This is a genomic window from Cupriavidus pauculus (genome assembly GCF_022179805.1).
GTDB classification, from domain to species: domain Bacteria; phylum Pseudomonadota; class Gammaproteobacteria; order Burkholderiales; family Burkholderiaceae; genus Cupriavidus; species Cupriavidus pauculus_E.
In genome coordinates, this window is the sequence record NZ_BPUO01000019.1 from 57,672 (window position 1) to 115,342 (window position 57,671).

Sequence of the window (57,671 nt, forward strand, 5' to 3'; positions counted from 1 at the left end):
GCCTGCGGCTCGGATAGAACGCGTGATAGCCTGGGAACGTCGGACACCAGTCTTCCATCACTTTGACCAGTTTGCCTTTCTCCGCATAGGGCTGGACGATCGGCATGGGCAGGAACACCAGGCCGAAGCCATCGAGCGCGGCATTTAGCATCTGGTTGACACTATTGCAAACGACCTGACCTTCCACGCGCGCCTGCAACTTCTTTGAACCCTTGGCCAGTTCCCAAGCATAGAGCCCGCCGCTCGTGGACAGCCGCAAATTGATGCATCGGTGCGAGAGCAGGTCACGCGGCATTGTCGGTTTGTCGCGGCCCTTGAAATACGCGGGAGACCCTGCGATGGCCATCTTCACATCGGGACTGATGCGCACGGCAATCATGTCCTTCTCGATCTGGTCGCCAAAACGCACCCCGATGTCATAGCGGTCGCCAACGATATTGGTGAGTCCATAGTCGACCGTCAACTCAACGTTCAGGTCGGGGTACTGTGACAACACCTTGGCTAGGCGAGGCCAGATGATGGCATCGATGGGATAGTCGACAGACGTAATGCGAATGGTGCCAGCCGGACGCTCGCCAAGCTCGGCCACTGCGGACAGATCGGCTTCGATTTCCTCGAACTTCGGCGCGATCGACCGGACCAGCCGTTCGCCGGCATCGGTCGTGGACACGCTGCGCGTGGTGCGTGTCAGCAGACGTACGCCCAGTCTTGCCTCGAGATTGCGAATGGTGTGGCTCAACGCGGATTGCGTGACGTCGAGGCGAGCTGCCGCGCGCGTAAAGCTTCGTTCCCGGGCGACAGTGACCAATGCAAGCAGATCGTTAAGGTTGTGGCGGGGCATGACATTCTCAGGCAAAAGAATGCGATCAGGCGTCTCGCGTCGCGAATAGCGCTATGAACGCATTTCATCAATGTTCCCGCTATTGTTCAGCCTAGCGCGCACTGCGCGCAAGTGGTTTGCCGAGAGTTCCCGCATGCAGCATTCACATAGTTCAATTCCCCCGCTTCGCATCCTGCCCAGAGAGCAAGTCATCGCCACAGTCCCGGAGGCGCGTCCAGCATGATCACGATCACCCAGTGCGGCTCCCAGCCGTCTATGGACGGCGCAGCCGTCAGCTTCACGGGCAGCGTCCGCATTGACGCGCATTTCCAGGCCGGCCCGCCTGCGCGTGTAGGAGGCGCGACAGTCACGTTCGCGCCGGGTGCGCGAACCGTGTGGCACAGTCATCCGCTCGGGCAGACGCTTCTTGTGGTCGCGGGGATCGGCTTCGTACAGCAGTGGGGCGAGCCCGTCCGAACAATGGGGCCAGGGGATCTGGTCTGGATCCCACCCAATACCAAACACTGGCATGGCGCTACAGCAGCTTCCACCATGGCGCACATTGCCATCACAGAGGCGCTGGAGGGTATAGCGGTGGACTGGATGGAGCCTGTGGACACCGATCAGTACGCTAAAGCATCGATGCGGTAGGCGGTGGATGAATGGAGCGAGACAATCTTATTCAAGTTCAAGCCGGCTTCCCATAATGAGGCTTTTGATATGCGGCAATGGGAAGTCCGCGATTCCGATTGATTGGACTGCGCGAAACACAGCGTAGAGACTGAATACACCCTCAGTTACGGCATCCGCTTCGCCGTGCCATAGAGATAGCCAGGCAGCGTTAGTCAGATCCATGAGACAGCGTCCCCTCGCTTTCGGGAGGATCTGGCGCAAGCCATCGAGAACAACACTGCGCAGGAGGCTGCGGCCAGTGTGCGTATCGGTACAAATACAGTTCTGTCCGGAAGCCCCCCGATAGGTTCCATTCGGTATCGTTGACCGTCTCGCACAATCTGCAGGCCATTGCCACGTAATCCAGTAGACACACACTTCGCGAGCATGCTTAACAAGAAAAATAAGATGTCGTAGTGAAATTCTTAGTGGCGTCCGTGACAGGCTTGCAAGTCACTGCTGCTGGCGATACGTTGATGCCACCTCTGAAACTCGCGGACGGAGCTTCCATGTACGAGACGGTGATCATCGTAGACAACGACGAAAGTGTAAGTAGAGCTCTTACAGGGATTTTTGGCGTCAAAGGGTATCAAACCGTCGCGTACTCATCGGCAGAAGCATGCCTTCGGGCCGTGGACCAACATTTCGGCCCCGCGTGCGTCATTGCGGATCTGCGGTTGCCTGGCATGGGCGGAATCGAACTTCAAAAGAATATGCCCGCGCGCTTTCCGGTCATCATTCTGACCGGTCATGCGGACGTCTCGGGAGCCGTGACGGCAATCAGAGCAGGCGCCGTAGAGTTTATTGAAAAGCCGGCAGGGACGAACACGCTCTTGACTGCAGTCGAAAAGGCCATGACGCTCGCGCGTGCAAGACACGCCGACGCCATCTGCGTGAAAGCGCTGGTATCTAAAATGAGTCTGTTGACCCCGCGCGAACGGGAAGTCATGGCGCTCGTCGTCACCGGCCTCCGAAATAAGGATGTGGCACGGGCTCTTGGGACGGTCGAGAAAACGATCAAGGTCCATAGGGCTCATATCATGCAAAAGCTCGAGCTGAAATCGCTCGCCGAGATGGTCCGGTGCGCGGACAAACTTGCCCAGATTGTTGAACTCTAAGCCCCTAGCTGGAACAATGCTTCGAAGCTAGTTGTTCTCCAATAGGCTAGTACTTGATGTCGCGTGCTGTCTGGCGCCCGCCCTGCTTGGCTTGGCGTTTGTCCTGTCGGCAATGCGAATTGCTCTGCTGATTGGCCGCACGGCAGTCCTGTTTCGTCTCCCGCGAGTTCTGACGCGTGTCCTGCCGTACATCCCTGCCTTGACGGCGCTGCTGCGCCTGTTCCGTGGCCTGCCCCACCACCGGGATGATTCCAAAAAACACTATCGCCACCGTAACGGCAATTTGTCCGGCTGTACGCTTATTCATCTCGCGTCTCCATGTGTACCTCAAATCAAGCAGCCCAAGAGCCTCGGCGCTGACCTTCAGTTTTGTACCATGCGCGCAGGCTTACCATTGGACTTTCGACTCAAGTGCCGCGCCGGCCGCCACCAATCCGAAAGGGCCGCATTCCTTCCATCGAACGCAGTTAGCAGTCTCGATGAATCGTTGAGCCGCCTTCCGCCTCAGGAGCACGGAGGCTGCCTTAGCCGACACTGACAACAAACTGCCGAATCGCTAGGCAAATTCGGCCCACCAGCGACCGCCCATCGCCATTTCCAAACTCTGGATTGGACGTCAGCGAAAGGCTTCGCTCGCTGAGGGCTGGATGGCTGCGTTGGCAATGCGTAGCGATTTGAAGCGAGGGGACAGGCTCTAGATCGTGGTCAACGTCGTCGAGCATGTAATGGGCAAATGGTGCTGGTTACACCATCGACGAGCGAACGTCGTGCAGCGCTCACGGCCCGCTCCAGATCAGCAAGCGGCTGGCGGCGGAGGTCGCAAAAAAAATGCGAGCGCTCGGGTAGACACATTTGCTGAAAACAGGCGGTCCGACGCAGTGTAGCGCGTCTCTTAGGCACATTGCCGTCACAACAATGCTGTTTCCTGGCGGGCACCACAGATGTTCATTCCCAACCCTACCGAGTGATTCCGAAGCTGCGTAAGCTACCTTTCCGAAGGTTCTGAAAGGCCCGGCAAATACAACTAGTAAGCGCATCTCGCCCGCCGGCAATCAACGTTGCAGCAATAGGAGTTCAACATGTGTTTATGCCACGGACCACTTTACCCTGAACACGATTTGGTCCCTTCGCGCTACGCGACGCGCGTTGGAGATATCGAGGTAATCGTCATTAGCGATGGTGCGATACCAGTACCCGCCGCCGTACTTGGTACGAACGTCGATTCGGCGGTGAGAGACGCCGCACTACGCGGCCGATTTCTCCCGGATGTGATCGATTGGGGCCTAAATGTCGCCGTTGTCCGCAGCGGCGGCCGGACGATCCTCATCGACGCCGGGATGGGATCGGAGATGCCGGAATCGACAAGAACTGGACGGCTGGCCCTCCGACTGAAGTGCGCCGGCATCGATCCGCGAACCGTGACCGATTTCATCGCAACGCACATTCACATGGACCACATTGGCGGACTCCTCGACGCGCGGCTGAGAAGTCTGATGCGTCCAGATCTTCGGGTCCATGTGTCGCACACCGATGTCGAGTTCTTTCAGGCACCCGACTTTTCCCACAACACGTTTAACGGTATCCAAGACATCATCCGGACAAGTGCACGCAATTTCCTGGACGCCTACAAGACGGAGTTGCGGCCATTCGACAAGGAGTATCAGGTGGCCCCAGGCGTAGTGGTGACTCTCACCGGCGGGCATACCCCGGGACACAGTATCGTCCGCGTGGCGTCCGCCGGTGAAAGGTTGACGTTTGCCGGTGACGCGCTAGTCCCGGTCGGGATCGAATGCCCCGAATGGGAAAACGCCTTTGACCACGAACCGGAGGAAGCGACTCGTGTCCGCGTCCGCCTCTTGCGAGAAGCTGCGGAAACTGGTGAGCTGTTCCTGGCTAGCCACCTTTCATTCCCCGCACTCGGACGCGTTGCGCCCGATGGCAAGTCCTTCAAGTATGTACCGGCCAACTGGGCGTACTAACAAGCGACTCACGCCTATGCGATGGATCCACATCGCAATAGCCTGCGCATAGCGACATAGTCATCTCGCTACGATGCTGACGCGCGGCGATTGGGGAAGGTGGGGGCCGGAGGCGCTGGAACTCCCTTTAGCGTCGTTGTAGACCAATAGAAGACTGCCCCCTCTGGGCAGTCTTCTTTGCTTCGCTCGCAACGCTCCATTCGCTTCAAAGGCCTGCGGAGAGATTGCGGACGGCTTTGGCGAAAACCCCGATACGGCGGTCGTTAGGATGAAGTGCAACACCCTGATGTTAGGGTGTTGGGATGGGACAAAGCTACAGTCAACTGAATCGAAGACCGTAACAGTATTCATCGCCTGCTAAACGAGGGGTACAGCCTGCGTCAGATCGCGAGAGTGGCGGGGCGAAGTCCGTCGACTATTTCACGCGAGGTTGCCCGGGCCGGAGCACATCGGTCATACGATGCTGCGAACGCGCAGGGCGTAGCGCTGAGAAGACGTCGACGGGGGCCGCGCAAGCTGGCAGCCGGCACCGCGCTACTGAAGCTGTTGAGAGCATGGCTGCGCTTGGGCTATTCACCGCAACAGATTGCAGGCAGACTCCGGCGCATGTATGCCCACCAGCCGGAGTTCCATGTGTCCCACGAGACGATCTACTGCGCAATCTACGCCACGCCAAGCGGTGAGCTGCGCCGCGAGCCAATCGGCAATCTGCGTAAGGCCCACAAGGAGCGACGGCCAAGAGGCGCGGGGACGATCGCCAAGGCAAGCTGCACGATATGCGCTCGATCCACGAGCGGCCAGAGGAGGTGTTCGATCGGCTGGTGCCCGGACATTGGGAAGGCGACCTGATCAAGGGCGCTGGAAATCGCAGCGCAGTGGCGACGCTGGTGGAACGCAAGACGCGCTTCATGGTGCTGGCGAAGATGGACGGTTGCGGGAGGAGGCAGCGCTCGAAGCTTCGACCAAGAAGTTTCGTCGTGTGCCGCTGGCGCTTCGCAAGAGCCTGACCTACGACCAGGGCAAAGAGATGGCGCATCACGCAGAGCTGACCAGGCGAGTCAGCATCGAAGTGTTCTTTGCCGACCCGCACAGTCCGTGGCAGAGGCCAAGCAAGGACTGGTTCGGGAGTATCTACCGAAAGGCGACGATCTATCGGTCTTCTCGCAGGGGTACTTGAACAGAGTCGCGAAGGCGCTGAACTATCGGTCTCGGGCGGTTCTCGACTTCGCGACTCCCGCCGAAGCCATTGCCGAAGAGATCAACAAATTACGAACTGGTGTTGCATCTCAGACTTGAATCCGCCCTGATATGAGCGGCCAGATTGCGGCGGCCGCGGGCACTTTGTCGGACCGCCGAAGTGATCGGGCGCTTTACGGCCAGAAGCGGCCATTTTTATCCACCGGCACGAATGGCCGAACATCGACTATTTTCGGCCTTGCCTGGAAGTGAATCCCAAAAGCCGAGAGGGTAAGTCTATGCCTACCTGCCCTCTCGGGGGTACTGCGCTTCCGCCTACCGGCAGTGGAAATAAAACGCTGAGATACTTACGCGGAAGCAACTGCCCAGTAAGTGCGAGCGTTCGTGAATTCACGGATGCCCGCCGCGGCCAGTTCTCGGCCATAACCCGACTTCTTGGTGCCGCCAAACGGGATCCGCGCGTCCGATGCCGTGATGGCATTGATGAACGCTGCACCGCTGATGATTTGCCTGGCAACGGCCAAAGCCCGCTTGTTCGAGCCCGCCCAGACGCTTACGGACAACCCAAACGGCGTCGCGTTTGCGAGTCGAACGGCGTCGGCATCGTCCTTTGCAATAGCGATGGCGGCCAAGGGGCCAAAGGTCTCTTCATCGAATGCCGCCATACCCGGTTGCAGGTTGCCCAGTACCGTGGCTTCGTAAAAGTTGCCCGGGCCTTCCATCGCCTTGCCGCCCGCCAGCAGAACCGCACCTGCTTCCAGAGACCGCTGGACTTGTCGATCCAGCGCGTCACGCAAATCCGGGCGTGCGAGCGGTCCCATCTGGGTCGCCGAATCAGTTGGATCGCCAACAACCAGGTTCCTAGTGGCTTCCACGAAGCGCTGGGCAAACTCCTTCGCAATGCCTTCCGAGACAATGAATCGCTTGGCGCATACACAACTTTGGCCGGCATTGTGGAAACGCGCCTTGACGGCTGCGGCCACGGCTGTCGACAAATCGGCGTCGTCCAGAACGATGAAGGCATCCGAGCCACCCAGTTCCAGGACAGACTTCTTGGACGCGCGGCCAGCGGCAGCGCCCACGGCCGCACCAGCGCGATTCGATCCTGTTAACGTCACGGCGGCAATGCGATCGTCCTGGATCAGTCCGTCGATGACCTGCGGCACCTGCGGTTCGGCCACGACCAACGTTGTCACCACGTTCTTCGGCACGCCGGCATCGAGGAACAACTCTTCGAGAGCCAGTGCGCAGCCCGTGACGTTCGGCGAGTGCTTCAGGAAGACACCGTTACCTGCGGTGATCGCCGGAATGGCGAATCGCATCACCTGCCACACCGGGAAATTCCAGGGCATGACCGCCAATACGAGGCCGATGGGTTCATAGCTGACCCAAGCGTCGACGCCCTCGATGTTGACCTTCTCATCGACCAGGATGCGCTCTGCATTGTCGGCGTAGTAGAGGGCCGTGACGGCAGACTTCTCCAGCTCGCCGGCGGCCTCTGCTCCGACCTTGCCCATCTCGGCCGTAATCAGTTCGGCGAACTGCTTGCTTTGCCGGCGCAGCTCTTCTGCAAGCCGTCGAACGGCGGCTACCCTCACTTCAAGCGGCTGCTTGCCCCACGCTGCAGCGGCTGCATGGCCGGCTTCAAGAGCTTGCTCGATCTGCTCGGCGCCCCACCCGTCGTACGTTTGAAGGGCTGCTCCGGTGCTCGGGTTATAGGTTGTAATGGTGTTGGTCATGGCTGTCCTGTTTTCAGGCGTGATGGAAGAGCTGGGTGCAGATCGTGTTGACCTGGCTACCCTTCACCACACAGCGATCCGCTGCCTTGCGCCACTCTGCAAAATGCGGCGCGGCGCGATGGGCGTCGATGGCGACCTCGTCGTCATACAGTTCGTAGAACATGAAGTGATGCGGATTCTTAGTGTCCTGCGTGACGTCGAAGTACTTGCAGCCGACTTCATCGTTGAACGTACGCGCGGCGTTCTCCTTGATGGCAGCAAGGAACTCTTCCAGGCGTTCCGGATAGACGTCGAGGGAAACAATCAGGGCGATCATCACAATGTCCTTTTAGGTATTGGCGGCCGGAAATGCCGTGCCGGTTTCGGTAGCAAGCTTGACCATGCTTTGCCAGGTGGTATCGGCAAGAGAGATGCCTGCCTCTTTCAGATGGGCCGTGTTGCGGTCCTCAAGCTCACCCGGGAAGAAGATTTCTTCAATGCCGTGGGCCTTCGGCACTGCCTTTACTTCGCTGATCAACGTTTCCATACGCTGCTCGAACTCCGCGAGCGGCATCGTCGACTTGATATCGATCGTGATCAGGAGGTGACCGCAGCCGCTGGGGCGGCTCGCTTCGTAAGGGCCGGCGACGTTGGAGCCGAAGTGGCTGCCGGTCAGCACGCCAGCAAGGACGTCCATCATGAACGAGATGACGTAGCCCTTGTGGCCTGCCATCGGCAGAATCAGGCCGTGAATGGCTTCCTTTGCATCGGTCGTCGGTACGCCGTTTTCATCGGCCGCCCAGGTATTCGGAATCTCGACACCACGCTCCGCTGCGAGGTAGATCTTGCCGCGAGCCACGGCGGTGTTCGCAATGTCCATGACGGCAACGCCGCGGCTGCCGGCCGGCGCTGCGATAGACCAGGGATTCGTACCGATACTCTTCGCTTTGCCACCCCACGGCGCCATGGCAGGACTGGCGTTTGTGGCAAGGATCGCCACACAACCCTCCTTGGCCGCCATTCGGGTGAAGTACGCAGCGGTGCCAAAGTGGTTCGAGTTGCGGACGCCGACCGCACTGATGCCGTGCTGGCGAGCCCGAGCAATGCCGAGTTCGACAGCGTTTGCCGACAGTACCTGGCCAATGCCGTGATGACCGTCCATGACAGTCACCGCGCCGCCGTCCATCACGATCTCAGGCGTGGTGACAGCCGTCATGACGCCGCTGCGCAGGCGCTCGACATACCAGGGAAGCCGGAGCATGCCGTGCGAGGAGTGGCCCCATAGCTCCGCAACAACCAGGCTATCCGCCAGCAGGTGCGCGTCTTCGGTAGGGACACCGAGGGATTCGAGAACCGCTGTCCCGAACCGGGTCAATGCTTCGGCGTGAACGGTGGTTGGCATGTCAATCTCCAGATAGTGCGATGTTCGTTTGTTGCGTTACGGCCGAGTCGGTTAGATGGGATAGGCGCCGGTCAATCCGCCCACAATCAGCATGACCAGCCCGACCGCAACGGCGCGCCAGATGGTCTTCCTGGCGTGCTCACCAAGCTCCACCTTTGCGAGTCCTGCAAGCAGAAGAAAGGAAGGCACAAGCGGACTGGATTGGTGCAGCGGTTGCCCAACGATTGCAGCGCGCGCCATCTCTACGGCCGAAATGCCGTAGTGCGAGGCAGTCTCCGCCAGGATCGGCAGCACGCCAAAGTAGAACGCGTCGTTGCTGGTAAAGAAGGTCATCGGAATGCTGATGACTCCGGTCACGATGGCCAGATGCGGCCCCCAGGACACCGGGATAATTGCTACGAGCCACTTGGCCATGGCTTCAACCATCCCGCTTCCGCTCAGAACACCCGTGAGCACCGTCGCCGCAAACACCATGCCGACCACGCCGACGATGCTTGATGCGTGAGACTTGATCTGCTCGGACTGATCCGCCACGCGAGGGAAGTTGATGACGAGGGCAACGGCCACACCGAGAAGGAAGACCACCGGCGAAGGGATTACCTCGATCACGAGCAGCGTCATCACGGCCAGCGTCAACAGCGCATTGATCCAGACGAGACGCGGACGTGCGTGGGGACGCTTGATGATGTGGCCGTCATTCGAGAAGGGTGCGGAAGATTCATCTTCGTCATTGCGCGACGACGTTACGGATGCGTCCACGCGCATGGAGGCCATGGCACCAGGATGTGGCAGGGTCATAGCACCGGCCTGCGCGCTGCCGAAGCTCGACGACCCCGTTGCCGCCGACTGTCGCGCACCCGAACCCAGTAGGCCTGAGTCAGGCTGGATGGCGAGAATTCCGAGACGCGTACGCTCCGCCCGTCCCAGCGCATACGCAAGACACAGCAAGGCGCACACGGCAGCGAAGATCGCAGGTGCCATCGGCACAAAGATATCCACCGGATTCAGTTTGAGCGCTGCCGCTGCGCGTGCCGTGGAACCGCCCCAAGGCACCGTATTGAAGATGCCATTGGCTGTCGCGGCGATACACGTCAACACCCACGGGTTCATGCCCAGTCGGAGGTAGATCGGCAGGAAGGCCGAAGTCACGATGATGAACGTCGTCGAGCCATCACCGTCGAGCGACACAATGGCGGTGAGGAGCGCCGTGCCAATCGCTAGACGCACCGGATCATTGTGGACAAATCGCAGAATCAGCTTGATGAGCGGGTCGAACATGCCGACGTCGATCATCATGCCGAAGTAAATGATGGCGAAGAAGAGCAGGCATGCCGTCGGTGCGACGGTCTTGATGGATTTGATGATCGAGTGCCCAAGGTCGAGCCCCCCGCCTGCGATCAGCCCAAAGACGATGGGCACCAGGATCAGCGCTGCCACCGGCGTGAGCCGCTTGGCCATGATCAGGGTCATGAATGCGGCAATCATGCCGAAACCGAGAAGTACCAACATCGTTGTCTCGCGTCATTGTCTGGACCGGCAGGCGGGTATGACTTGCTAACTAGCCTGTGGGGACTGACGAGACATAGGCTCGGCGGCCGGTCACATTTTTTAGGAGCGCACGAGCCCTTCGCCCCGGCTTGATCCGGGTCGGTTCCTCGCGCTGCATGGTCCGCAGCGATTTGCCGCAGACCTGGGATGGAGCTATTGGCGTTAGCGCTCAGCGCTTGCCGTGTTCTGCCGAGACCGGGTTCGTGACGCCCGTTTCGACCAGGGTGCGCGTCGCATCGACCGTCGCGTAGATCCACATGATCTTCATCGGTTCGGTCTTCGACACGTTGCGGAAACGATGGTTGACGTTCGGCGGAATGAACGTAACGTCGTGCGCCTTGAGACGGTACTCGAGGCCATCGATATCCAGGATCGCCTCACCTTCCATCAGAACCACGCTCTCCTGGCAGTTATGGCTGTGGAAGGGAATCTCCACACCACCATCGAACGACGTGTAGCCGGTGATGAAGCTGGTCGTACCCAACTCACGCGACACCAGCGGCGTAGTACGTGCGCCACCGCCACGCTCATGCGTAGGCAGCGTTTCTGGCTTCAGGAGGACGGCGCCGGAAGGGGTCTTGCTGGTCATGTTTTGTCTCCGATCTGGATTCGCGGTCGGCTGCAAATGAGCTGGCTGCGCGGGGAAGTATCGCGACGCAAAGCGATAACGCCTTGCATGCCTTGCCGCGTGCAAATCCCGATTGCGACGCTGCCTGGTTGATCGAAGTATAGCTTTTTGTAATCACAGAATGCAAAGACGAAAACTTAGGCGTTTACCCTGCATCACCAGTGAATGATGCTTTCAAAGGGACTTCGGCAGCCGATGGCGCTGCCGACAAATGCACTTTGTGGGAAAAAATGGAGATGACAGCAAAAACTACGGGTGAGCCCTTGCAGCCCGGGAACGGCGGAAATTGCACTCTGAGGGAAGAAACGGCAATAGGCGCCCGAACGCGCCCTGCGAATCAGGCTGCGCTTTTGAAGACGGACTTGCTGCGAACCTTGCGCTGACGTGCCCCTTCAAGATGCTCCCGCATCAATCCCGCCGCCTTCAGCAAATCCTGTGCGGCAATGGCGTCAAGGATGGCCAGGTGTTCGATCGCCTGCTCTTGTCGCGGCTTGCGGTCTTTGGCTTGCCCGTACTCGATAAGGCGTCGTAGCGAGTCCATACGCTTGATGGATTGCACCAAGAAGCGATTGCCAGACCATTTGGCAATCGTTTCATGAAAGCGGCTGTTGGACTCGAACAGCTCGATCGGTGTCATCGTCTTGTACCCGCCGTCCACGATTGCCCGCTGTTGGCGGCGCAGGGAGGCAAGCTCGACAGAATCGGCGCGAAACCACGGGCTCAAAAGACCCGTGGGCTCCAGGGCGGTACGATAGAGGTAGCTTTCCTCGTAGGCCTGCGCCGAGTCGATCATTGGCAGGAATGTCCAGCCATGCCCGATGGAGCGTTCGACCCACCCCTCCTCCTGGATTTTGGACAGCGCCTTGCGCAATGCACTGCGTGCGACGCTGTATTGCCGCATCATGTCGGCTTCGGTCACAAAGTCCGGCAGTGCGCCGCTTAACCGGTCTTCTGCGATCTTCAGATGCAGCGGGTCGTCTGGCTCCTGCGATAGCTCCTGAGCGATCGCGGACAGATCGGTGGCGTCCTTGTTCAGGAAGAAGCCGCGATTGTGGTCATGGACGACTGCGCCAACCTCGACGAGATACCGCAGCGCAACATTGACCGGTGACCGCGACACCCCGATCCGGTCGGCCAGAAGACTCTCCGCAAGGTGATCGCCGGCGCGAAGCGCGTCCAGCCGCGCCAAGGCAACGATTTCCCGCGCCACGCGCGTTTGCAGTTGAGAGAGATTCATGGTTCGACCGGCGGTAAGAGGTAGGGCCACCGAGTCATTCGGGGCACTCGGCGTCATGGTTTCAAATCGCATTTTGCCATGACAACCGCCAATCGCCCACGCCCCTGCCAGGTCAGTCAATACGCATTCCCAACTGCTGGATGAGCTTCGACCACTTGTCGTTTTCCTTGCGGATCAGGGCGGCGAATTCAGTTCCGCCGGCTGCCGTCGGCTCGTAGAGCTGGCTCCGCAGCCTGTTGGCGTTCTCGGGATCCTTCAGCCCTGCCAGAAGCGCTTGGCTCAACCTCTGGCTCACCGCTGCGGGCGTACCCTTCGGCACAACCGCCCCCGCCCAGGAGGTCGCCTCGTATCCCGGGACGGCCTCGGCCATGGCCGGTACGTCGGGCAAAGCGCTGGCCCGCTTTGCCGAAGTGACAGCCAGGGCCCGCAACTTGCCGGACTTGATATGTGGCAGCGCGGCCAGGGGATCGGCAATGCACGCATCGACTTCGCCCCCGAGAACCGCAACGACCGCCGGCGCACCTCCCTTGTAAGGCACATGGACAAGGTCGATTTTTGCCAGCGACTTGAGCATCTCCCCGCCGAGGTGGTTACCGCTGCCGTTGCCGGCGGAGCTGTACGCGAGCTTACCGGGCTTCGACTTTGCCAGCGCGATGAACTCCTGCAGGTTCTTTGCTGCCACATTCGGATTAACCACCAGGATGTTGGCGACGGATGCCATCCAGACCAGGGGATCGAAATCGCTCACCGCGTATCCCGGCCGCGAATACAGATGCGGGTTCAGAGCCATCGTGGACAGGTTGACGAAGGTCATCGTGTAACCGTCGGGCGCAGCACGGGCGCCGAGGACCGTTCCGATGTTCCCTGCGGCTCCAGGTCGGTTGTCGATCACGATCGGCTGGCCCAGCAACCCCTGGGCTTTGCCTTGGACCGTCCGGCACAGCAGATCCGCGCCACCGCCAGCGGCCTGCGGCACGATGAACGTAATGGGTTTCGAGGGAAAGGCGCTCTCTGCCATCGCGAGACGCGGCGATATCGATGCAATGCCAGCCAGCGGCGCTGTCAGGATGCCTTGCATGAGAGCGCGACGTCGTTGATTGGGTACGGAAGTCATGTGTTGTCTCCTAATTGACCTTGTTTGCATATCGCTTTTTATGATCATAGAATGCATAAAACAGAGCAACAACTCATTCATGACTGCTTGATGCGACTTGCGTGACCCTTGCGCCACGAAATCTGGAAAATCTAGGGTTTACATATGTGAAATCCACTCGATCCGCCTCCCAAGGCGTGGACGGCTGGTAGATCGCCTGGAGTTTCGGCCTCAGTGGAAGACCCTTACATTGCCTTTCAGGCTTTATAAATGCATTTATGCGCATCGTTGACGCGAGCGCGGACAGGACGAGACATGCCAACGATTGCTTATACGGGTTGCCGGACGACGGCGAAACGCAACGCGCGAGGTCAGGGGATCGAAGTGTTCCGCCTCGACGGCGAAGGTAGGTGGACCCACCATCAAAGCGTTGCTGGTCTCGTCAATCCATCGTATTTGTTGGTCGATCAGGAGCGGCTTCGTCTTTTCTGCGTGCATGGCGACGAAAGTGAGGTCAGCGCGTTTCGCATTGACGAGGGCAACGGTTCCCTGACCCAGCTAAATACCCAATCTACCCAGGGCTCCAACCCCGTCCACCTTTGCCTGGCCCAGTCGGGCACCAACCTTGTGATCGCGAACTATGCGACCGGGACGGCGGTCGCGCTTCCAGTCATGGACGACGGCCATCTGGAACCCGTGGCGAGCACCCTCCAATTCACGGGCCAGCCTGGCCCCAACGCTGCTGAGCAGCGATGTCCGCACCCACACCAGGTTTTGCGCTTGCACGGCACCAACCGTTTTGTCTTCCCTGACAAGGGGACCGATGCGATCTGGTTCGCCGAGTTCGACGACATCCGCAGGACTTGGCGGCACAATTCCGTTCAGCGCGTTGCTGCTCGCCCGGGTGCGGGCCCCCGCCACGGGGTCTTTCACCCTTCTCGCCCATTGCTCTACATCGTCAACGAGCTGGACTCGACGCTTGCTACCTATCTGCTCGACGACTCGGAATGCGAGCTCATTGGCATGTCGGACTTGCTGCCAAGTGGCTTCAAGGGACACAACCAGTCCGCAGGTATTGCTTTGGACCGGGCCGGCGAGCGCCTGTTTGTGAGCAACCGTGGGCACGAAACGCTTTCGACGTTAGCCATTGACCCAGCGACCGGAATACCGCAATTGACGGGATGGGTACCCTGCGACGGGAAGGTTCCAAGATTTATCACTCTCGGTCCGGCGCAAACAGGTCTGGTTGTTGCACATGAGGGGTCGGACACCATCCGCGTCTTTCCATTCCATGACGCGTCATTAAGGAGCCCCTTGGGAGCCTCCCAGCAAGTAGCCAGTACGGGCAGCCCAACGTGTGTGGCTTTTGTAACCCTTTGACGCACGATGTCAATGCGCCGAGGCGATTTGGCTATGTATGACCGCTTGCCCAACAACTACGGCCATTTGCCTGGGATGCGCCAGATGGCCGAGAAGGGTCGACAGTTGCCCCTGGGCTCCGCAAGGGCTGGTCGGGTGGGCCGAGGGGCGGAGACCGGCCAATATGGGGCACTAGGCTGATCGAGATCGATGACCGTCCCCTAGCCGAGATCCGCCGTCCGCTCCCTTGCCAATTTGCGTAATGTCCCAGTTGGGCTGAGTCACCGACGACCGGTCCCCATGATTGGGAAGGCCGATCCGTTCAGGAAATCGCCGTTTGCGTCCCTGCGCGTCGTGGGATATTTCGATCCGCCCCCCCCGAGTGTGCACGACCAGGGCTGGCACCGACGGGAAGGCGATCTGGAGGAAGGCGCCCCGCTGATCGACATCGAGATAGCTGTCCTGGAACCATTCGGACGTGGCGCCAGCCCATCTGCCTGTACTTGTAGTAAAGATTGCGGCCATCCGTCCGTCCTAGCTGCCGCGTCGCAGTCTCGGCCGCCAACTTCAACAGCTACTGGGACCTACGCTCAATGCCATCCGTAGTTTTCGGCTCGTCACTTGATAAAAGCCCATTGGTTCTTTAATATAAGGCCAATGGTCCGTTATCTGCGTCTGGTTTCATGGAGTTAGATGCTGGGCATGCGGTAGCGGTTGTCGACGTCGGGTTGCGCAGGTGCCGGCAGGCTGGCGTTGGGAAATGTCAACGATGGGGAAATATCAGATGACGCAACACAAAACCTGGCTGATCACTGGAAGCTCACGCGGCCTCGGTCGCAAGATTGCGGAGGCCGCTCTGCAGGCGGGAAAGAATCTGGTTGCAACGGCGCGAAACGTCCGTCAACTGGACGATCTAGTTTCAGTGTACGGCTCGAAAATCAAAGTCCTCGCGCTCGATGTCACCGACCCGAGCGCCGCGCATCGGGCGGTCGCCGAAGCGGTCGAAACCTTCGGTCGCCTCGATGTGCTTGTCAACAACGCCGGATATGCCGACGTGGCTGCCATCGAAGACATGCCTGATGCGGTATTTCGAGCGCAGATCGACGCAAACTTCTATGGCGTCGTGAATCTCACGCGTGCGGCCCTGCCGGTCATGCGCGCCCAGCGGGCAGGCCACATCATCCAGATATCTTCTGTCGGCGGACGCGTCGGCGGCGCAGGCCTTGGGGCGTATCAGGCTGCGAAGTGGGCCGTCGGCGGCTTCTCTGAAGTTCTAGCTAAAGAGGTGTCATCCTTCGGCATCAAGATTACGGTCGCCGAACCAGGAGGAATGCGAACGGACTGGGCAGGTTCTTCCATGGCAGTACCCGAGATCAGCGACGCCTACCGATCCGTCATCGAACCGGTCGTCGAACGCTTGCGATTGGCAGATGGCCGTCAGCCTGGAGATCCCGCGAGAATTGCGCAGACCCTGCTCGATATCTCCGCAATGGATGAACCGCCATTGCGTCTGCTCCTGGGCAGCGATGCCGTCGCTGTTGCCAGGATGATGTCCGAGAGACTTGCGGCTTCCGATGAGAAATGGCGGGCCGTCAGCGAGTCAATCGCCTTCCCGGTATAGTTCTGGACCGATAGACGGGAAGCTGCTTTCAGGCGTCGCCACCCGATGTTGCGACGGCTGAAAGCAATAAGAATTCGATGACGAACAAGACTGATCCAGGATTCCAGCGAGCACGTACTGACCAGCAAAAGGAAGTACGAAAAACAATCATTCTCGATGCCGCCCGGGAACTTCTCGAAGCACTGTCGGTTCGCGAGATCAGTCTTCGAGAGCTAAGCCGCAAGGTAGATCTATCCAAAGCCAATGTGGTGCGCTATTTTGAGACGCGCGAGGCGGTGTTTTTCACCCTGCTTAACCAGGCGCTTGAGGATTGGCTCATTGATCTGCCGGCGGAGCTAAGCGCCGAACTTCCTGGCGATGGCGTGGATACGGCATCGTTTGCGAAGGCGCTAGCGAGATCGATTGCGCGCAGGCCACTCATCTGCAAACTCTGGAGCGCGCTGGGTGGCGAACTTGAAAGTAATCTTTCGCCCGAAGCAGTTCGCGCTTTCAAGCTTGAACACTCTGAACATCAATCTCAACTGGCACGAATCTTCCGCGACTTCATGCCGCAAGTCAGCAGCGAGAACGCCCGAGATTTCGCCTCCATCTTCGTCGTCATGGTCGCAGGACTCTGGCCCTTTGCAAATCCTTCGGCCTCAGTCCAGCAAGCACTACTAGATCCAGCACTCGCTGCTGCGCGGGTGGACTTCGTGGCGCGGCTTTCCCACTTCCTCACGATCTCAGTGACAGGCATTGTTGCATCAGACGCTCGGCCAGACGCCAGCTAACAGCGGGTGCCTTCTGTTCCATGCAATCGCAGCGAGCATTCGCTGCGGCCACTCCGGCCACGTCAATTTGAGCCTGTCACTAGCCGTTTTTGACCAATGTTTCGAGCGTCCCCGTTTGCCGCACAAACGAGGAAGTTGACCAGAGCGCCCGGACGGGCGATGAAATGCTTGTCCGGGACACCATCCGATGTCGGTGACCTCTTTCGGGCAAGTCGATGGGAGCCACCTTTAGTCGGCTACAAGAATCCGGCTTCGCATCAAAGCCTGTTGCCAGGCAGACTTCTGGGTTCGGCCAGAAGCGGTCATCCGCCTACCTCCCTCCGTTCGTGATGAGGCGGCCGCTCAGACGCTGGGAGTTTTCCCAACTACTCACAGAAACTACTCATGCACGCGGTGCGAGCGATGGGGTCAAATCGTCCATAAGCTGCCGTCCGGTACCATTGCACTCATTCCAAAGTTGCACCCTCACGCCCAGGATAAATAGTAGATGAGCTACGACTTGTTCTTCACGTTCCCACAGCATCTTTGCAGCGGTAGGCGACATGGTGAATCTTCTCGATGTTGAGCATCGTTTCATGCCTCTCTTTTCAAATATGGTTGCCGCAGGCGCTTTGAAGCGTCGAACGAGTTGCATTCGCCACGATCTCCTCTTGATGTACTGTGCAGCCTCGCTCGCGGAGACGAGTAGGTTGGGATGGAGGATCGCAATCCCACCACGGCGGCGAGTTGCCAACTGCACAAGCCAGTGCGTCGGCAATCCTGAACGCGTCCACGTCCCGCCATCTGGCACAGATATAGGTGTCAGGACGAATCAGATAACATGTGCCGGCCCTTGCGTCATAGCGACCTGCCGCGTCGCTCTTCGAATCGCGGAGTACCTGGACGGCTAGCCACCTGGACGCCGACGCAGTGATAGCGGCATGAGTCAGAAATACGATCCGAAAAGGAATATCGCCTTGTTGTAGCCGGCGCAATTGGCGGGTGGTGACTGGGTCAAGTCCAGCCGGTGCGCCAAAGATTATTGCCACGAACTCGCCACCCAGATGCGAGCGCAACCATGTCTGTCCCGACACTCCGTCGACTGCCGCATCGGGACACAACATGCCAGGCGCGAGTTGTCCGGAGAAGCTGTCGGCGTCCCTCGTCGTCAACGTTGAGTCTGGCGCAACTGCCGGCCCAACCCCCTGCCCTTCGCAAAACAGCGACCGAGCAAATTCATGATGACTCGCCAGCGTCAGCATTGCATTGCGGAAGACGTGGCTCTGTGAGGTGCGCGGACTGAGAATTTCTGTATTGCGGGAAGTACTGCGTGTTGATCGGCAGAGCGCAGCGTGTTGTACTTCGCCGAAAGTTTCGAGCAGGACCGAAGGTGCCGCACCTTGCATCACGTATGCAAGCTTCCAAGCGAGACTTCTAGCGTCCTCGAAACCCATGGCAGAAGCGCACTGGCGAATCGGAAACCCCACATCATGAGGGGGCCGGGTGAAAAACACGCGCCCCTGTCGGATCGGCTCGAGTCTTCTCCCGGGATAAGAGCGAACCTCGACCGATTCCATCCACATTCCTCCCGACGAGTCCAGTGCAGTTTGCGCGATTCGCATGGCTTCCGCCGCAGCAGCTTCTCTCGTCGCGATCCTCTCCCCTCCGAGATGGGCATAGAGCCTCCAGCCGTTTTTGGGCAATCGCTGCAAGGCTAGCCATGGCCCCCCATGAAAAGGGGCGTCGAACCATAACCTGTCTTGTGTCCGAGAGGATCCACTCATCCTGAAGTCTGCTATCAGAAGTGCGTCGTGGCGAGCATGGTCCACGTCGACATTAAGCAGTCTGCGCATCCGTGATTCCGATCCGCCGGTATCCACGACATATTGCGCAAACAGTCTTTCCGATGCAAAGGGCGTTTTTAGAGCAAGCTCGACACCGTTCGCACCTTGTTTGACGGCCGTGACCTGGCAAAGCTGCCGTATGCTGATGAGGGGAAGCGAATCAATTCGACGGCGGAGGCATTTGGCCAACGCACTGGGGTGCAAGCGGATATGCGCGGGAAGTCTCGCCCCCGACTCCGAACTCGCCTCAATCGTACACACTGTCGCCTCGCCAAGACTGACCACCACTCGCTCGGGCACAGAGCATTTTGCTAGCACATCTGTGGCGCAGCCCACCCTATCAAGGGCGTCAAGTACTCGCGAATCATACGTAGCGTCCATCAACCCGCAATCTGGAGGTGTGAGGCCATCGTCGATAAGCAGCACCGGAATATTCTGAAGCGCGAGTTCGGCCGCCAGGACAAGGCCAATCGGCCCAGTCCCGATCACAACGATTGTCTGAGAGTGTCCACGACTGCCTGCCTTTGTCTTCATAGCAATAGCGTCCTCGCTCCAGAAGGTGCACGTAGCTTTCTATGCCGAACGGCCCATAGCACCCCACGCAAAGCTGGCTGCTCCGCCGACTGGATGGCGGACGTGCATGCCTCCAGCACCGGAGTCGGTGGAAACATCGACATTTCCGCGGCACACCCCAGCACAACAGCGATCTCGACAGGCGAACCCAAGGCCATCGCAAATCTGAGTTGTTCTGCAAGGAACCGGGCCACCGCTTCGCGCGAGTCGTCTACGGTATCCATTCCCCGATGAATTTCGCGGCGTTTTGCTCGAATGCAATGCAGCAAGTCAGTCGGTGAGATCCTGCTTAAACGGCCGCCCATGCTAACGCCCGAACCTTGCTACAGAATGCGACCAGGATTGAGGATGCCATTCGGATCTAGCAGCCGCTTGAGATCGGCCATCATCTCCAATTCCTCAGGCGAACGGCTATAGTCAAGAAAGTCCTTCTTGATAATGCCGATGCCATGTTCCGCGGAGATTGCGCCGCTCGCGTGCCGAACGGCGGAATAGACCAGTTCCTCGACACGATGGAGATCGTCACCGGTGTGCGGGCCAGACAGCACGTGAAGATTGCCGTCACCGATGTGGCCAAAGAAAAGGTGGCGCTGACCGGGAAACGCTTCGTCAAGCATCTGACGAGCGGACTTGACGAAGCGGTCCATGGAAGCCATTGGCACGCTGACATCGAACGCCGCATGGGGCTTCATTTCTGCCAGCAGCTCTCCCACGGACTCGCGATATGCCCAGAGCCCTTCTGCGTCATCGAGCGATTGTGCGACGATGGCGTCTTCCACCTCGCCGGCCTCCAGCACTCGCTCGAGAAACTGTTCCAGCGCCTGTCGCTCGATCGATTCGTCGTCACCAAGGCACTCGATCAGTACATACAGAGGAAATTCCTGGCCAAACAGCGGCCTCAGGTCGGAAACCATCTCGGCAGCAGCCATGAAATCGCTCCACATCACCTCGAAAGCGGAAAGCGTCGGCAATGCCGCTCGGCTCAGACGTATCAGCTTGGCTGCTGCGTCGAACGAAGATAGCGCGCAGAGCGCCGTACACGAGCCCCGAGGCTTGGGAAAGAGCTTGACCACCAGTCTAGTAATCACCCCGAGCGTCCCCTCACTTCCGATGAAAAGATGCTTGAGATCGATACCTGTGGTGTTCTTGGTCATACCATTGAGCATCGTCATCAAGCGACCGTCAGGCAGTGCCACTTCAATACCAAGCACCAAGTCCCGCATCGTTCCATAGCGGATCACCCGGTTCCCGCCTGCATTGACGGCCGCGTTGCCCCCTACCTGGCAAGAGCCTCGAGCGCCGAGATCCAGCGGGAAGTACCAGCCCTGCTCTTCCACCTGTTGCTGTAGTTCTTCCAGAACCACCCCAGCCTGTACGGTAGCGGTGCCGCCAACTGCATCGATCAGATCGATGCGGTTGAGTTTCGCTAGCGACAAAGCGAACTCGTGATCTTGAGGGGTCGCGCCACCTGCGAGCCCCGTCAATCCGCCCTGCACGACGACCTTCTGTCCCGCCTCATTACAGAGCTTCAATACCGTGGCGACTTGCTCCGGCGTCCTTGGAAACAGAACAACAGGAGGCGCATGTTTCCGCGCTTCGCTCCAATCGCCGGCATGCGCGGTAGTGATGGATGGATCGCGCACGACGACTTCGGCGCCTAACGCTGAAGTCATCGCTGCGAGGAGATCTTCGAATGGTTGATTCATGTTTGCTACGTTATCTACGGCCATCGATCAGGAGTTCTTGGCGCCGTTGTCGCTCCTGACCCAGAAGACGATGAAGCTCGACAGAACCAGGAACACTGCAATGACGTACAGCGCAATATTGGTGTTCCCGGTGCGGTCGGCGATCCAGCCGACCATGTACGGACTGACAAAACCAGCAAGATTGCCGATGGAATTGATCAGGGCCACACCCGCAGCGGCGGCGATGCCACCAAGGATGGCCGTGGGGACACGCCAGAACACAGGCGCCAGGCATTGCAACCCCATGCAGGCAATCGTTAGCGCAGCAAGTGAAACAACGCGGTTGTGACTGAACAGCGCGCTAGCCACCAAGCCCAATGCCGCGACGGCACACGGGACGAGATAGTGCCAGCGATGTTCGCCATGACGGTCGGCGCTGCGGCCAACGACAAGCATTGCCGCGATACCGAAAGCGTAGGGAATTGCTGACAGCATTCCGATATCCAGCGGGGAGGCCACACCCATGCGCTTGATGATCGACGGCAGCCAGAAGCTGAATCCGTATTGACCCATTGCCGCGCCAAAGTACGCAAGCGCAAGCCACCAGACCACGGAACGCCTGAAGGCATCCCCAAGTGATACCGATGTCTTCTGCTTGCGATCCGCATCGATATTGGCCTTCAGCAGACCGCGCTCTGCCGCGCTGAGCCACTTCGCGCTATCGATGCTGTCATCGAGATAGAAGAGAACCGCTATGCCGACGACCAGCGAGGGCACACATTCAATGAGGAAGAGCCATTGCCATCCCGCGAGTCCCGCACGTCCATTGAAGGACGAGAGAATCCAGCCGGAGAGCAGACCGCCGAAGACCCCAGCGATCGGAATAGCAGTCATGAAGCGTGCGATGACGCGGCTCCTGCGATTTGCGGGATACCAGTACGTCAGGTACAGAATGATGCCCGGGAAGAAGCCGGCTTCTGCAGCGCCGATCAGAAACCTCACCACATAGAACGCGGTGGTGGACTGTACGAAAGCCATCACACCAGTGAGGACTGCCCAGGAAATCATGATTCGAGCAATCCACCGCCGGGCGCCCACGCGGTGCATTGCGAGGTTGCTTGGCACTTCGAAGATGAAGTAAGCCAGGAAGAAGATGCCGGCGCCGAGACCGTAGATCTGCTCGCTCCAGCCAAGGTCCGACGACATCTGAAGCTTCGCAAACGCGATGTTGACGCGATCCAGGAAAGCGATAACGAAACACAGACAGAGAAACGGAATCAGGCGCCACGTTACCTTCGTGTAGGCCTGATCTTCGACAGCGGCCTCGGTTTCGAGGGGCGCAAGGAAAGGGAGTGCCACGGGGATTGTCTCCAGGTTCGAATAGTTTTGACAGCGACCCGAGTCTGCACCGTGCAATCCGACAAGACAATCGATTAATCCTGATCTATTATTAAGCCATACTGTTCAATAGATGATGCCGTGCCCACTCCGCGTTTCACTCCCCGGCAACTCACGGCGTTCCTTGCAGTAGCGGATGTCCGCAACTTTGGCAAGGCAGGTGAACGCTTGAGTCTCACGCCTTCCGCAGTCAGTCAGCTAATCGCAGAGTTGGAGTCGGCCGTGGGCTTTCGGTTGTTCGATCGGACTACGCGCAGCGTCACGCTATCCCCCGCAGGTCGCGAGTTCATTCCGTCAGCGCGTAGTGTTCTCAAGCATTTCGAGCTCGCGCAATCGGCGGCAGACGACATCCGAAACCGGGCCGCCGGTGTCGTCCGCATCGCGGCTCCGATGGTGATTGCAGGCACGATCCTGCCCGACGCAATACGGGCATATGCCGAGCAATACCCTAAAGTTGTCATACGCATCCGCGATGCGGCAGTAGATAACCTCATCGACATGGTGGCAAACGCCGACGTTGATATTGCCGTCGGTCCCGACCAATATGGCGATGACAGCGTTACTCGAATCAGTCTTTTCAAGAGCTCGTGGGTATTGTGGTGCGCACCGGACCATCCCCTAGCGAAGCGAAAGACAGTCGTGTGGGCCCAACTTCGCCAGCACGCCGTGGTCGCTGCGGGTCACGACTACGAGCGAAACGTCTCGCTGATGCATGCTGGCGCCGCCGAAGGCGAACGCATTGCCCCCATTGACGTCGTAGATAACGTCAGCACGGCCCTCGGAATGGCCGCGGCGGGTATCGCGCTGACGTTGGCGCCGGCCTATGTCGGTCTACTTGCGAACAAGCTTGGGCTGGTAATGAGGCGCATTGTTGATCCGGAAGTCGTGCGCCACGTGTGTCTTTACTATTCGTCCACCCGTGCGGCGTCCCCGGCTGCCCAGGGCTTCCTTGAACACCTCGTGACATGGCTTGAAGGCAAGGACACCCTGGGAATACCAAAAAGGGCGACAAAGGACGCTCCTTCAGGTAGCTAACTCTCCAATCGAGCGGCGGTAATGAGCTTCCTATCGGCCTTTCGTCACTAGGTATGGCATTGGCAGAGAAGGGTCGGTCAGCGACCGCCTGAACAAAGCGTCAAGGCACGCGTGGCGCATCCGACTAACCGTCATGAGCGAAGATCTGCAGGGCGAGCAAACTGGTCCTCCCTTGGTTCGAAAGGAGCTGATCATGGAGACGATTCACCCGCCACCCCGCGTGCGCCGTGGAATAAGGGTAAGCTCACTGGACAAAAGCCGCCGCTCAAGCTCTGCGAGATCTGGGCGATTCGCACAAGGCTGAAAATGTCGTCGAACCATCGTGAGCTCGCACTGTTCAATCTCGCGATCGACAGCAAGCTTCGGGCATGTGATCTCACTAGGCTGTGCGTACGAGACGTTTGTCAGGGCAGCCGCGTCGGTGCTCGAGCGACGGTGATCCAGCAGAAGACGCACAGGCCGGTCCAGTTCGAGATTACGGAGCAGACCCGATCAAGTCTTGAAGCATGGATCGCCGACCGCGGATTGCGTTCATCCGATCCATTGTTTCCAAGTCGGATCCACGCCTCGGCCCACCTGTCGACCCGTCGGTACGCCAGGATTGTGCATCGCTGGATTGCGTCCGTCGGCTTAGACGACACCGCGTACGGCACCCACACTATGCGGCGAACCAAAGCATCGCTCATCTACCGCGCACCAAAAACCTTCGAGCTGTCCAATTACTGCTTGGCCACACGAAGCTGGAGAGCACGGTTCGTTACCTCGGCATCGAGGTTGACGACGCCATCGAGATGGCTGAGCAGACTGAAGTGTGACAAACCGCTGGCCGGCGAGCTGGCGCTTGTCGGCCAACAAAGGACGTTGGCACTAGACCGCGGTCGGTCCGCTTACCACACTATAGCGGTCGCTTGAGGCGGACGGCGTGCATCATAGCGACTACGCCCATAACACTTTCCCGCACTTGACGCCGCCGAGACAGGAAGTCCAGGGCTTGTCTTCATCAAGCGGGGTATCGAGGGGGCACCGTGCGTGAGAATCCCTACCAGTTCTCTGCCCTGCTCGAACAGCATCTTCCGCACGCTGTTGGGCGAATAGCGATTATCGCCGAGCCGTCAATCGAGTCCTCGGCACTCGTACTCCGGGAACAGTGGGGAGGCTCCCGGCTTCCCAGCCTCGATCCACGCGAGTTTTCCTTGCAGGAACGCCAGCGCACTATCCAGATGAGCACGCCTGTCTTCCAGCTTGGCGATCTGTGTGCGCAACACCTCCACCGTTCGTGTTGCCGATCTCGCTCCGGACCGGTATTCATTGTTCAGCGCCGCGATCTCATCGAGCGAATATCCCAATGACTTCTGCAGAAGGATCATTCGAGCGGCTGTAACGTCATCCGTCGAGAAGATCTGGTACGGATTCCGGCCGCCGGCTGTGCCCCGCCTAGGCTTCAGCAGGCCCTTGGTCACATAGAAACGAACCGTCTCCGCTGAAAGCCCAGTTTCCCTCGAAAACTCGGATATCCGCATTCTCAACTCCTTGACTCTGTAGCTAACTACACGCTTATAACAACGGACTCTACCTTCAATCGGAGCCTGATGGATGCAAATCCCTACCCCTTCTTTACCCAAGGTTCGCCTCGGCACGGCCGGGCTGCTTGTCGGCATGCAAGGCCTGGGCTGCATGGGCATGAGCGAGTTTTACGGTGACACCGATACCTCGCAGGCGCGTGCCACGCTCGATCGTGCACTGGCACTGGGCGTAACGCTATTCGATACCGCCGACATGTATGGCTTGGGAGCCAACGAATCCTTTCTTGGCGATTTTTTTCGCGCGCATCGAGAGGACGTCGTCGTCGCGACCAAGTTCGGCTACACGCGAACAGCAACTTGTCCCGACGACTGGAGCATCAGCAATCGCCCGGACTACATCCGCGAGGCCGTGGATCGCTCTCTCAAGCGCATGGGTGTCGACACCATCGACCTGTACTACATGCATCGCCGCACCCTGGACGTTCCGCTTGATGAGTCGATCGGGGCGATGGCCGAACTGGTGAAGGTCGGAAAAGTGCGGGCGATCGGTCTTTGCGAGGTGACGGCGGAGGAATTGCGACTTGCACACGCGATCCACCCGATTGCCGCGTTGCAGTCCGAGTGGTCAGTCTTCAGCCGGCAGATTGAACGAGAGGTCGCCCCCGTCGCTGCCTTGCTGGGCATCTCTGTGGTTCCGTATGCGCCGCTGGGTCGGGGACTACTGACAGGCCGATCGTTTTCCGGACAACTCACACCGGCCGACGCCCGCAACCAGTTCCCGCGCTTTCATCCCAAAAACCAGGAAGCAAACAGCCGCCTTGTGTCGACGCTGGAGGGCTTGAGTCGTGCTCGCGGCGTCACCACTGCCCAATTGGCTCTCGCCTGGTTGTATGCGCGGGCACGGCAACTGGGGGTGTCTATGGTACCGATCCCGGGCACGCGCCGGCCTGATCGACTGGAAGCGAACGTGGCTGCGACAAGCATTCAACTCAACGATCAAGAGATGGATGCCGTCGAGCCGCTGGCCAGTGCTGTGCAGGGCGCCGCCATTTGATGGCGTGCGCCGACGCCGGTCAGTCGATGTGGAGATCTTGCAATTCAGCCAGCCCCTGTTCACGGGTGACCGCTGGGTTGTAAGCCAGCTCGCGGCAAGCCTTGGAGATATCAACGGTCACGGTGACGGCCGAAGGGGCTAGCGCTTGCAGCGTGACAGGCGGACACCAACGCCCCCCTGTCACGCCCGCGATACGTTCGCCGATGGCGGCAATCGCGTAGACCAGCCATCGCGGGACCTTCTTGTCCGGCACCCGTCTGCCCTGGCTCTCGAGCATTGCGCTGACGAAGGTCCGGAACTCGATGGAATCGGCATCCGCGATGAAGTAGATCTCTCCGGGCGTACCTGCAATCAGTGCGCGTTCGATGCCGTGTACCAAGTTAGCGACATGCGTCGAGGATGTCATGTAGTGACCGCCGTCGATCCAGGCGAACTTCCCAGCAAGATGGTCGAATCGCTGACCCGGCATACCATCGGAACGGAGGAGTGTCCGATCGAGGGCATTCCAAACGAGCATACTCCGTAACGCCAGCCAGCGACTTGCTCGCCAGCACGGAAACAGACCCTTACAGGTAATCGTATCAGGGCTGGCGGCAACCGGAGATTAGGTGGTGCGAAAGATCAGACGTGGAAGCCGGGCGACATCGAGAAGGCCAAATGATGACTCCATGACCGTCGGAAAGGCACTCGACAACAGTCAGTCAAGTTATCCCTTTCATCTGACCGAGAACGGGCCGGTCAGCGACCGTCGGCGGCACAGGTTTCGGAGCAAACTGATCTTTCCTTCGTTGGAAAGGAGATGATCATGGAGATGTCCAATTCACCCGCCGCCCCGCGGGCACTGTGGAATAAGGGTAAGCTCACCGGACAAAAGCCGCCGCTCAAGCTCTGCGAGATCTGGGCGATTCGCACAAGGCTGAAAATGTCGTCGAACCATCGTGAGCTCGCACTGTTCAATCTCGCGATCGACAGCAAGCTTCGGGCATGTGATCTCACTAGGCTGTGCGTACGAGACGTTTGTCAGGGCAGCCGCGTCGGTGCTCGAGCGACGGTGATCCAGCAGAAGACGCACAGGCCGGTCCAGTTCGAGATTACGGAGCAGACCCGATCAAGTCTTGAAGCATGGATCGCCGACCGCGGATTGCGTTCATCCGATCCATTGTTTCCAAGTCGGATCCACGCCTCGGCCCACCTGTCGACCCGTCGGTACGCCAGGATTGTGCATCGCTGGATTGCGTCCATCGGCTTAGACGACACCGCGTACGGCACCCACACTATGCGGCGAACCAAAGCATCGCTCATCTACCGCGCACCAAAAACCTTCGAGCTGTCCAATTACTGCTTGGCCACACGAAGCTGGAGAGCACGGTTCGTTACCTCGGCATCGAGGTTGACGACGCCATCGAGATGGCTGAGCAGACTGAAGTGTGACAAACCGCTGGCCGGCGAGCGGGCGCTTGTCGGCCATTTGCAGCCATTTATACCTTCGCCTCGAAAAGGCTGAAGATCATCTCAAAGCGGCCACTGCGACAGGTAGCAACCTAGTGGGCGTGTCGGTGGTGCACGTCTGGGTAGTGCGGATGCTTGTGCATGAGGACGTCGTGATGGTGCCAGTGTCTATGTGGTTCACGGCCATCCCACGGAAAATCGTGAGCATGCTGATGGTGCTCATCATGCCGGTGCGTATGGCTATGATCCAGCGGCTCGTGCGTGTGCGCATGTTCGTGGCGCTCTCGCAAATGCAGCCAGACGCCGAATGCCATCAGTGCCGCGGCTAACCAGAACGCCACGCCAGGCTTCTCCGGCCAGATCGCAAACGAAATCAGTACGCCAAATAACGGGGCCACCGAGAAATACGCGCCGGTGCGCGCAGTCCCTAGCGTACGCAGCGCCGTGACAAACAGCGCCAGGCTGACGCCGTAACCCGCGAAGCCAACCAACATCGCTCCGCCAACGACAGGCAGCGATGGCATGGCGATCCCCTGCCCCAATGCCAGCGTCGTATTGCAGACGCCCGCGACAACGCCTTTGATGCAGGCCACAAGTAGCGCATCGTTACTCGAGACCTTGCGCGTGAGGTTGTTGTCGATCGCCCAGCAGAGGCAAGCTCCGACGATCAGCATTCCTCCAGCGGACATCTGCAAACTACCGGGCTGCCACGCCAGCACCAAGCCTCCGGCCACGATTGCAACCATGCCGAGCACGATCTGACGGTCCGCATTCTCCTTGAACACGACCCATGCAATCAGTGCCGTGAACACGGCTTCCACATTCAGAAGCAACGACGCCGAGGCCGCGTTCGCCGTGACCAGACCAGTCATCAGCAATGCGGGACCAGCCACGCCGCCGGCAAGGATTGCCCCCAGCAACCAAAACCACTCGGACCTCGGTATGCCGGCTGCGTCGTGGGACCTCGACACGGTCCGCGCAAATCTGCGTAATGCAAGCACCAGCGCGAGTCCCAGTCCGCTGCCGAGGTACAGGAGGCCGGCGAGAAGCAGCGGCGAAACGGCGCCCGTCAAGTTTTTCGCCAGCGGCGTGCTGGCGCCAAACAAGATGGCCGCGAGCAAGGCGGGAGATGCGGTGCGAAGCGACATAGCGAGATAGGGCAGAACACTGGTACCGCTTATTGTCCACCGCGATGCGCCCAAATTGGCACTTTACCTCGCCCAGAATTCACTAATGTAGAGATCGCTACAGTATTGAAGCGAAACCTACGACGCACTAAGCTGGGGGCATGACTTCTCTTCCATATGCCTCCGCCTGGGTACTGCTTGTGGTCAGCTTGCCGACTTCGGCCGCCACAGCCCGTATGCGCTTCTGGCGCGGCATCAAGGCGCTCGGTGCGGCTGCATTGCGCGATGGCGTCTATTTGCTACCCGATCTGGCCACGTTACGTGAGCCATTGCAGGCGCTCGCGGCAGACGCGATCAGTGAGGATGGCAAGGTCTGGATACTGTCAGTCCAGGCTACGGATGCGCGGCAGGATGGCGAGTATCGCGCGTTGTTTGATCGGACCGCGGAATACGCAGACTGGGTGGCAGACGTCACCAGCGCCCGTACAACGCTGGCCGATACAGACGAAGCAGACCTGCTGCGCATGGCTCGCCGCTACGGTCGCTGCTACGACACGCTCCGCAAGATTGACTTCTTCCCCAATGAGGCATCTTCCCGCGCCGAAGCACAGTGGCGCGATTTCAATGCGGCGATCGACATCATGCTCTCTCCTGGCGAACCGCAACGCGCGGCGGGAAACATTCCTCGACGAGACCCGGCCCAGTACCAAGGGCGACGCTGGGCAACACGGCGCCACGTTTGGGTGGACCGCGTCGCCTGTGCCTGGTTGATCCGGCGCTTCATCGATCCCCATGCCACCTTCCTCTGGCTGGATGACATACGGCAGTGCCCGGACGATGCGCTGAGTTTCGACTTCGACAGCGCGACATTCACGCATATCGGTGACCGGGTGTCTTTCGAGGTGTTGCTCGCAAGCTTTGGACTCGATGAGAACAAGGGACTGACTCGCCTGGGCCAGATGGTTCACGTACTGGATATCGGCGGATCGCCCGTGGCCGAGGCCAGTGGATTCGAAGCGGTACTGGCGGGCACGCGCGAACTTCTACCCGATGACGATTCAGTGCTGGAGGAGATCGGGCATGTCCTCGACTCGCTCTACACCCACTTCTCCAGCACGCCCAAACCTTCACTGACGACCAGATGAACGCGTCCCAGCCTCCCGCTCCCGTCGCCCCGGCCCACGATCTCCCCGGCTACACACTGCGGCAATTGGTGCTGTACTTCCTGCGACTTGGAACCTTGGGTTTTGGCGGACCCGTGGCGCTTGCCGGCTATATGCACCGGGATCTGGTCGACGCGCGGCAGTGGATTACCGATGCTGACTACAAGGAAGGTCTTGCACTCGCGCAACTTGCGCCGGGTCCACTCGCCGCCCAACTCGCCATCTACCTCGGATACGTGCACTACCGCATCCTAGGCGCCACACTCGTCGGTGTGGCTTTCGTGCTGCCGTCGTTCCTGATAGTGCTGGCGCTCGGCTGGGCCTATGTGCGCTTTGGCGGTTTGACCTGGATGCAGTCGGTGTTCTACGGCGTGGGCGCGGCGGTGATCGGGATCATCGCGATCACCGCCTACAAGCTGACCAGGAAGAGTGTCGGCAAGGACAAGCTGCTGTGGTTTATCTATCTGGTGTCCGTCGCCGTCACCGTTATCACCGAATCGGAAGTGGCCTGGCTATTCCTCGTCGCCGGCGTGCTGGTGTGGTTTTGGCGTGCACCGCCCAAGTGGTTGCGGCAAGGCAGGCTGAATGTCATTGCAGCGGCCCCGCTGCCGGCGGCGACTGGCATGCTGAGTACCGTGGACTGGCCGCTGCTCGCGCAAATTGGTGTGTTCTTTGCGAAGGCGGGAGCATTTGTCTTCGGTTCGGGGCTCGCCATCGTACCGTTCCTGTACGGCGGCGTCGTAACCGAACACCACTGGCTGAACGACAAGCAATTTGTCGATGCCGTGGCGGTCGCCATGATTACGCCCGGCCCCGTCGTCATCACCGTCGGCTTCATTGGGTATCTTGTGGCGGGGCTGCCCGGCGCCTGTGTGGCAGCAGCAGCGACATTCCTGCCCTGTTACCTGTTTACCGTCCTGCCGGCGCCGTACTTCAAGAAATACGGAAAGCTGCCGGCCATCCTGGCATTCGTCGATGGCGTCACCGCGGCCGCCATCGGCGCCATCACCGGGGCGGTGATCGTTCTGGCCAAGCGTTCGATCATCGATATTCCGACCGCGCTGCTCGCGCTCGTCACTGTAGCGCTGCTCCTGAAGTTCAAGAAGCTATCTGAGCCGATGGTCGTCGCAGGCGCGGCCCTGATTGGGCTCGCAGCCTATCCATTGCTGCATCACTAATGCCACAGGAGACCGTGGTGATCTACCAAATGAAACCCCTTGCCTGCGACCCCGCGAGCTTGTCGGGTCTTTCGGAAGCGTTAATCGTTAGCCACTACGAGAACAATTACGGCGGTGCAGTCAAACGCCTCAACGCCATTGCCGCCGAGCTTGCCGCACTGGATGCAGAGAGCGCCCCCGCGTTTGTGCTCAATGGGCTGAAACGCGAGGAGTTGATCGCGACGAACTCCATGATTCTGCACGAGGTATACTTCGATAGCCTTGGCAATAGCGGGCCGCCCGACGAGGGTATCAAGACCGCCATCGAGCGCGATTTCGGCTCTGTTGCGCGTTGGCAGGCAGAGTTCCGTGCGATGGGCAAGGCGCTCGGCGGAGGCTCCGGTTGGGTACTACTCACCCATTCGGCGCGTGATCAGCGACTGATCAATCAATGGGCGCCAGACCATGCGCACACGCTCGCATGTGGCACGCCCATCCTGGCGCTCGATATGTACGAACATTCGTACCACATGGAGTTTGGCGCCAAAGCTGCCGCATACGTCGACGTATTCATGCAGAACATTCGTTGGCAACAGGTGGCGACCCGTTTCGAGGCCGCGATTAGCAAGCCAGCGACCGTGACGCGGCTCAACCAGTGATCCGCCCAATGCTCGCCGGCAACATGCTGCCGTCCGGCATCGATGCCAGTGCGATGCCGCTGCTTGCCGGGCGGGCACTGCGTGGCTTCTGCGATGGATTCGTGGCGGTACTCTTGCCCGCGTACATGCTGGCGCTCGGCTTCGACCAGTTCGCTGTGGGACTGATCAGCAGCGTCACGCTGATAGGCTCCGCAATTGCAACCATTCTGGTCGGGCTCGTCGGTAGCCGCTTTCAACAGCGCCGCCTGCTGATGTTTGCCGCGGTCCTGATGTGCGCGACCGGGGTGGCTTTTGCGGGTCTGACTTCGCTTTGGCCGCTGTTGATCATTGCCTTCGTTGGCACGCTAAACCCGAGCTCGGGGGATGTCAGCATATTCCTGCCGCTGGAGCAGGCACGACTTGCCGAGTCCGCGACACCCGACGCACGCACGGCTTTGTTCGCACGCTACGGAATAGCGGCCTCGTTGTCCGCTGCATTTGGGGCGCTAGCCGCAGCCGTACCAGCCTCGCTTGCCAGGCATGCGGGCTTGCCGTTTCTTGATGCCGTGCGCTTGATGTTCGTCGTCTACGCTTTGACGGGCATTGCGCTCTGGGCGCTCTACGCGAGGTTGCCTGAACCCCATCCGCAGTCGACATCGACAGCCGCACCACTGGGCCCATCACGCCGAATCGTGATCCATCTCGCGTTGCTGTTCAGTGTGGATGCGTTTGCGGGCGGCCTGGTCGTCAATGCCTTGCTGTCACTCTGGCTAATGCAGCGCTTCGGGATGTCTCCGGGTACAGCGGGCCAGTTCTTTTTCTGGGCCGGACTGCTCACCACGGCTTCCCAGTTCGCCGCCGTTCCGCTGGCCCGAAAGATCGGTCTGGTGAACACCATGGTGTTCACGCACATCCCATCCAGCGCGTTCCTGATTGCCGCCGCATTCTCGCCATCGTTGACGCTGACGTTGCTATTGCTACTGGCGCGCAGTGCTCTGTCCCAAATGGATGTGCCAACGCGGACGGCATTCGTGATGGCGGTGGTCACCCCCGCCGAACGAACTGCTGCGGCAGGTCTGACTGCAGTGCCACGCAGCCTTGCTGCCGCCATCAGTCCAGTGCTTGCCGGCGGGCTGATGGCAATGGGCTGGGCCGGAGCCCCATTAGTGGTCTGCGGTGTACTGAAAGTCGGCTATGACTTGGCCATCCTGGCCGCTTTCAGGCGCGTAAGGCTCTTGAACTAACCGGACACTGGGGGTGAATTTCGCGGCGAGCGCAGCGCCTGACCGAGTGGCACGTCGTTCATCGCGGAACGCTGATTTTGCTCTCGAAGGGTGTTTGGCATGACCTGTGGTAGTTGTTGCGATTCCGAACGACTGTTCCGCGGACAATAGTGGTCGTCAGCAATGCAACGCTGAGCGGCCGTGAAGGGTCGGCCAGAGACGGCGGTGGCTTGGTGGTTGATAGCTGGCCAAGGCCGGCCATGAGCTGCCGCTCCCAAAACTGAGGCCAAGATCCGCCTAGGTTCTGGTTTCGGTCTCTCGACAAGCCCATGACAAGCGGGGCGTCGGTCAACAACTTTTCCACGGCTCGTTACACGCGTTGGCTCAAAGGCTCCTTGGTTATCCTCAGCCGTTGGCATTGGACCACCCTGGTGTCATGGTTACTCGCCAAGACAGCTAGCCGGTGGCCAAACTCGCATGAATCGCCCGGGTGAGCCGAAATGCGGCGCGCAATACGGAGCCGGTATCCAAAATCCATCGGACTGAGGCTACATAAAGCGCTTGACGTTCCCATAGTGGGAACGTCTACGCTTCGAGCGTTCTCAAGTCGCCATCACTCGAAAACGTGAAAAATTCGATCACCGTTCGCGGCCTTATTGCCTGGATTTGGCTCGCAGCGTTGCTGCTGACCGGTTCGGCATCCGCCGCCTATGTCTGTCCGACCGACATGGTTGGCGACAATGTGGCCAGCTTGCGGCAAGTTGGCTGCGCGGACGACGATCAACCGGCGCTTTGTGCAACCTATCTTCGCGGTGCCCCGGCAAGCGCGACACAACCGCATCCGCCTGTTGGCGGCGATGCGCCTCCACGAATCTCCGTACAGTTCTGGCGTCTTACTTCACCGACTGCGCAGAAAGTGTCACCGGCGGTGCGCAACGTACCATCTCCCTCGCCTATACCAATCTATTTGGCGACAGCCCGACTGAGGCCTTGATGTTCCCTATGCCTGACCGCCTGACGGCAGGCATCCAACGTTGGCCACCGGGTAGGACGAAGCCACCTCTTCTTGTGCTTCGCCCGCTAACCCAGCACGTATGAACATCAATCACTCAATTGAGGAAACATCATGAACGTCGTCAGAATTGCCGCCGCCTTTGTATTCGCCGGACTCGCCACGTCCGCCTTTGCCGGCCCGGATTGGGATGTCATCCAGCGCGCTCGCCTGGCTGCACATCAAGCCAATGCCACGGCCGCCGAAAACCAGGCCATGAAGGAACAATGCAAGCAGATGATGCATCCGATGTCCTCGTCTGACACGCATGCGCATTGGATGAGCAAGGCTATCGATTCGCACGGCACCACCACCGATTCTGACACGGTGTCTAATCGTGCATGGGGCAACGCGCTTGCGTCGGTCCTCGGCGAACGGAGTCCTTACCTGGACGGCAGCCGCATTGATCAGCGCAACGTCTTCACCGACGGCGCCTTGAGCATGGCCGGTATGGACCGGACGGGCCCATTGGCTCCGCCGGCACACACCCGCGATCCGTACACCGATGGCGCGCGCGCCAGCGATATGTCATCGCTGGCATAACGCACCTGTAGCTTGGGAGCACCGGCCGCTGCCGGCGTGCCTAATGGTTCGCAGTTGCAATCTACCCAAAAGCAGTTATGCTTGGCGCTGCTTTGATATCCTCGACCATCGTGCGTGACTTGGCCCGCCGGCATTCATGGATTGCCGGATTCCTTCTGGTTGTGTTTCTGTCAGTTCAACTGGCAACGGCCGCCTACGCCTGCAAGATGGGCGAGAGCGAGCCAACGAAACAGCCGCCGATGGAAGCCATGGTGTCCTGCGCCGACATGGCCGAACAGGATGCCGCGCCGATCGACAGTCAAAAGGCGCTTTGTATGGGCCATTGTCAGGCCGATACGAAGCACGCCGACCACGCTGCGCCACAGATTCCCGCATTCATCCCGGTTCTGGCGAGCATCATCGTCGAGCCCCCCGTGCTGGACGCCGCGCCGTTCTTCGCACTACGCGCGAAGAACCAGCCGCGCGCCCCACCGCCTCCGCACGCTATCCTCCACTGCTGTTTGCGCACCTAGCCTCCGAAGCTACGCCACATCCTTCTCGCTCCCTGTATTGAGGGAGCGGTGGTCGTCGTTTCCGGAGGCTTTATGTTATTCCCTCGTTGCCTGAGGCTGGCGCTCCTATGTGCTTCTGCCCTCGGCATGTCGGTAGCGCTTGCCGCGCCGCCGCCTGCCACACCCACCTTATCCATTGAAGAAGCGGCCGCGCTGGCCACGGCGCGTGCGCAAGATGCCGAGAACTCGCACGGCGCCATCGAAGCGGCCGTGCAGCAGGCTGTCGCCGCCGGCCAATTACCCGATCCCATTCTGAAAGTCGGGCTGAACGATGTCCCCATCAGCGGTTCGGACAGAGGCTCGCTGAGTCGAGATTCCATGACCACGCGGTCGATCAGCGTACTGCAGGAATTTACGCGTGCCGACAAGCGACGGGCACGTACTGCACGGTTCGAGGCCGAGGCCGATTCCGCTGATGCGCGGCGCATCGTAGGTGTGACCAATGTTCAGCGCAGCACTGTCGCCGCTTGGATCGATCGCTGGTACGCCGAGCAGGCGGCAGCACTGCTTGGCCACCACTCTCATCCATTGAACCTGGCGCTGGAAGCCGCCAATGCTGCCTATCGCAGTGGTCGCGGCACGCGCGCCGACGTATTGTCCGCACAACTGGAAGTGCAAAAGCTGCAGGACCGCGAAAGCGAAAACCAAGCGGTACTCGATTCTGCCACCGTCAATCTATCTCGCTGGATCGGCACAGATGCCACACGCCCGCTCGGCGAACCCCCGGCCCTTGTCGTCCCGGACCGTGTCGAGCAACTAGGCCGTGCGCGCTATGACAGCGTGCCGGAAATTGCCGCAGCGCAGCGCGACGTGACACTTGCAGAGAGCGAGGTGCGCTTGGCGACTGAGGCGCGCAAGCCCGATATCAGCGTCGAGTTGATGTACAGCCAGCGCGGCGCGGCCTACTCCAACCTGGCCTCGATCAACGTGAGCTTCCCGCTACCGTGGGATCGAGCAAACCGTCAAGATCGTGAAGTGTCCGCGCGACTCGCGCAGGCCACCGAGGCACGCGCAAAAGCGGAGATTATCCAGCGTAATACAGACGCAGTCGTTGGCGCGCGCGTCGCAGAACTGCGCCGCAACCTTGAACGCCTCAAGCGCTATGACGACGCTACGCTGCCGCTGGCCAACGCGCAGGCGGAAGCTGCCCTGACAGCCTATCGCGCCAACACGGGTTCGCTGCTGGCAGTGGCGGAAGCGAATCACCGCGCCATCGATACCGCACTGGAACGGCTAACCCTGGAGCAACGCACGACGAGGCTCTGGGCCGAACTGACGTTCTTGACGCCACTGCCCACCGCACAAACCGAACCTGCCACCAAGGATTTCAAATGAACCCGCGACTGAAACTTGCCGCTTCGTGCCTGGCATTGATCGGTGCGGCCGGATATGCCGGCTATCGCTTCGGCGTTTCGCAGGGCACGTCCACGATGCCCGGCGAACCGGCGACGAGCGCGGCAGCGAAAGCTAGTGACGGCGATCCGCAAACGGGCAAGAAAGTTCTCTATTGGCACGACCCGATGGTGCCGGGCCAGCGCTTTGACAAGCCAGGAAAATCGCCCTTCATGGACATGCAATTGGTACCAGTTTATGCCGACGGGGACGGTTCTGGCGGCAGTGGGATCTCCATCGACAGTCGCGTGACGCAAAACCTGGGCATCCGCACCGCTGAGGTAAAGGCCGCTCGCATGGGTGTCATGCTCGAGGCACCCGGCAATGTTGCCATCGATGAGCGCAGCATCCAAGTGATCCAGGCGCGCACCACTGGCTTCGTGCAGCGCGTGGGAGTGCGAGCCACGCTCGATTCAGTCCGAAAGGGTCAGACACTGGTCACTCTCTATGCACCCGACTGGGTGGCGGCGCAGGAGGAGTACCTGGCGGTCGCCCGAATGCCTCAAGGGTTACAGGGCGACCTGGCAGATGCGGCAAAAGCGCGCATGCGGCAAGCCGGCATGACGCCGGGGCAAGCCGATGCTGTCGCCCGCTCGGACAAGCTGCAGACAGGGCAAGGCATCGCCAGCCCGCTGGACGGCGTTGTCACTGAGATCGCAGTGCGCGAAGGCATGACAGTCACCCCGGGCATGACACTTTTCCGGCTGGCGGATCTTGGTCAGGTCTGGGTGATTGCCGAAGTGCCGGAAGCACAGGCGCGTGGTATCGCCCCCGGACAATCCGTCAAGGTATCGGCCACCGCCGTCCCGGAACCCGTGAACGGCAAGGTCGATGCGATCCTTCCCGACGTCAATCCCGCCACGCGCACCCTCAAGGTACGCATCGTCTTACCCAACAAGCAACACCGGCTGGTGCCCGGCATGTTTGCCAACGTGCGGTTCGACAGCGGCGATCGCCCGGACGTCCTGCAGATTCCATCCGAGGCCGTGATTCGTACGGGCCAGCGCAACGTCGTGATTGTCGATGCGGGGCCGAAGGGTTATGTGGCCACGGAAGTCCGCACAGGCCATGAATCCGACGGCATGACCGAGGTCGTCTCCGGACTGAATGCCGGGCAAAAGGTTGTGACGTCGGGCCAGTTTCTGATCGATTCCGAAGCAAGCCTGCGCGGCACGTCGGAGCGGCTGGCATCGCCGGCCGGAGCATCCGCGCTCGCCGCGACTGTGCTGGAGCATGAGGGGATCGGTCGCATCGAAGCTGTGAATGCTGCGGGCCTGACAATTTCGCATGGACCGATTCCTTCGGCACAGTGGGGCGCTATGACGATGGATTTCGCCGCGCATGATCCTGCAATGCTCAAGGGGTTGAAACCTGGCGACCGCATCCGGTTCCGTTTCAGCCTGGACCAAGACGGTGCCGCCACGCTATCGTCGGTACAGCCCACCGGTGCTGAAGGAGCCAAGCCATGATCGCGCGCATCATCCTGGCGTCGATACGCAATCGCTTCCTGGTGCTCCTGGCCACGGTCATGCTCACGGCGTGGGGGCTGTGGGCGGTGCGCAGTACGCCCCTCGACGCGTTGCCAGACCTATCCGATGTGCAGGTGATCATCCGCACTCCATTTCCGGGGCAGGCACCGCAACTGGTCGAAAACCAGGTCACCTATCCGCTGACCACGACCATGTTGTCTGTGCCGGGGGCCAAGACCGTACGCGGATACTCTTTTTTCGGGGATTCGTTCGTCTACGTCCTGTTCGAGGACGGCACCGACCCGTATTGGGCGCGCTCGCGCGTACTGGAGTACCTGAATCAGGTGCAGTCACGCCTGCCGGCAGCCGCCAAGCCGGCACTGGGGCCGGATGCCACCGGCGTCGGCTGGATCTACGAGTACGCGCTGGTGGACAAGACCGGTCGGCACGACCTCTCACAACTACGCGCGCTACAGGACTGGTTCCTGCGTTTTGAGTTGAAGTCACTGCCCAATGTCGCTGAGGTCGCTCCCATTGGCGGGATGGTGAAGCAATATCAAGTCGTATTGCAGCCGGACAAGCTGCGCGCCTACAACATCCCCCAGTCCAAGATCCTAGAGGCTTTGAAGGGTGCGAACCAGGAGGCCGGAGGCTCAGTACTGGAACTTGGTGAGGCCGAGTACGCGGTGAGAGCCTCGGGGTACCTGAAGACGCTCGATGATTTCCGGCAGATTCCGCTAGTGACCAGCGAAGCAGGCATTCCTGTACGGCTCGGCGATGTGGCCACGGTCCAGTTCGGTCCCGAGTTGCGGCGCGGTATCGCCGAACTCAATGGCCAGGGCGAGGTCGCCGGCGGTGTCATCGTGATGCGCTCCGGCAAGAACGCGCTGGAAACCATCGATGCGGTCAAGGCCAAGCTCGCCGTGCTACAGAAGAGCCTGCCGGCAGGCGTCGAGATCGTCACCACGTACGACCGCTCGTCTCTGATTAACCGCGCGGTGGACAATCTGACGCACAAGCTGATCGAAGAGTTCATCGTTGTCGCTCTGGTCTGTCTGATCTTCCTGTTCCACCTGCGTTCGGCCTTGGTGGCCATTGTTTCGCTGCCGTTGGGGGTACTAGCCGCCTTCCTCGTCATGCGCTACCAAGGCGTCAATGCAAACATCATGTCGCTGGGTGGCATCGCCATTGCCATCGGCGCCATGGTCGATGCTGCGGTCGTCATGATCGAGAATGCGCACAAGCATCTCGAGCACTGGAATGCGGACAATCCCGGGAGGGAACTCTCCGGGGAGGAGCGCTGGCGTGTGATCGGCGAATCGGCGGCGGAGGTGGGCCCTGCACTGTTCTTCTCGCTGCTGATCATCACACTCTCCTTTGTGCCAGTGTTCACGCTGGAAGCGCAGGAGGGACGGCTGTTTTCACCACTGGCCTTCACCAAGACTTACTCGATGGCCGCAGCCGCTGGGTTGTCGGTGACCCTGGTGCCAGTCTTGATGGGATATATGATCCGGGGCAGGATTCCCAGCGAACAGTCCAATCCGCTCAACCGATGGCTGATCCGTGCTTACCAGCCGATGTTGGCCAAGGTGCTGACCTATCCGAAGACCACGGTGGCCATTGCAGCAGTTCTGCTGGCCGCGACCGTCTGGCCGATTGCGCGGGTTGGCGGCGAGTTCATGCCGCCCCTTGATGAGGGTGACCTGCTCTACATGCCCTCTGCGCTGCCCGGCCTTTCCGCAGGTAAGGCCGCGCAATTGCTCCAGCAGACGGACAGGCTGATCAAGACTGTGCCAGAGGTTGCCACCGTGTTCGGCAAGGCGGGCCGCGCGGACTCGGCGACCGACCCGGCGCCGCTGGAGATGTTCGAAACCACGATCCAGTTCAAGCCGCGCGATCAATGGCGCGCCGGCATGACGCCGGACAAGCTGGTCGAAGAACTCGATCGCGTGGTGAAGGTGCCGGGCCTGTCGAACATCTGGGTACCACCGATCCGCAACCGGATCGACATGCTCGCCACCGGTATCAAGAGCCCGGTGGGCATCAAGGTGGCGGGCACGGACCTGAAGGAAATCGATCGGCTTGCCACGCGCATCGAGGAAGCCGTGAAAACGGTCCCGGGCGTCACTTCCGCGCTGGCGGAGCGTCTGTCTGGTGGACGCTACATCGACGTCAATATCGACCGGATGGCGGCGGGCCGCTATGGCTTGAACATCGTGAACGTCCAGAGCATTGTGTCCTCTGCCGTCGGTGGCGACAACGTGGGGGAAGTGGTCGACGGATTGGCGCGCTTTCCCATCAATGTCCGCTATCCACGCGACTACCGCGATTCGGTGGAGCAATTACGCGCCTTGCCCATCGTCACGGATCGAGGCCAGCAGATCATCCTATCCGACGTGGCACGCCTTGAGGTGGTGCAAGGCCCACCGATGCTGCGCAGCGAAAACGCCCGCCTGTCCGGCTGGATCTACGTGGACATTCGCGGACGTGATCTGCGCTCAGCGGTCCATGACATGCAGGCAGTGGTAGCCAAGACGGTGCCGATGCCAGCGGGATATTCCCTCAGTTGGTCGGGGCAGTTCGAGTACCTGGAGCGGGCCACCGCAAAGCTGAAGGTGGTGGTGCCGTTCACACTACTGATCATCTTCGTCTTGCTTTATCTGGTGTTCGGCCGCCTTGACGAAGCACTGCTGATCATGGGCACGCTGCCGCTGGCGCTCATCGGTGGATTCTGGCTGCTCTATGCGCTCGGCTACGACTTGTCGGTGGCCGGCGTGGTCGGCTTCATCGCATTGGCCGGCGTGGCGGCCGAGTTCGGCGTGATCATGCTGCTCTACCTCAAGCACGCCTGGAGCGAGCGAGAACAGGGAGGCGAAGCAAGCCTATCCGCGCTGCTGGAAGCCATCCAGGAAGGCGCGGTGCAGCGTGTCCGTCCCAAAGCTATGACAGTCGCGGTCATTCTCGCTGGCCTGATTCCTATCATGTGGTCGCATGGCACGGGCTCGGAGGTCATGCAGCGCATTGCCGCTCCGATGGTCGGTGGCATGGTGACCGCGCCCTTGCTTTCCCTGTTTGTTGTCCCGGCGGTGTACCTGCTGATACGCAAACGCCAGACAAAATCTGTCCCCCTTTCCACCCACCCCTCGCTTCAAGAGGAAACGCAATGAAACACGTCAACACTCTCGCATTCCTTCTCTCCCTTACGGCCGCCTCGGCGGCATTCGCGGCTGGATCGATGGACGGCATGGACATGAAGCCGTCTGCCGCATCGCCGAAAGCTCCGCAGCCCGTCGCAGCGGAAGTCAAGAAGATCGATGCCCAAACCGGCAAGGTAACGCTCAAGCACGGCCCGATTGACAACCTCGGCATGCCCGCCATGGTGATGGCGTTTCCTGTCAAGGACCGCGCTTCGCTAAAGAACTTCAAGGAGGGCGACGCGGTTTCCGTTACGTTCGACAAGGTCGACGGCGAACCGGCCGTCGTTGACATGAAGCGACGGTAAGCGCACGCAATTGCATGCCGTCGCTGTTGGTGGCATGCATTTGTCGTGCGACCCGATGCATCGGATTTCTTCGAAATAAGCCCGAGCGGATGACTGATGCGACCACTAAATCTTCCGTCCGACGTCGTAACGACGCTCTTGGTCACCCTGGCGCTGACATTCTGCGCAATATGCTGGTTCGCCTGGCATCTCAGGCGCTAGGCGCCACAAGCCAGGGGAAGTCGCAAGTAAGGTGATTCTGGACAATGCAACAGCCTGCCTTGCGACGCCGGCAGCTACGCTTCGCCATCGGATGACCGCTCAACGCTCGTGGCCGCCATTGGGCGTTACTTCGCCGATGACCGGAAAGGGTCGGTCAGCGACCGTCGGCGACAGAGGCTTCAGACCACGTGGGGCACGTCAGATGTCCCCGAGCCAGCCGTCCGCCGCGATCCGCGCACGGCGCACTGACGCGTCCTCGGCCGCGCGCTGGGTACCGTAGCCCGACAAGGAAAAATAAGGCCCGCACAACCGCACCCGGCGGTCATTCTCGACCGTCACCTCGTAGTCCCACTCCCGGCTGCCGGCCGGCCGGATGACCTGAAAAACGAAGAGTTGCAGCACGAGTCCGCGATAGGGTCGGCTGATGCGGCCCGTTGAATCGTTCAACTTTTGCCCCGGTATGCCACCAGGGGTGAGCGTGCCGGCGTGGCAGGCATCAAGACACCCGTGTAGTGAGATTCATGCTACGCGCGCCGGTATGCCCTCCTGTCAGTGTTTGTCTGATTCTGGCGGGGCAGGGGTTGCCGCCTCGCGGCGGGGTACGCCTCCCAAAAAGAACACCTGACGCCGCAAGGCGTCAGGTGAATAGCTCACGGCGAAGGCGCGCTCCTTCGAGAGCGACAGAATAGGAAATCGCACACGCGTTTTGCCCCCTCCAAAAGTGGGAGCGGCTGTACTAAGATCATTTCCGAGGCGTTTCACAAGCAGCGCCTCGGCTGTTTGGGCGCCCGCCGCTTCCAGTCACCGGCGGGCCTTTTCGCAACCGGGCGGCACGGGATCCCCCACGCTCACTCCATTTCTGCTGTCACCATGAACATCGTCCTTTTGCGCCACGGCAATCGGGCTCTGCTCCTGCCGGCTGGCCGTTCTCTCATCGACTGTCCGCTTCACGTCCGTCTCTGGCTCGGCACACCCCAGACTGAGGTCACCACGCAGCTCACTGCGGACACGCCGATGCCCGGCATTCATCCGCCCCTCGTGCTGGCCGAGATTTTGCAAAACGGGTTCTGCGCCCTCGACATGTATGGCTTCGTGAGGGGGCTTTCCCGCCCCTTGCCGCGGCCGCCGCCGGAGGGTACGCGGAAGGAAGCGGCGGATGCCAATGCTACGGATTTGCCCCAAGACGAGGTGTGACTGCCTGGAAACCCGCGTGGTTAAGCCAGAGTGAGGCTCACTTCGCGCCGGTCCATCATTGGCCGGATTGTGGCCCGCTGCAGCCATTCGATTCAACGCAACTGAATGGCTCCCTTGGGTCGTTCTGAGACCGTAACCACCCCGCAGATCATTGAAGCCGAAGGAAGTCCGCCGGGGAAACACGACTCTGAGCCGGAGCCTTTGATCCGCGTTGAAGGTCACGTGCTGCGATTGAGTTGCCCCCGTCAGTGCCCCTCCTCAATGTTGAGGATTTTCCCCAAACCGAGAAAGTAATTCGCAAAGGCAAGCACACTTGCTGTCACTACGATATAGACGACCGACAGTGCGGCTAACGTCGGATCTGCGAACTCCCGGACATAGTTGTACATGGACACCGGCAATGTCTGCGTGTCTTGCGTGGTGACGAAAAGCGAAGCGGTAAACTCGCTGAATGACATGATTGCCGCGAACAACCAACCTCCGAACAGCCCTGGAGCAAGCAACGGGATCGTAATCGTGAACATCACCTTTAACGGCGATGCACCAAGACTTGATGCAGCCTGCTCCAGCCTGGCATCCAGATTCTCCATCGACACATAGACGCTCTTCAGCACAAACGGCAACACCAACATTACGTGACACAAGATGACAGTGCCATACGAGCGGTCAATGGAAGCCTGGGAAACGAGAATAAGCAGGCCAAGCCCTAGCGTGAAATGAGGCACCACGAGAGGTGAATGTAGGATCGCCAGCAGCGCGTGCTTACCGCGGAACTCCAAACGCTTGACGGCGATTGAGAGACAGGTGCCGACTACGAGCGCGATGAACGACGACCAACCGGTAACGACGAGACTGGCGTGAAACCCATCGCGAAAGTCTGGATAGGTGAAGACGCGCGCAAACCATGCTAGCGAATAGGATTCCGGCGGAAAAGTGATGATTGCCTTTTCGTTGAATGCGGCGATCGTCACCACGACGACCGGCAGCAGTACGAAGGCAAGAAGAAATACGACAAGTAGCGGTCCCGCGATGCGCAGCGGCAGTGGCAGAGCATTCTTGATTCTCATTTTAATGTTCTCCAAAAGCCTTCAATCGCTTTGTGAACAACCCTAGGGAAAAGAGCGCTGCAGCTGTCAACAGCAATCCCATCACACTCAGGCTGGCAGCAAGCGGGAAGTTCATGGAAGCGAAGCCGAGTTGGTACACGAGCGTCGACACCGTCGGCACGCGACCTCCCCCAATCATCTGAGGTGTCGCAAAGGCGCTAAAAGTCCAGGCAAACGCCGTCGTGACGCTAGCGAGAATTCCGGGTATGGAGAGCGGAAGCGTGACTGTCAGGAAGGTTCTGACCGGACCGGCGCCCAAACTCTGGGCCGCCTTTTCGTAGTCTCGGTTGATGTGCGAAATCGCCGTGGCTAGCATCAGCACCACCACGGGAATCGTTACGTGCACCAGCGCGACCAACACGCCAAAGTGAGTGAACATGAGTTCCAGCGGCCAGTCAATCAGGCCCATCTTTCGCAGCGTGCCATTGATAAAGCCATTGCTGCCCAGCACGGCTATCCAAGAGTAGGTCCGGACGATCTCGCCCAAAAACAGAGGGGTGATGGAAACCACTAGAATGAAGGACTTGAGCGCTCGACTCTTGACGCGCACCAGAGCATAAGCCAGCGGGTATGCAGCCAGGAGCGAAAACACAGTCGTCTCCGCGCTCAGTCGCAAGGTGTTGGTGAACGCGTCGAGATAGATTGACTTGGTCAAGTCCCCGAAATTGGCGAACGTGAACCCTCCGACATCCAGAGATCCAGGGATGTATGCTCGAAAACTGAACTGCAGTACCGCAAGCAGCGATACCGCTATGCAAAGCGCGACAAGGACTGCGGGTGAAACAAGCCAGGCTCGTGGATGGGGGCGCATTCTGAAGCCTTATTTCAGATGATCAATCAGCAAGGGAGATGGGCGAAGGTGCATTGCCTCCCCCCTCCAAAAGCTCCGGACCGACGTCAGTTCATGACATTTTCGGTAAACCACTTTCGCCATTCCGCTGTCTTCTCTGCGCGCAGCTTGTTGTCAACCACAATGGCCTTGTCCCACTGCTCCTTCGTTGTGAACACTCCGGGCAGCTTTGCGTCTTCAGGCGAAACCTTGGCGTCGTCAATGACGGGGCTCGCTTTCTTCAAAGCCACGATCTTCGATTGAACTTCTGGAGACAAGGCGATGTTCATGAACTTGTACGCCAAATCAGCCTTGGTAGATCCCTTGGTGATGGCCATGGTATCCACGCCGAGCACAGGGCCTTCCTTTGGTGTGGCCAACTTGATAGGCACGCCCTGGCTAACCATGTGATACGCGTTGATCGACAAGATGACCTGCACTGGCGTTTCGCCCGAAGCGATCAATTGCTGCGCATTGGCATCATTGGTGTAGAACGCCTTGAAGTTGGGTCTTAGGGACTTCAGTTTCTCCTGACCTTTCTCCCAGTTGGCCGCGTCGCCGCCAGCCAGCATCGCCGAAACCGCGACCACATGGCTCGGATCGAAATCTGGCACGCCAATCTTTCCTTTCAGAGCCGGATTCCAAAGGTCGTTCCAGCTATCGAACTTGATGCTCGGCGGCACCAAATCTGGACGATAGCCGATGGTATAGACGTACGCCCAGCTACCGATGTGATACGGGCTGATTTTCGCGCGATCCACAAGATGCTTGTAGTTTGGGATCTTGCTCGTATCCAGCTTCTCGAAGAGATTCCCGTTGACGTAGAGCCAGCCAACGTGAGAAGTCGTGAAGGTAACGTCGCTCTCTGGCTTGGTAGCAAGCTTCGCCTTGTTCAGACGGTCAATGGTTCCGCCGGTGATGTACTTTACCGGCACGCCGGTTTGCCGCGTGAATTCCTTGCCGATGCTCTCATCGATGAGGTCACGGAAACTCCCCCCCCAAGTGCTCACCACCAATGCGTCTTGTGCGTGGACTGCCGTACTACCGACCGCTGCGGAGATGGCGAAACATGTCAGAACTTTTCGAAGCTCCATTTAAACCTCCTATTGAATATCCATCTGTTAAAACTGGCAATTACCTCAAATACGATTTTTAAAAAGCATCTTCCCGACCTAAGGAAGTTTCGGGTCGCATCGGCGGACTCCTCACGCGTTGCGAATTGGCGCTGGCGACGCGACTAGCAATGTGTACACGGCGTCGTACGGGCCCCGAGGGAATTCCCTAATACGGGGCTTAATCCCGCAAGTGAATCTCTTCATGTGCCACGCTGGTGCAACGCAACATAACGGCCAACGCTGCGCGTACTGGTTCGGTGCAACACAATAGCCACAACGTCGGTATCGACCGCGACGCCATGTCATCCAAGCTCTGAACCAATGATGTAAAAGTCCTACGGCGCGGCCAAGTCGGCTTTTTTGTAGGGGTGCCTCGCATTTTCCGAGGGGGAGCAAGAGTTGCCACGCCGCCTGGAACAGACTAGCGGCCAGCGGCGGGTCGGTGGTATTCGGAAATTCCTAAACGGTCAGCCGGAAAATAAAAATGGTGCTGACGGGCTTCGCGAACGACCATGCGTTCAGGGGAGCAGCATCGCCCCAAACGTCCCGTGTCCAATTGAATCAAGCCGAGATCGATCATGAAGCATACCCGCATCCGCACCTTCAACACGAAAGTTACCTACCCCGAACAGAATCTGAACAACGACCTCTGCCAGGCTGTCGTTGCGCGAGGCAGTACCGTGTTCTTGCGAGGGCAGATCGGCCAAAATCTCGACACCTCAGAGAGCGTATGCATTGGCGACGTCGCCGGACAAGCCGAGCAGGCTATGTCCAACATTTCCATGCTGCTCAAGGAAGCCGGCGGAGAGCTGGAGGACATCTGCAAGATCACGATCTACATCATCGACCCGCGCTACCGTGAGCCGGTGTATCGCGTCGTGGGTGAATGGCTGAAGGGTGTCTTCCCAGTTTCGACCGGCATCGTCGTATCCGCTCTGGCTCGTCCTGAATGGCTGGTCGAGATTGACGCCACCGCTGTTATCCCGGACTGAATCGCCATGACCTTCTCCATCATCGCTCGATGCCCCGCCACCGGGCAGTTTGGCGCTGCAGTCGCGTCCTCGTCACCAGCAGTGGCCTCGCGTTGCATTCGGGGACGCAAGGGCGTTGGCGCAGCGGCAAGCCAGAACATTACTGACCCAGACCTTGGCCCCCTCGCCCTGGACCTGCTATCCAACGGCCTCACGCCTGAACGCGTGCTCGCTGAGCTGCAGAAGCGCCCCAACATCGATTATCGGCAGCTGATGGTCATCGACGCACATAACACACCAGTAGTGTTCACGGGCGCCAAGGCGCTGGGCACCCTGGCAAGCGTCGTCGGCTCCCATGCCGCTTGCGCAGGCAACATGCTAGCAACGCGTGACGTGCCGCAAGCCATGCTGTCAGCGTTCGAGGAAACCGAGGGAGTGCTCGCGGAACGGCTAATGCAGGCCATGCTTGCCGGCCAGGCCGCTGGCGGCGAAGAAGGCCCAGTTCACTCCGCAGGCTTATTGGTGTATGACATGCAGAACTGGCCTGTCGTCGATCTGCGCCTTGACTGGGTCGAAAGCGATCCGGTCGAAGCACTCTATGCGGTCTGGCAAGTGTATGCGCCGCAACAGAAAGACTATGTCAAGCGGGCACTTGACCCCAGTGCCGCGCCTAGTTTTGGGGTTCCAGGAGATCGCTGAGAGGAGCGACGCATTGAACGACAGCGGGAAAGTGCCGACTGGATGTCGGTATCGAAAGGGCATACGTTCCAGTACACTGGACCGGCCCCCTCTTTATCAATCTCGACATGCTCAATCGCATTTCCCTACGTCAGATGGAGTATTTCGTCGCAACGGCGAAGCATGGCAGCATCGCCGCTGCGTCGGCGAAAATCCACATCTCCTCGCCCTCGATTTCCGCGGCCATCGCACATATCGAGGCCGAACTTGGCGCGCAGCTTTTCGTTCGCCATCCCTCCAAAGGAATTGGTCTGACCACCATTGGTACGTTAGTCCTGCAACATTGCGAGGACATGCTCGGACGGTCGACCCAACTCTATGAGATCGCGTCGGATTCGAGTGATGTCATCCAAGGCACTTTACGAGTGGGCATCTTTCAGTCACTCACAGCCATGATTGCGCCCGAGATCATCTTTGGCTTTGCACGTGCCTTCAAGAAAGTCGACGTGCAGATGGTCGAGGGCAACCAGGAGGTCTTGATGAACAAGCTCCATGCGTTAGAGCTCGACATGGCTATAACTTACGACTTACGCCTGGAAGATGACATCCAGTTCGAGAGCCTTGCGACGTTGCCTCCGTATGTCCTGGTGAGCGAGGTCCACCCCTTGGCACAGCAAAAAATCGTTTCCTTCGAAGAACTGGCGCCCGAACCTTACGTGTTGCTCGATATGCCGATGAGCCGCGACTACTTCGCCTCGCTGTTTGAGAAGGCTGGTGTGACACCGAACATCGCAGCACGTTCGCAGTCCACTGACGTGGTCCGTTCCTTGGTTGCAAACGGCATCGGCTACGCGTTTTTCAACATTCGCCCGAAGTCTGATCAGTCGCTTGATGGGAAACGAACGGCGCGTGTCCGCCTTGCGGGCACACATCGCCCAATGCTTCTCGGGCTGGCAACTTACAAGCCGATGAAGCAATCCAGATTGACAAGAATCTTCATGGAGCGCTGTCGCTCCTATATCTCCGATCAGTACATACCCGGAATGAGCGCCCCCAGCTTCTTCGACCCCCATATGGCGGACACTCCCCATCAAAGTCAGGAAGCATCTGCTTCGTAGATAAATCCGTAGGCGGAAAAACGCCATCGAAAAGGACGGAGATGGATCATCGAACCCCCTCCCCAAGCGTCACCTTACTGGAGGCACTCATTGCTTTCCCCTCGGTCTCTCTCACGCCAAACATCGCGCTGATCCGCAAAGTTCAGGAGATCCTAGCGAACGCCGGTATCGCTTCGACACTCGCACCTGATCCGCAAGATCCCAGTCGATCCAATTTGTTTGCGACTATCGGTCCGGCCGGCGTTCCCGGGGTTCTGCTCTCAGGTCACACCGATGTCGTACCGGTGGAAGGCCAGCCGTGGACTTCGCCCCCTTTTGAGGCAACCCACCGCGACGGTCGCATCTACGGACGCGGCACAGCTGATATGAAAGGCTTTGTCGCCTGCGCTGTCACAGCCATGGTGGCAGCTGCTCGGCGACCGCTCCAGCGTCCCTTGCAGTTGGCACTGTCTTTCGATGAGGAAATCGGCTGCGTTGGTGTACGCCATCTGCTTCGCCGTCTGGAGAACAGCTTACCAGCACCCTATCTGTGCATCGTCGGCGAGCCGACTCTGATGCGGATCGGCACCGGTCACAAGGGCAAGGCCGCCTACCGGGCGATATGCTGCGGCCAGGCGGGCCACTCAGGTTTGGCGCCTAGATTCTTCAACGCCATTCATATGGCCAGCGATCTGGTCGCATCACTACGGGACGTTCAGCGTGAATTGGCCGAGACCGGTCCACGTGATGACGGCTATGGCGTACCCTACAGCACGGTTCACGCCGGCGTAATCCAAGGGGGCCGTGCGTTGAATATCGTGCCTAGTGAATGTGAAGTCAGGTTCGAAATTCGTAACGTCTCGGACGATAGCCCCAAAATAATCCTGAAACGCATACTGGAGCGTCTAGAGGAGCGGGTAAACAATGAGGCGATGAATCCGGAGGCACCCTTGCCGGAGATCCAGATGACCAACAGTTACCCAAGCCTGAACACCTCCGAGAATTCATCTGGAGTCAAGCTCCTCGCCTCACTACTCCCTCCAGGCACTCCCTGCGCCAAAGTCGACTATGGCAGCGAGGGCGGATTGTTCCAGCAAAGCTGGAACGAAACGCCCGTGTTGATCTGCGGACCAGGAAGCATTGAAGTCGCTCACAAGGCCGACGAGTATGTGGATATCGCGCAGATCGAAGCGTGCGACCGCATGCTGGCAGGTCTCATCGATTTTCTCTGTGAATGAATCCGGGCTACCTAGTCAACGCCCGAACTGCACCGAAAAGACGCTATCTCGCATAGCGTCTGTCACTTCGACAGCAATATGCTGCGATCCACCGTTTGTATATCGGTCTTCCCGCAGAACGCCATGGAGAGATCGAGTTCGTTGTGAATGATGTTCAGGGCCGTGGTGACACCCCGTTCACCTAAGGCGCCCAGGCCATACATCATCGCGCGGCCAATATACGTGCCCCGCGCACCAAGCGCGACTGCTTTGAGCACATCTTGCCCCGAGCGGATACCGCCATCCATGTGGACTTCCACCCGACTCCCAACGGCATCCACGATGCGCGGTAACGTGGAAATCGATGACGCCGCGCCGTCCAATTGTCGGCCGCCGTGGTTTGACACGATGACGGCATCGGCACCGCTTTCCACCGCAAGTCGCGCATCCTCGGGATCTTGGATTCCCTTTACAATCAGCTTCCCTCCCCATCTCTGCTTGATCCATTCGACATCCTGCCAGGACAAGCGCGGATCGAACTGCTCCTGAGTCCACTCCACCAGCGATCCAATATTGTCGACACCTTTAGCGTGTCCGAGGATATTGCCGAACTGACGGTGTTTGGTTGCCAGCATGCCCATGCACCACCGCGGCTTGCTCGCCATATTCAGAAGGTTGCGCACGGTCGGCTTAGGCGGCGTGGACAGGCCGTTCTTCTTGTCCTTGTGCCGTTGGCCGAAGACCTGTAGGTCCATCGTGATCACGAGCGCTGAGCAGTTGGCAGTCTTGGCGCGGTCAATCAGGTTTGCGACGAACTCTCTGTCGCGCAGCACGTACAGTTGGAACCAGAACGGATGGCGGCCCGTTGCTTCTGCCACTGCCTCTAGCGAGCAGATACTCATCGTGGACAAAGTAAATGGGATGCCGTGCTGCTTGGCCGCGCGCGCGGCCAATATCTCTCCATCAGCGTGCTGCATGCCCGTCAATCCGGTCGGCGCGATCGCGACCGGCATACTGACCGACTGGCCCACCATCGTGCTGGCCGTGCTGCGTCTAGTGATGTCGACTGCCACACGCTGGCGGAACTCTATGCGTTGAAAGTCCGCCTCATTGGCACGATACGTGTATTCGGTCCACGACCCGCCGTCAACATAGTCGTAGAACATACGCGGTACGCGCTTTTTCGCCAGGATGCGCAGGTCTTCAATGCACGTCATCTCGCCCATAGAAATTCCCCCGATAGAAGAAAAAGAGCTGCCCGCGATCAGGCAGCTCGTCCAAGAGTTCACTACGGATGACAATCACCATACTGCCTTACCGGCAGCGTCATGAGCGCTCGTAGGTCATGTAACCGTTCTGGAGGACGATGTGGTCAGCGATGTACTTGGCATCGTGCCAAACACCGTAAATAAACGAGGACGCTCGATTGACTAAGTTCGGAAGGCCGAGGAAGTAGACACCACTTTCCGCGGAGATTCCGCGCTTGTGGAAAGGATCACCCTTTTCGTCAAACGCGTTCTTCACGTTGAGCCAGTTGAAATTGAACTTGAAGCCCGTGGCCCAGAGGATCGACGTGATGCCAGCTTCAGCCAAATTGAGGCTGAGAATGGGATTCTTGAGGCAATCCGGATCCGACAGCAACTCCCAGGCGTCGGGTTCTGGGGGAAAGGCAAGCCCGTTCTCTTCGATATAGGCATCCGCTTCGCGTAGCACGTCAAAGTAGGCGCGGTCGCCCTCGGCGATGTTCTCTGGAAGGCCTGGCTCGAAGCTCATAACCCCATTCTCGTAGGATTGGGTCAGACCGACCAATTTGATGCCCGAATGCGCCAGACGGCGGAAGTCAACGGTCTTCCCCCCCTCATATCCGCTCACGGCGAAGGCGACGTGTGCCTTCTTCGGTCGGATTTTCACTTCATCCCACAGACCGAGCGCGCCGAGCCACCAGCAGTAGTCACGGCCCCGGTACGCGCGCGGCGGACGGTAATGCTCGCCGACTGAGAGATAAACCGTCTTGCCTGCCTGGCGCAACTCTTCTGCAATCTGTGAGCCGGAAGCGCCGGCGCCCACCACGAGCACTCCGCCTTCCGCCAGTTGACCTGGATTCTTGTAGCCGGAGGAATGAAGTTGCTGGATCTTCTCGCTATCAGGCACGATTTTCGGATAGGCGGGTGTCTGAAACGGGCCGGTTGCCGCAACAACGTTCTGGGCCTCAAATACGCCGTCTGATGTCGTAATCATGAAGCCGGGCCGTCCCTGGTGCCGTTCCACCTTCCTGACTTCTACCCCCGTCCGGACGGGAGCCTTCAGCATCGCAGCGTAAGCCTCGAAATACTGGGCCATACGCTCTTTTGAAGGAAAGGTTTCTGGGGAAATCCCCTCGAACTTCATCCCGGGGAAACGGTCATGCCACGCTGGCCCATTCGCGACCAGAGAATCCCAGCGCTCCGAGCGCCAGCGCTCTGCGATACGACTTCGCTCCAGCACAACGTGCTGCACGCCCATCTGCGCTAGATGTTCACTCATCGCGATGCCTGCCTGGCCAGCACCGACCACCACCGTGTTGAATTTTTCAACTGACATTTGATTTCCCTAAGAATAGTCGCCCGGTCAGTCGCACCGGCACGGACACATCGACAGTCAGGCGTTACTCGCGCCGTTGAGACATCACTCATCGATGGAGTCAGTTTGATAAAGGCACCGACATTTGAGAATCACGTTTTTCAGACTCATGACTTAGGAAAAAGTAAAGATCCGACCAAAAGGCGCCCAGCCATCCTTCCGTGCCATGCACCACAATGTCTCTCTACACGCGCCGCGCGCTCGGCGAAAGCCTTTAGTTTTTTCCGAGGGACATCATCGGTTTCTGCAAAGACTCGATCCAAGTGGTTTGCCTTATTCTGAATGTCAGTACCAGCACGGCCTCGATGCCATGAGGCCAACGCTTGGAGCTCGGCATACTTCTCACTCTCCGCACAACTATGAACGTAGCCAACGCAGCGCCTGTCGTGCAGTCCCATCACGTACAGCCACACCTTGTACAGCCCCCCACTGCAGTGAGCCTGGAACGGGTGGTCAAGAAGTATCACGATCATGTCGTGCTGCACGAGCTCTCGCTGAAGATACAATCCGGTGAGTTCCTTACCCTGCTGGGTCCATCCGGCTGCGGAAAAACCACGCTCCTCAACCTTATCGCCGGCTTTGCCGAAGCCGATACCGGTGAGATATTCATCAATGGCCTGCCGGTGACGTCCGAGCCCCCGCACAAGCGGCAGATCGGCATCGTCTTTCAGAATTACGCGCTCTTTCCCCACATGACTGTCGAGCGCAACATTGGCTACGGCTTGCGGATGAGAGGTGTTGGCAAGGACGAAATCGCACAGCGTGTAAATCAAGCGATGGAGTTGGTGAAGCTCCATGGCCTTGGGCACCGCAAGCCGCGAGAACTCTCGGGCGGTCAGCAGCAGCGCGTGGCACTTGCACGAGCGCTCGTGATTCAGCCGAAAGTGCTTTTGCTCGATGAGCCCTTCTCGGCTCTGGACAAGAACCTGCGTGGCTCGATGCAGGTGGAAATTCGGGAAATCCAGCGCCGCCTGGGCTTGACCACCGTATTCGTGACGCACGACCAGGGCGAGGCGCTGGCCATGTCAGACCGGATCGCCGTGATGTCGAACGGCGTCATCAAGCAGATCGCGCCGCCGGCCGAGCTATATCAGAACCCGCAAGACCCGTTTGTGGCATCGTTCCTGGGGGACGTCAACATCCTGCCAGGGCACTTCCACGGACAAACGGCAACGGATGTGCAACTGCGTCTGGGGTCTGGGCTGATCAGCTTTCCACATGCTCGCCTCGCTGACACATCGCATGACGGTGAAAGGCTGGACGTGTACGTACGCCCGGAACACATCAGGCTTGAGAATCTGCATCCCGGATCGGTGTTAAGCGGCACGGTTATCCACCACGTCTATCAAGGCGACCACATCAATACGTACGTCGATGTCGACATTCCAACGACTGCACGTCAGATCGTCACAGTGCGCAGTGCCGGCCTGAAAGCCATACAGCAATGGCCCATCGGCTCGGTCGCTGGACTGGCAATACCTGATGAGGGTGTCAGCATTTTTAGCCCGCAGAAGCGCGCGTAACAAAAAAAGGCAAGATCGACCCAGAAGGCACACGACAACTCGGCCTGAGAGAACCTACAAATGCCCAGTCTCCCCAGCTCCATGCAAGCCATTATTGCCCGTGAACCGGGTGACGCCAGCGTATTGACGCTGGCCGAGCGACCCGTACCCGAACCCGGAGCTGGCGAAGTCCTGCTGCGCGTACGTGCCGCCGGCGTCAACCGCCCTGACATCATGCAGCGCCAAGGTATCGCGAAGCCCGCTCCCGGCGTCACTGACGTGCTCGGCCTTGAAGTGTGCGGCGAAGTAGTTGCCTGCGGTCCTGGGGTGGACCGCCAGCTTATGGGGCAGCGGCTGATGAGTCTCGTTCCCGGCGGTGGCTACGCACCTTGGTGTACGGCGCCGGTAGATCAGTCCTTCATTGCGCCAACCGCTCTTTCCGACGTCGAGGCTGCAGCATTGCCTGAAGGGCTGTTCACCGTATGGCACAACCTATTCGAGTTAGGGCGCCTGACCATGGGCGAAACTGTTCTCATCCACGGTGCAGCGGGCGGCATCGGCACCCTTGCCATCCAATTGGCACACGCAGCCGGCGCGACGATTATCGTCACCGATAACGATGAGACCCGTTTCCCAGAACTGCGTAGCATGGGAGCTGATGCGACGATCCATTGGCCGACGACCGATTTCGCAGAGGCCTGCATGAAGTACACCGATGCGCGCGGCGTCGATGTGGTACTCGATATCGTCGGCGGCGAGTATGTCCGCCGCAATCTTTCGGTCACGGCATTCGGCGGTCGCCATGTCAGCCTGTCCTTCATGCAGGGATCAGCGGTCAATGTGGAGTTGCTGACGCTGATGCAGCGCCAGGTCAGCCTGCACTCGTCCACCATGCGGCCGCAGAGTCATTACGAAAAGACCAGAATGGCCCACAGCCTTCGTCGCCATGTCATCCCGCTGCTGAACAACGCACGGGTCAAGCCGCGCATCCATACCACCTTCCCGCTTGCGGAGGCCGTCGCGTCCCACCAGTTGCTGGAAAGCGGCACGGTCTTCGGCAAGCTGGTTCTGATCCCCGAGAACCTGCCTTCCAACTAAGCATGCTGAAACTTCTCTTTGCTCCAACTTCGCCGTTCGTGCGTAAGGTCATGGTCTGCGCACACTTGACTGGACAGGTCGAGCACATCGAGTTGCTGGACAGCGCCGCCCATCCGGTGCGGCGCGATCCGCGCATCGCGGCCCACAATCCTCTGGCCAAAGTCCCGACGTTGATACTGGAGGATGGCCACGCTTTGTACGATAGCCGGGTCATTTGTGAATATCTGGCGAGCCGAGCAAACGCGCCTGGCATCTTCCCCCCCGCCAACCATGCCAGGTGGGCTGCACTGAACCGCCAAGCGCTGGGCGATGGGCTTCTTGATGCCGCACTCCTCGCGCGCTACGAAAGAACGGCGCGTCCCGAGGAGGTCCAATGGCCTACGTGGCGTGACGCGTTGCTTAAGAAAGTGCACGCCTGCCTCGATTCGATCGACGCCATTGCGCCGGAGCTAGCAGTAGAAGATCCCACCATCGGCGATATCACGATTGGCTGCGCGCTGGGTTATCTGGACTTTCGGTATCCCGAAATCGAATGGCGCTCCCAATACGGCAACGCGGCACGCTGGGACGAGGCGTTCCAAAAGCTGCCCGCCATGCAGGCCACACGCCCCCATGAAGGTTAAGATATAGAGGCTAGAACGTGAGCAAAAAAATCTCCATTTGGTTTCTGAACGGCCCAAACGCCAATCTTTACGGCCTGGACGCCAACAAGACGTACGGCAGCGACAGTTTTCCAGTCTTGCAGTCACGATGCGAAAAAAAGGCCGCGTCCCTGAACGCCGATCTTCGCTTCCTTCAGTCCAACTACGAGGGACAATTGGTCGATTGGATTCAGGAAGCACGGGGCGTGGCGGACGGTATTGTCATCAATGCGGCCGGCCTGACCTACTCGTCGGTTCCGATCCTCGATGCCTTGCTGGCGTTTCCGGGAAAAATCATCGAGACCCATATGAGCAACATCTGGAAGCGCGAGCCCTTCCGCCATCACTCCTACATCTCCAAAGTGGCGCATGGTGTGATAGCCGGGCTGGGAGGCGACGGCTACGAATTTGCCATCGAGGCTATCACGCGGCTGGTACAGCAGGATAGAACAGCGGTCTGATCGCCCAGATGCTGACGCGGAGTGACGGCAGGTTGTAGTCTGCCTCCATCCTTACCATCTTTTTCTCAATGCGGTTGTCAAGATGACGATATCTGAAGCCACTCCATCGGGCGCGATGGCCTTCTACAGCGCATTCGACGACTTTGATACCTGGAAGCGCGCTCTCCAGGCCCAGCTCCCGAAGCTGGAGGTTATACATTCGAGCGAAATCACGCGCCCCGCCGATATTCACTATGTGCTCGCGTGGAAGCCGCCGCAAGATTTCTTCTCGGGGATGACGAACCTGCGGCTAATCGTCAATCTTGGGGCGGGGGTCGACTCATTGGTTCAGCGGCGAGACCTTCCTCCAGGTATCCCGATTACCCGGCTTGCGGATCCGCAGATGGCTCGCATGATGGCAGGTTTCGTATTGTTCTCTGTGCTGCGACACGCCCGCGACATCCCTTATTTCGAGCAAGCACAACGACGGGGTGAGTGGGCATACCGTCATCCACGTTCGCCGGAAGACATTCGCGTTGCGGTTCTGGGTCTCGGTCAGCTGGGCGCGAAGGCGGCGCACGAACTGCAACGCCAAGGATTCAAGGTGCTTGGCTGGTCGCGTAGCGCCGCACAAATCGAGGGGGTGGAGTGCCTTTCGGGGTTGGATACGCTCGACACCGTTCTCGAACAGGCGGATATCGTCGTCGTCATGCTTCCGCTAACGCCTCAGACAATTGGCATTCTGGATCGCAGGCGACTGGAGCGGCTGCCCCGCGGGGCAGCCTTCATCAATGTTGCCCGGGGCGCCCTAGTTAGCCAAGCCGCGCTGACAGACCTGCTCCAGAGTGGCCACATCGGTGGCGCAACGCTGGATGTATTCGAGCGCGAGCCTTTGCCCGCGGAGGACCCGCTATGGAGCATGCCTAACGTTTTAATCACCCCTCACCTGGCTTCGGTGGCCATCCCGTCATCTGCGGCAAGACAGATTGCGGAGAACATTATTCGCGTTTCCGGCGATAAATCGCCAGACAACATCGTCGATCCCGCACGCGGATACTAAGGCATAGATGGCCGAGAACGGCCAGATTCGGCCATTGGACTTTGGTCGGCGAACGTCCGCTGTGGAGTGACGAAGCGACGTTGACCAGGACTGCGATCGCTCTTATGTACGGTCTCTATTGAACGTGACACCCATTCATAATAAATTGAGCAGGCGGCAACGCACTGTTCACTCGTCGATATACAAGCCTACGGTGTAACTCTAAAATTGCTTCCTCACCCTATCGTTCGTAATCTACGAAAAACAAGCCAAGCTCGGCTTCCAGCTTCTCAGCTAATTCTTGCGCCTCCATATGTGACGTAACTAAGACGTCTTCGAGGCCGTATATGAAATCACCCGATTCATCCACCTGAGTCATCGAGATGACTTTTAGCTTTCCGAGAAG

At 59.3% G+C, this 57,671-nt stretch carries 50 protein-coding genes and 3 pseudogenes (2 of these 53 cut by a window edge); 31 read left to right on the forward strand and 22 right to left on the reverse strand.

Annotated elements, in window-relative coordinates:
* Positions 1-841, reverse strand: the 5' portion of a protein-coding gene (locus tag MFF62_RS27235) for a LysR family transcriptional regulator (protein WP_238266367.1). The gene continues 53 nt to the left of window position 1, outside the view; 841 of the gene's 894 nt are visible here — the first part of the coding sequence; the start codon lies at positions 839-841; its stop codon lies off the left edge, out of view.
* Positions 842-1,060: 219 nt separating this feature from the next.
* Here MFF62_RS27235 and MFF62_RS27240 point away from each other — a divergent pair, with 219 nt between their 5' ends.
* A complete protein-coding gene (locus MFF62_RS27240; protein WP_238266372.1) occupies positions 1,061-1,471 on the forward strand; it encodes a (R)-mandelonitrile lyase in 411 nt (136 codons plus the stop codon).
* A gap of 530 nt (positions 1,472-2,001) precedes the next feature.
* The gene (locus MFF62_RS27245; RefSeq protein ID WP_238266374.1) at positions 2,002-2,610 is read left to right on the forward strand and encodes a response regulator transcription factor; all 609 of its coding nucleotides are present in this window, start codon (positions 2,002-2,004) and stop codon (positions 2,608-2,610) included.
* A gap of 46 nt (positions 2,611-2,656) precedes the next feature.
* Here the strand turns inward: MFF62_RS27245 and MFF62_RS27250 are convergent, their stop codons facing one another.
* Complete coding sequence (locus MFF62_RS27250) at positions 2,657-2,917, reverse strand: hypothetical protein (protein ID WP_238266375.1); 261 nt, start codon at positions 2,915-2,917, stop codon at positions 2,657-2,659.
* A 772-nt stretch (positions 2,918-3,689) separates the two neighbouring features.
* Between MFF62_RS27250 and MFF62_RS27255 the strand changes: the two genes are divergently transcribed.
* Together MFF62_RS27255 and MFF62_RS30825 are read left to right on the forward strand one after the other, a co-directional pair.
* Positions 3,690-4,589 (forward strand): MBL fold metallo-hydrolase, encoded by a 900-nt coding sequence (locus MFF62_RS27255; RefSeq protein ID WP_238266377.1) that lies wholly within the window; start codon positions 3,690-3,692, stop codon positions 4,587-4,589.
* 302 nt (positions 4,590-4,891) lie between these two features.
* Positions 4,892-5,885, forward strand: a pseudogene (locus tag MFF62_RS30825) (IS30 family transposase).
* A gap of 248 nt (positions 5,886-6,133) precedes the next feature.
* Here MFF62_RS30825 and MFF62_RS27265 read toward each other — a convergent pair.
* The 7 genes from MFF62_RS27265 to MFF62_RS27295 all read right to left on the reverse strand — a co-directional run bounded on the left by MFF62_RS27265 (position 6,134) and on the right by MFF62_RS27295 (position 13,433).
* Complete coding sequence (locus tag MFF62_RS27265) at positions 6,134-7,525, reverse strand: aldehyde dehydrogenase family protein (RefSeq protein WP_238266381.1); 1,392 nt, start codon at positions 7,523-7,525, stop codon at positions 6,134-6,136.
* 13 nt (positions 7,526-7,538) lie between these two features.
* A complete protein-coding gene (locus MFF62_RS27270; RefSeq protein ID WP_238266383.1) occupies positions 7,539-7,841 on the reverse strand; it encodes a putative quinol monooxygenase in 303 nt (100 codons plus the stop codon).
* A 12-nt stretch (positions 7,842-7,853) separates the two neighbouring features.
* Positions 7,854-8,906: an Ldh family oxidoreductase gene (locus tag MFF62_RS27275; RefSeq protein ID WP_238266385.1), complete on the reverse strand. Its 1,053-nt coding sequence runs from the start codon at positions 8,904-8,906 to the stop codon at positions 7,854-7,856.
* A 51-nt stretch (positions 8,907-8,957) separates the two neighbouring features.
* Positions 8,958-10,415, reverse strand: a complete 1,458-nt coding sequence (locus MFF62_RS27280) for a CitMHS family transporter (protein ID WP_238266387.1) — start codon at positions 10,413-10,415, stop codon at positions 8,958-8,960.
* Between the two features lie 208 nt (positions 10,416-10,623).
* The gene (locus MFF62_RS27285; RefSeq protein WP_238266389.1) at positions 10,624-11,043 is read right to left on the reverse strand and encodes a cupin domain-containing protein; all 420 of its coding nucleotides are present in this window, start codon (positions 11,041-11,043) and stop codon (positions 10,624-10,626) included.
* Between the two features lie 376 nt (positions 11,044-11,419).
* The gene (locus MFF62_RS27290) at positions 11,420-12,439 is read right to left on the reverse strand and encodes a GntR family transcriptional regulator (RefSeq protein ID WP_238266390.1); all 1,020 of its coding nucleotides are present in this window, start codon (positions 12,437-12,439) and stop codon (positions 11,420-11,422) included.
* The gene (locus MFF62_RS27295; protein WP_238266391.1) at positions 12,432-13,433 is read right to left on the reverse strand and encodes a Bug family tripartite tricarboxylate transporter substrate binding protein; all 1,002 of its coding nucleotides are present in this window, start codon (positions 13,431-13,433) and stop codon (positions 12,432-12,434) included. Before MFF62_RS27295 ends, MFF62_RS27290 begins: the two co-directional genes overlap by 8 nt.
* 294 nt (positions 13,434-13,727) lie before the next feature.
* Between MFF62_RS27295 and MFF62_RS27300 the strand changes: the two genes are divergently transcribed.
* The 3 genes from MFF62_RS27300 to MFF62_RS27310 all read left to right on the forward strand — a co-directional run bounded on the left by MFF62_RS27300 (position 13,728) and on the right by MFF62_RS27310 (position 17,162).
* Positions 13,728-14,792 (forward strand): lactonase family protein, encoded by a 1,065-nt coding sequence (locus MFF62_RS27300; protein ID WP_238266392.1) that lies wholly within the window; start codon positions 13,728-13,730, stop codon positions 14,790-14,792.
* A 763-nt stretch (positions 14,793-15,555) separates the two neighbouring features.
* Positions 15,556-16,392 (forward strand): oxidoreductase, encoded by an 837-nt coding sequence (locus tag MFF62_RS27305; RefSeq protein WP_238266393.1) that lies wholly within the window; start codon positions 15,556-15,558, stop codon positions 16,390-16,392.
* Between the two features lie 77 nt (positions 16,393-16,469).
* On the forward strand, positions 16,470-17,162 hold the full coding sequence (locus MFF62_RS27310) for a TetR/AcrR family transcriptional regulator (RefSeq protein ID WP_238266394.1): 693 nt from the start codon (positions 16,470-16,472) through the stop codon (positions 17,160-17,162).
* Between the two features lie 587 nt (positions 17,163-17,749).
* Here MFF62_RS27310 and MFF62_RS30970 read toward each other — a convergent pair.
* The 3 genes from MFF62_RS30970 to MFF62_RS27320 all read right to left on the reverse strand — a co-directional run bounded on the left by MFF62_RS30970 (position 17,750) and on the right by MFF62_RS27320 (position 22,602).
* Positions 17,750-19,519 (reverse strand): FAD-dependent monooxygenase, encoded by a 1,770-nt coding sequence (locus tag MFF62_RS30970; RefSeq protein WP_404990846.1) that lies wholly within the window; start codon positions 19,517-19,519, stop codon positions 17,750-17,752.
* Between the two features lie 362 nt (positions 19,520-19,881).
* Entirely contained in the window at positions 19,882-21,264 is a 1,383-nt protein-coding gene (locus tag MFF62_RS27315; RefSeq protein WP_238266395.1) for an FAD-binding oxidoreductase, read from the reverse strand.
* Between the two features lie 27 nt (positions 21,265-21,291).
* On the reverse strand, positions 21,292-22,602 hold the full coding sequence (locus tag MFF62_RS27320; protein WP_238266397.1) for an MFS transporter: 1,311 nt from the start codon (positions 22,600-22,602) through the stop codon (positions 21,292-21,294).
* A 120-nt stretch (positions 22,603-22,722) separates the two neighbouring features.
* Between MFF62_RS27320 and MFF62_RS27325 the strand changes: the two genes are divergently transcribed.
* Both MFF62_RS27325 and MFF62_RS27330 read left to right on the forward strand, forming a co-directional pair.
* The gene (locus MFF62_RS27325) at positions 22,723-23,676 is read left to right on the forward strand and encodes a LysR family transcriptional regulator (RefSeq protein WP_238266398.1); all 954 of its coding nucleotides are present in this window, start codon (positions 22,723-22,725) and stop codon (positions 23,674-23,676) included.
* Positions 23,677-23,895: 219 nt separating this feature from the next.
* A pseudogene (locus MFF62_RS27330) lies at positions 23,896-24,491 on the forward strand (tyrosine-type recombinase/integrase); the annotation flags it as partial.
* A gap of 297 nt (positions 24,492-24,788) precedes the next feature.
* Here the strand turns inward: MFF62_RS27330 and MFF62_RS27335 are convergent.
* Positions 24,789-25,196: a MerR family transcriptional regulator gene (locus MFF62_RS27335; RefSeq protein WP_238266403.1), complete on the reverse strand. Its 408-nt coding sequence runs from the start codon at positions 25,194-25,196 to the stop codon at positions 24,789-24,791.
* A 73-nt stretch (positions 25,197-25,269) separates the two neighbouring features.
* On the opposite strand from MFF62_RS27335, the gene MFF62_RS27340 reads away from it, so the two are divergent.
* Entirely contained in the window at positions 25,270-26,253 is a 984-nt protein-coding gene (locus MFF62_RS27340; protein ID WP_238266408.1) for an aldo/keto reductase, read from the forward strand.
* Between the two features lie 19 nt (positions 26,254-26,272).
* Here the strand turns inward: MFF62_RS27340 and MFF62_RS27345 are convergent, their stop codons facing one another.
* Positions 26,273-26,659, reverse strand: coding sequence for a Rossmann-fold NAD(P)-binding domain-containing protein (locus tag MFF62_RS27345; protein ID WP_238266410.1), 387 nt, complete (start codon positions 26,657-26,659; stop codon positions 26,273-26,275).
* 399 nt (positions 26,660-27,058) lie between these two features.
* Here MFF62_RS27345 and MFF62_RS27350 point away from each other — a divergent pair.
* Positions 27,059-27,684, forward strand: a pseudogene (locus MFF62_RS27350) (tyrosine-type recombinase/integrase).
* A 110-nt stretch (positions 27,685-27,794) separates the two neighbouring features.
* Here the strand turns inward: MFF62_RS27350 and MFF62_RS27355 are convergent.
* A complete protein-coding gene (locus MFF62_RS27355; RefSeq protein WP_238266412.1) occupies positions 27,795-28,850 on the reverse strand; it encodes a DMT family transporter in 1,056 nt (351 codons plus the stop codon).
* Positions 28,851-28,990: 140 nt separating this feature from the next.
* On the opposite strand from MFF62_RS27355, the gene MFF62_RS27360 reads away from it, so the two are divergent.
* The 10 genes from MFF62_RS27360 to MFF62_RS27405 all read left to right on the forward strand — a co-directional run bounded on the left by MFF62_RS27360 (position 28,991) and on the right by MFF62_RS27405 (position 41,518).
* Positions 28,991-29,974 (forward strand): chromate resistance protein ChrB domain-containing protein, encoded by a 984-nt coding sequence (locus MFF62_RS27360; RefSeq protein WP_238266413.1) that lies wholly within the window; start codon positions 28,991-28,993, stop codon positions 29,972-29,974.
* Entirely contained in the window at positions 29,971-31,170 is a 1,200-nt protein-coding gene (locus MFF62_RS27365; protein ID WP_238266414.1) for a chromate transporter, read from the forward strand. The genes MFF62_RS27360 and MFF62_RS27365 overlap by 4 nt, the downstream gene beginning before the upstream one ends.
* Before the next feature lie 29 nt (positions 31,171-31,199).
* A complete protein-coding gene (locus MFF62_RS27370) occupies positions 31,200-31,808 on the forward strand; it encodes a superoxide dismutase (protein WP_238266415.1) in 609 nt (202 codons plus the stop codon).
* A gap of 8 nt (positions 31,809-31,816) precedes the next feature.
* The gene (locus MFF62_RS27375; protein ID WP_238266416.1) at positions 31,817-33,031 is read left to right on the forward strand and encodes an MFS transporter; all 1,215 of its coding nucleotides are present in this window, start codon (positions 31,817-31,819) and stop codon (positions 33,029-33,031) included.
* Positions 33,032-34,136: 1,105 nt separating this feature from the next.
* Positions 34,137-34,604 carry a hypothetical protein gene (locus tag MFF62_RS27380; RefSeq protein ID WP_238266417.1) on the forward strand — a complete coding sequence of 156 codons (468 nt, stop codon included), beginning with the start codon at positions 34,137-34,139 and terminating at the stop codon, positions 34,602-34,604.
* A gap of 77 nt (positions 34,605-34,681) precedes the next feature.
* Complete coding sequence (locus MFF62_RS27385; RefSeq protein WP_404990847.1) at positions 34,682-35,116, forward strand: copper resistance protein; 435 nt, start codon at positions 34,682-34,684, stop codon at positions 35,114-35,116.
* 72 nt (positions 35,117-35,188) lie between these two features.
* On the forward strand, positions 35,189-36,490 hold the full coding sequence (locus MFF62_RS27390; protein ID WP_238266418.1) for a TolC family protein: 1,302 nt from the start codon (positions 35,189-35,191) through the stop codon (positions 36,488-36,490).
* A complete protein-coding gene (locus MFF62_RS27395; protein WP_238266419.1) occupies positions 36,487-38,016 on the forward strand; it encodes an efflux RND transporter periplasmic adaptor subunit in 1,530 nt (509 codons plus the stop codon). Before MFF62_RS27390 ends, MFF62_RS27395 begins: the two co-directional genes overlap by 4 nt.
* Entirely contained in the window at positions 38,013-41,183 is a 3,171-nt protein-coding gene (locus MFF62_RS27400; protein WP_238266421.1) for an efflux RND transporter permease subunit, read from the forward strand. The genes MFF62_RS27395 and MFF62_RS27400 overlap by 4 nt, the downstream gene beginning before the upstream one ends.
* A complete protein-coding gene (locus MFF62_RS27405) occupies positions 41,180-41,518 on the forward strand; it encodes a copper-binding protein (RefSeq protein WP_238266425.1) in 339 nt (112 codons plus the stop codon). Before MFF62_RS27400 ends, MFF62_RS27405 begins: the two co-directional genes overlap by 4 nt.
* A 399-nt stretch (positions 41,519-41,917) precedes the next feature.
* On the opposite strand, the gene MFF62_RS27410 is transcribed toward MFF62_RS27405, so the two are convergent.
* The gene (locus MFF62_RS27410; RefSeq protein ID WP_238266426.1) at positions 41,918-42,166 is read right to left on the reverse strand and encodes a hypothetical protein; all 249 of its coding nucleotides are present in this window, start codon (positions 42,164-42,166) and stop codon (positions 41,918-41,920) included.
* A gap of 423 nt (positions 42,167-42,589) precedes the next feature.
* Between MFF62_RS27410 and MFF62_RS27415 the strand changes: the two genes are divergently transcribed.
* A complete protein-coding gene (locus MFF62_RS27415; protein WP_238266427.1) occupies positions 42,590-42,913 on the forward strand; it encodes a hypothetical protein in 324 nt (107 codons plus the stop codon).
* A gap of 245 nt (positions 42,914-43,158) precedes the next feature.
* Here MFF62_RS27415 and MFF62_RS27420 read toward each other — a convergent pair whose 3' ends face one another.
* From MFF62_RS27420 to MFF62_RS27430, 3 genes are all read right to left on the reverse strand, one after another.
* Positions 43,159-43,980 (reverse strand): ABC transporter permease, encoded by an 822-nt coding sequence (locus MFF62_RS27420; protein WP_238266428.1) that lies wholly within the window; start codon positions 43,978-43,980, stop codon positions 43,159-43,161.
* A gap of 1 nt (position 43,981) precedes the next feature.
* Positions 43,982-44,830: an ABC transporter permease gene (locus MFF62_RS27425; RefSeq protein WP_309295921.1), complete on the reverse strand. Its 849-nt coding sequence runs from the start codon at positions 44,828-44,830 to the stop codon at positions 43,982-43,984.
* An 86-nt stretch (positions 44,831-44,916) separates the two neighbouring features.
* Entirely contained in the window at positions 44,917-45,942 is a 1,026-nt protein-coding gene (locus MFF62_RS27430) for an ABC transporter substrate-binding protein (protein ID WP_238266432.1), read from the reverse strand.
* 599 nt (positions 45,943-46,541) lie between these two features.
* On the opposite strand from MFF62_RS27430, the gene MFF62_RS27435 reads away from it, so the two are divergent.
* From MFF62_RS27435 to argE, 4 genes are all read left to right on the forward strand, one after another.
* On the forward strand, positions 46,542-46,955 hold the full coding sequence (locus MFF62_RS27435) for a RidA family protein (RefSeq protein ID WP_238266433.1): 414 nt from the start codon (positions 46,542-46,544) through the stop codon (positions 46,953-46,955).
* 6 nt (positions 46,956-46,961) lie between these two features.
* Positions 46,962-47,633: a DUF1028 domain-containing protein gene (locus tag MFF62_RS27440; protein ID WP_238266435.1), complete on the forward strand. Its 672-nt coding sequence runs from the start codon at positions 46,962-46,964 to the stop codon at positions 47,631-47,633.
* Positions 47,634-47,740: 107 nt separating this feature from the next.
* Entirely contained in the window at positions 47,741-48,730 is a 990-nt protein-coding gene (locus MFF62_RS27445; protein WP_238266437.1) for a LysR family transcriptional regulator, read from the forward strand.
* Positions 48,731-48,771: 41 nt separating this feature from the next.
* The gene (gene argE / locus MFF62_RS27450; protein ID WP_238266439.1) at positions 48,772-49,947 is read left to right on the forward strand and encodes an acetylornithine deacetylase; all 1,176 of its coding nucleotides are present in this window, start codon (positions 48,772-48,774) and stop codon (positions 49,945-49,947) included.
* A gap of 62 nt (positions 49,948-50,009) precedes the next feature.
* Here the strand turns inward: argE and MFF62_RS27455 are convergent, their stop codons facing one another.
* On the reverse strand, positions 50,010-51,152 hold the full coding sequence (locus MFF62_RS27455; protein ID WP_238266441.1) for an alpha-hydroxy acid oxidase: 1,143 nt from the start codon (positions 51,150-51,152) through the stop codon (positions 50,010-50,012).
* A gap of 100 nt (positions 51,153-51,252) precedes the next feature.
* A complete protein-coding gene (locus MFF62_RS27460) occupies positions 51,253-52,506 on the reverse strand; it encodes a flavin-containing monooxygenase (protein WP_238266442.1) in 1,254 nt (417 codons plus the stop codon).
* Between the two features lie 398 nt (positions 52,507-52,904).
* Here MFF62_RS27460 and MFF62_RS27465 point away from each other — a divergent pair, with 398 nt between their 5' ends.
* The 5 genes from MFF62_RS27465 to MFF62_RS27485 all read left to right on the forward strand — a co-directional run bounded on the left by MFF62_RS27465 (position 52,905) and on the right by MFF62_RS27485 (position 57,286).
* Positions 52,905-54,068, forward strand: coding sequence for an ABC transporter ATP-binding protein (locus MFF62_RS27465; RefSeq protein WP_238266443.1), 1,164 nt, complete (start codon positions 52,905-52,907; stop codon positions 54,066-54,068).
* Positions 54,069-54,149: 81 nt separating this feature from the next.
* A complete protein-coding gene (locus MFF62_RS27470; protein WP_238266444.1) occupies positions 54,150-55,145 on the forward strand; it encodes an NAD(P)H-quinone oxidoreductase in 996 nt (331 codons plus the stop codon).
* Between the two features lie 2 nt (positions 55,146-55,147).
* Complete coding sequence (locus tag MFF62_RS27475) at positions 55,148-55,768, forward strand: glutathione S-transferase (protein ID WP_238266445.1); 621 nt, start codon at positions 55,148-55,150, stop codon at positions 55,766-55,768.
* Between the two features lie 17 nt (positions 55,769-55,785).
* On the forward strand, positions 55,786-56,247 hold the full coding sequence (locus MFF62_RS27480; protein WP_238266446.1) for a type II 3-dehydroquinate dehydratase: 462 nt from the start codon (positions 55,786-55,788) through the stop codon (positions 56,245-56,247).
* A gap of 82 nt (positions 56,248-56,329) precedes the next feature.
* Complete coding sequence (locus MFF62_RS27485; RefSeq protein ID WP_238266447.1) at positions 56,330-57,286, forward strand: 2-hydroxyacid dehydrogenase; 957 nt, start codon at positions 56,330-56,332, stop codon at positions 57,284-57,286.
* A gap of 220 nt (positions 57,287-57,506) precedes the next feature.
* On the opposite strand, the gene MFF62_RS27490 is transcribed toward MFF62_RS27485, so the two are convergent.
* On the reverse strand, positions 57,507-57,671 hold the 3' portion of the coding sequence (locus MFF62_RS27490; RefSeq protein ID WP_238266448.1) for a hypothetical protein. The gene runs 141 nt beyond the window's last position; only the last 165 of its 306 coding nucleotides appear in the window; the start codon falls outside the window, past its right edge; it ends in the stop codon at positions 57,507-57,509.

What these genes read in the sequence shown, in the direction of transcription:
- MFF62_RS27445 (WP_238266437.1), top strand. Translation starts at nt 47,741, where the DNA reads ATGCTCAATCGCATTTCCCTACGTCAGATGGAGTATTTCGTCGCAACG.
- MFF62_RS27360 (WP_238266413.1), top strand. Translation starts at nt 28,991, where the DNA reads ATGACTTCTCTTCCATATGCCTCCGCCTGGGTACTGCTTGTGGTCAGC.
- MFF62_RS27285 (WP_238266389.1), bottom strand. Translation starts at nt 11,043, where the DNA reads ATGACCAGCAAGACCCCTTCCGGCGCCGTCCTCCTGAAGCCAGAAACG.
- MFF62_RS27485 (WP_238266447.1), top strand. Translation starts at nt 56,330, where the DNA reads ATGACGATATCTGAAGCCACTCCATCGGGCGCGATGGCCTTCTACAGC.
- MFF62_RS27280 (WP_238266387.1), bottom strand. Translation starts at nt 10,415, where the DNA reads ATGTTGGTACTTCTCGGTTTCGGCATGATTGCCGCATTCATGACCCTG.
- MFF62_RS27365 (WP_238266414.1), top strand. Translation starts at nt 29,971, where the DNA reads ATGAACGCGTCCCAGCCTCCCGCTCCCGTCGCCCCGGCCCACGATCTC.
- MFF62_RS30970 (WP_404990846.1), bottom strand. Translation starts at nt 19,519, where the DNA reads ATGAAGACAAAGGCAGGCAGTCGTGGACACTCTCAGACAATCGTTGTG.
- MFF62_RS27385 (WP_404990847.1), top strand. Translation starts at nt 34,682, where the DNA reads ATGCTTGGCGCTGCTTTGATATCCTCGACCATCGTGCGTGACTTGGCC.
- MFF62_RS27435 (WP_238266433.1), top strand. Translation starts at nt 46,542, where the DNA reads ATGAAGCATACCCGCATCCGCACCTTCAACACGAAAGTTACCTACCCC.
- MFF62_RS27370 (WP_238266415.1), top strand. Translation starts at nt 31,200, where the DNA reads ATGAAACCCCTTGCCTGCGACCCCGCGAGCTTGTCGGGTCTTTCGGAA.
- MFF62_RS27440 (WP_238266435.1), top strand. Translation starts at nt 46,962, where the DNA reads ATGACCTTCTCCATCATCGCTCGATGCCCCGCCACCGGGCAGTTTGGC.
- MFF62_RS27375 (WP_238266416.1), top strand. Translation starts at nt 31,817, where the DNA reads ATGCTCGCCGGCAACATGCTGCCGTCCGGCATCGATGCCAGTGCGATG.
- MFF62_RS27390 (WP_238266418.1), top strand. Translation starts at nt 35,189, where the DNA reads ATGTTATTCCCTCGTTGCCTGAGGCTGGCGCTCCTATGTGCTTCTGCC.
- MFF62_RS27430 (WP_238266432.1), bottom strand. Translation starts at nt 45,942, where the DNA reads ATGGAGCTTCGAAAAGTTCTGACATGTTTCGCCATCTCCGCAGCGGTC.
- MFF62_RS27455 (WP_238266441.1), bottom strand. Translation starts at nt 51,152, where the DNA reads ATGGGCGAGATGACGTGCATTGAAGACCTGCGCATCCTGGCGAAAAAG.
- MFF62_RS27425 (WP_309295921.1), bottom strand. Translation starts at nt 44,830, where the DNA reads ATGCGCCCCCATCCACGAGCCTGGCTTGTTTCACCCGCAGTCCTTGTC.
- MFF62_RS27465 (WP_238266443.1), top strand. Translation starts at nt 52,905, where the DNA reads ATGAACGTAGCCAACGCAGCGCCTGTCGTGCAGTCCCATCACGTACAG.
- MFF62_RS27345 (WP_238266410.1), bottom strand. Translation starts at nt 26,659, where the DNA reads ATGACATCCTCGACGCATGTCGCTAACTTGGTACACGGCATCGAACGC.
- MFF62_RS27405 (WP_238266425.1), top strand. Translation starts at nt 41,180, where the DNA reads ATGAAACACGTCAACACTCTCGCATTCCTTCTCTCCCTTACGGCCGCC.
- MFF62_RS27270 (WP_238266383.1), bottom strand. Translation starts at nt 7,841, where the DNA reads ATGATCGCCCTGATTGTTTCCCTCGACGTCTATCCGGAACGCCTGGAA.
- argE (WP_238266439.1), top strand. Translation starts at nt 48,772, where the DNA reads ATGGATCATCGAACCCCCTCCCCAAGCGTCACCTTACTGGAGGCACTC.
- MFF62_RS27400 (WP_238266421.1), top strand. Translation starts at nt 38,013, where the DNA reads ATGATCGCGCGCATCATCCTGGCGTCGATACGCAATCGCTTCCTGGTG.
- MFF62_RS27420 (WP_238266428.1), bottom strand. Translation starts at nt 43,980, where the DNA reads ATGAGAATCAAGAATGCTCTGCCACTGCCGCTGCGCATCGCGGGACCG.
- MFF62_RS27415 (WP_238266427.1), top strand. Translation starts at nt 42,590, where the DNA reads ATGAACATCGTCCTTTTGCGCCACGGCAATCGGGCTCTGCTCCTGCCG.
- MFF62_RS27340 (WP_238266408.1), top strand. Translation starts at nt 25,270, where the DNA reads ATGCAAATCCCTACCCCTTCTTTACCCAAGGTTCGCCTCGGCACGGCC.
- MFF62_RS27475 (WP_238266445.1), top strand. Translation starts at nt 55,148, where the DNA reads ATGCTGAAACTTCTCTTTGCTCCAACTTCGCCGTTCGTGCGTAAGGTC.
- MFF62_RS27240 (WP_238266372.1), top strand. Translation starts at nt 1,061, where the DNA reads ATGATCACGATCACCCAGTGCGGCTCCCAGCCGTCTATGGACGGCGCA.
- MFF62_RS27460 (WP_238266442.1), bottom strand. Translation starts at nt 52,506, where the DNA reads ATGTCAGTTGAAAAATTCAACACGGTGGTGGTCGGTGCTGGCCAGGCA.
- MFF62_RS27275 (WP_238266385.1), bottom strand. Translation starts at nt 8,906, where the DNA reads ATGCCAACCACCGTTCACGCCGAAGCATTGACCCGGTTCGGGACAGCG.
- MFF62_RS27315 (WP_238266395.1), bottom strand. Translation starts at nt 21,264, where the DNA reads ATGAATCAACCATTCGAAGATCTCCTCGCAGCGATGACTTCAGCGTTA.
- MFF62_RS27380 (WP_238266417.1), top strand. Translation starts at nt 34,137, where the DNA reads ATGAACGTCGTCAGAATTGCCGCCGCCTTTGTATTCGCCGGACTCGCC.
- MFF62_RS27335 (WP_238266403.1), bottom strand. Translation starts at nt 25,196, where the DNA reads ATGCGGATATCCGAGTTTTCGAGGGAAACTGGGCTTTCAGCGGAGACG.
- MFF62_RS27265 (WP_238266381.1), bottom strand. Translation starts at nt 7,525, where the DNA reads ATGACCAACACCATTACAACCTATAACCCGAGCACCGGAGCAGCCCTT.
- MFF62_RS27395 (WP_238266419.1), top strand. Translation starts at nt 36,487, where the DNA reads ATGAACCCGCGACTGAAACTTGCCGCTTCGTGCCTGGCATTGATCGGT.
- MFF62_RS27295 (WP_238266391.1), bottom strand. Translation starts at nt 13,433, where the DNA reads ATGACTTCCGTACCCAATCAACGACGTCGCGCTCTCATGCAAGGCATC.
- MFF62_RS27255 (WP_238266377.1), top strand. Translation starts at nt 3,690, where the DNA reads ATGTGTTTATGCCACGGACCACTTTACCCTGAACACGATTTGGTCCCT.
- MFF62_RS27310 (WP_238266394.1), top strand. Translation starts at nt 16,470, where the DNA reads ATGACGAACAAGACTGATCCAGGATTCCAGCGAGCACGTACTGACCAG.
- MFF62_RS27300 (WP_238266392.1), top strand. Translation starts at nt 13,728, where the DNA reads ATGCCAACGATTGCTTATACGGGTTGCCGGACGACGGCGAAACGCAAC.
- MFF62_RS27355 (WP_238266412.1), bottom strand. Translation starts at nt 28,850, where the DNA reads ATGTCGCTTCGCACCGCATCTCCCGCCTTGCTCGCGGCCATCTTGTTT.
- MFF62_RS27470 (WP_238266444.1), top strand. Translation starts at nt 54,150, where the DNA reads ATGCAAGCCATTATTGCCCGTGAACCGGGTGACGCCAGCGTATTGACG.
- MFF62_RS27245 (WP_238266374.1), top strand. Translation starts at nt 2,002, where the DNA reads ATGTACGAGACGGTGATCATCGTAGACAACGACGAAAGTGTAAGTAGA.
- MFF62_RS27250 (WP_238266375.1), bottom strand. Translation starts at nt 2,917, where the DNA reads ATGAATAAGCGTACAGCCGGACAAATTGCCGTTACGGTGGCGATAGTG.
- MFF62_RS27305 (WP_238266393.1), top strand. Translation starts at nt 15,556, where the DNA reads ATGACGCAACACAAAACCTGGCTGATCACTGGAAGCTCACGCGGCCTC.